The sequence below is a fragment of the Ochrobactrum sp. BTU2 genome (assembly GCF_024539785.1).
GTDB lineage: Bacteria > Pseudomonadota > Alphaproteobacteria > Rhizobiales > Rhizobiaceae > Brucella > Brucella anthropi.
Window position 1 is genome coordinate 1 of record NZ_JAHWRG010000005.1, and the last position, 57297, is coordinate 57297.

A 57297-nucleotide genomic window follows, 5' to 3' on the forward strand; every position below is an offset into this window, starting at 1 on the left:
CAGCATGATTATGCTCCTTCCTTCAAATGGCTGAACGGGCATCCGGACCGGCATTCATGAAACATCCGGACATTGTGAGCGTTTGCGGTGCTGAAAGGTTTTCGCTGCCAGGAGATGCAGACATTGCGGGCAATGTCGCCGAGCGCCGGACAGCGAACAGTCTCCGCCATCAACGCACCACGCACGGCCAGTTCGACACGGCCGATATCGCCGTTCTGATAGCTATTGGAGAGAACTTGGCTGACGGCAGAGGCCGAATACCCAACTTTGCGGGAAATCGCTGACTGGCTTTCCTGATCACAGGCTTCAGCCAGAATGACGATCCAGTCAGGAATAACGTTGCCCCAGGCAGCGCGTGCCTTCTCGATATTGGTTAGCTTTACGATGGTCACGGCTGGACCTCCTGCGCTTCAGCAGGGCCGACAATTTCATGCCGGTTTTGGTCGAATACAGCCTTGATGCGCAGGATCATCGGCGGCTTGGGGCCGGTGTTCATATGATGCTGCAGGCGATAGACGCCGAGCTTGCCCGGACGACCTTTCTGAACCTCCAGCAGGTATCCAGCCTTGTGCAGGAATTTGATGTAGGATTTGACGGCATCGATATCGATTGGCGTATCGCCAGCGCGCTGCCAGACCGTGATATCCTGCGCGGTGAAGCCGAGGCGTCCAGCTTCCGATCTCATATAATTCCAGATGGCCTGCTGTTTGGTCATGCCGTCAACAACCGTGCCGTCGCGGCGAACTTTCGGTGTTGCCGATTGCCTGACCAGCACGCGATAGGAAGCCTCATTCCGGTCACCGATATCGCCGGTCATTTCAATAATTTCGGCTTTCAGCAATCGGCGCAGGAAATCATTGATGTCGGACATGCGGGCGTTGGAACGATCAAATATCTCACGGGCCGAAAAAGGCTCCTCGGCCATCGCGCAATCCATGATCACATTCCAGTAGTGATCGAAACCACGCAGCGGAGGCCGATCCTTGGCGGCAGTGAGTTTCAGGACGATCGACATTACGCGGCCTCCTGTTCGCGGCGGACAGGAACCTTGTCGGACGCAAAATACCCGTCCTGGCTGCGATACTCTTTCAGGCTGATGTGCGTGAGACCACCGACATTGGCAGCGTTGGCAATGGCGTGGAGACTGTTGCATATCTGACGGGCACGGCCCTTCGCCTGGTCGCGCACGTGATCCAGAAGGTCATCTGCGACTGTAACCGTTGGATAATAGGCACGAGCGAGAGAGCGCGTGTCATCCAGATCGCAGGGCTGCGCATAGACCCATTCCAGAACCAGATCGCGAAAACGATCAATGCGCTCCAGCTTCTTCGGCAGCAACTCTTCACCGATCAGCATGACAGGCACATTCGACTTCTTGGCGATCATGCGCAGCATTTCGATCATGTTCTTGTCGGCAAGCTTGTCAGCTTCGTCTATGATCAGGGGACGGTGCGGATCGCGTGCGAGTGTGCCGATGATCTCTTCTTCCAGATCGGCGAGCGTGCCCCTGGCATGAGGCTGTCCAAGTTCGGAAAGGATTTTCTGAAGAAGGGTTTTCTTCGTCCAGGTATCGGAAACCTCAATCAGGACGGCATTCGTGCCGCTCTGCGCAAATACCGCCGCCTTGCTCTTGCCGTACCCTGAGAAACCGGCAAAAACACCAAGGTTCGGCTGCGACGGATGGCGGTTCTGCAGCGAGCGGGCCAGCGCCAGACACAGCGCAACGTTCTTGATCGGCGCTGTGCCTGCTTCATTGACAATTTCATTTAATGGTGTCATGGATTTCCTCGCATATTAGGCAAATGACCTACATTTTGGCCCCGCCGCTAACGGGGCCTTTTCTTTTCAGACGGCTGTCAAAAGAGCCTTCTCCAGCCCGAAAATCTTCATCATGTCCTTGTTGGTCTGGTACTGAGCAGTGGCCTGGTATCGAACCAGTTGCACCGCACTCTCCGCGTCCAGTTCCTCGCCGCCAGCGATGCGAGCCTCCAGATCCATCGCCCATTTGAAGCGACGTGCGGCTGGCTTCAGGCTCGCGTCAGGATCGAGGTGCACAATTTTGGTTTCGCGACGAACTTCCGCTTCGCGCTGCAGGGCCTGATGAATGGCAGTTGCTTTTTCATTCAATGGCTTTGGCTGGTGCGCCGTCTGCGGTAGAGTTATGGCGTCCACTGCCGCCGCGATTGCTGGCGTCGAGTGCTGTTCTTCCCGCTTCGGCAACTGGATAACGTTCGCACTTTCGGCCAAACGCTCTGTTACCCGCTTCTTGGCAACCTCTATGGAGCGGATAATGGCGGCAGGCCCTTTTTTGATCTGGCGAACTTCTGCCTTGATATCCTTCAGGCGGTCTTTGACGAGGGAATTGACCGCATCCATGCGCGCTTTTGCGAACTCGGCAGGATTAACACCGGAAATCTCCGGGCAGATGGCTGTGTCGAGGAACTGGCGACCGTCGGGCGTGTAGACGTAAATCTGGCCAAGATCATCCGGATGATGACGGCAGAAAACCTCCGTTCCGACCATGATGGCTTTCGGCAGGTAGAACAGGTTGTCGATGCGGATGCCCTGATGCCCGACCTTGCGTATCCCATTGTTGCCAGCGATTGGCATCAACAAGGCATCAAGCGCTCGTTGATCGACGCGTCGAACAGGCTCAGTCGATCGAAGGGCAGCTTCATTAGGGGAAATGCCCTTGAGACCGGAGTGCTTGTTCTCATTATAGATGTAGGTAAGCCAATCGTCGGTGTAGGAACGCAGTTCCTCGATTGTCATGGTGACTTCGAACAGGTCGCGCTCATCAGCCCCCAGTCGCTGCGCGAAACTCTTTTTGCTCTCAATCGCCTTCCGCTCGGCAACATTGTGACCGATGTATCCTGGAAGCTGCGGCGCGACTTCGTGCTGAAAAGTTTTGATGGCCCGCTCGACAAGCCCCTTTTCTGCAGGACTGTAGGCATGTGACGTGTCCGGCTTGATATCGAGATCGGATAGAAGCCGCATCGTGGCAGCCGCGACGAAATCAGAGCCGTTATCGGTTTTGATGACTTCCGGCACACCCCATTCAAGAATGGCGCGGCGGATCAACAGGCCGACAGCCTCTGCACGTGGCGTTTTTGAGAATGTGATAATGAAGCGGCGTGTTGCGACATCGATGCAGGCATACATGGACCACCGACCATCGACGCAGAGCGCATCAACCGGCGATGCGTCAATCATCCACATCTGGTTCATGCGCGTGACGTACCGATAGGCGCCAGTACCAACCAGCTTCATGCGCGAACGGAATGCGTCTGGATTGGAATAGGCCAGAATGGCCGCTTTCTCGGTTTCGCGCAGCCGCGATATGAAATACTGAAACATGCGAACTTCAGGCAACGGCCTCAAAGTGCCATCCCGATCGACGAGTTCGCGACCAAACTGGTATTCGACCTGATCGCGAATGACCTTCGCTGACATTGATGGCGCATCGGCGACCCATGCCAGAATATGACGGCGCACCTCACCTTGGTTTGCAGTTTCGAGGAGGCTGGTGCCTTTACGCGCATCCGCTGGGTCATGTGCTAGCGTCAAACCATCATTGTCGCGCGCTTTGCTACGCCAACGCTGGAGGCTGCGCACGGAAAGCTTGCCAATGGTTTCACCAACCCAATCTGGCAGGTCCTGAACCTTGCCGCGATTGAATGCCTGGACAAATAAATGATCAGAAGCCAGAACGGTCATTCCGTTCAGGCGCTTGTATCGGTCGGCAAGCCGCACTGTGATGATACGCGCGCCGCGCTCCTGGCGTGCTCTTTCGCTCAGGTTGGCGTCAACAGCGCCAGAAATCCGCAGATCGTCGTCGTCAACCTTGATAAAGCGCTGAAGATAGCAGAGGCGAACATCCAGAGGCAGCACATCAATATGATACTCAAAGCCGCCGCCGCCCTCCCGACCGCCACGAGGGCGTACAAGCGCATGATAGCGGGACCAGTTCTCCCGGCGCGCCAGATCATTGATGCCCTGCCTGCTTTCCGGTAGGCCCGGCAGCAGGCCATCCCTTGCTGCATCGGCCATTTCCTGTGCCGTAAACCACATTTGAACGGACATTGGAGCGTGAATGTTCATGGTCAGATGGCTCCCCACTTGGCCTTTTCCGCCGCTTTAAATTTCTGGATTTTCTGCTCAGCCTCGTCGGCCAGATGCACATTGATCAGCGCCTGGTACTTCCGATCAACAACGACCTGTCCAAAGCGGGCTGCGAAGAAGCCGAGCAGATCAATGCAACCGGTTACTTCGATCAGGGCGATGAAGCGTTCGAGTGTGATGCGATGGGTCTCAGCACCTTCCGAGGCATAGTTCGCCAGCATGTTCTCCGATATTTGATAACCAAGCTCAATCGACATTGCGGTGGCGATCTCGGCGCGGGACATGCTGGATGATTTCAGTGCCAGGGCGACGGCTTGACTGATCTGCGAGGCAAGGCGGTTGCCCCGGATTGCGCCGGGTTCAAACCCGGCCGCAACCTTCGGCGGCTCCCATGCCAGCAGATCGCCTGTCAGGCTATCGCCCCGCAGCTTCACCATCAGAGAGCGCCTTCCTCAGCCAGAATAGAGAGGATTTCATCTTTATGCGCTCGGATGAAATTGCGCCGATAGCGCACTTCAAACCGCGTCCAGGTATCGCTGAAACTGCGGAAAGTCTTTTCGACCGGGTTTTCCGGCTTGCGACCTTCGGCTAACACCAATGCCTCTGCTACTGAACCAGCCTGCGGAGGCTCACTGAAAAGGAGATCGAGCGCCTTGCTCTGCAATTCATGCGGCATAACGGCAAGATTGCGCAGATCGAGGGCTTTGCGTTCAACGGCCGTACCACGGACGCGGTCCTTAGTTTCCGGTGAAAGGCCGTTGACCATGGCGACGGCCATGCGGATTGCACGGTCGGAAAAACCTGTTGCTTCAGCTGCTACGATTGAGAAGGAAAAAATTTCCGTCTCATTCTTTTTACCACCACGACCACCATTGGCGCCGTTCTTTGTCTGCGGATGCAGTTCTTCATAAACGCGCTTCAATTCCGCCAGCGCTTCACCTTCTTCCAGCGCTGTATACGGCTCGCGGTTGAGGTTGATCATGATCTCGCGCAGGCGACGTTCTTGCGGCTTCAGCCATGCAATCGGCGTGACACGCGCATCAATCTCGTCGGCCTTGTTTTGGCGCAAGGCAGCAACGCGCAGCGCACCGTCATCAAGGCTGAAACGCCCATCTTCGTTTTCGACAACAACGATCGGCTGCAACTGGCCCTGAACGGCAATGTCTTTCGCCAGCGTTTCGACGCGTTCGGCGCGCTGACGGCGAATGCGACCTTCCGGAAGGTCGATCAGATAAAGCGGTATGCGTTTGAATTCATATGGAACAGTCATGCGAATGCTCGTCTTGAATGGAGGTTGATGGACATGGAGATGAAGCGCGCACCCGTCATAGGGCGGGGGCTGAAAAGACGGGTGCGCTCACCGCGCTGACGGCGAATGCGGCCCTCCGGAACATCGACCAGATAAAGCGGGATGCGTTTGTACTCATATGGGGCGGTCATGAGAATGCTCATTCAAATGCGGTTGAAGACTGGGTGAAGGGATGCGCGCCCGCCATGAAACGGGAAGCAAAATAGCGGGCGCGCTCATCGCGCCAGGGGGAGCGGCGCGATCTGTGAAATCGATTGGTGTTTTGATGAATCTTGGTACCTTGGCGGAACCGGACGGCGTTCGAGCGCCGTCCGGCACCTTTCATTCCCTTATGAACCAACCACAAAGGAACGATTTGAATGCATTTTTCATCAGATGAAAAATTGTTGGCGATGGCTACCGCGTACAGAGTACTAATCGCGGCACTTTTTGAGAATGACCAGCTTTCCCTGAAAGCGTTCGAACACCATTCAACTATGGGGATTGCTCGCCTCAATGCTGTTGGTGAAACTGAAGCGTCAGCAGCTCTGGCAGAAGTGTTGGAGCCCATTGTCAGTGACCTTCGCCTTTGGTCCGCCAGGAAGCAGGCGGGACACCCAACAAATCAGCCCTGAACACATCAATCTTTTCGTAAAAACACTCGGCGCGCCGTTGTGCGCGCCGCTGTTTTACGTGCGCCGCGATTAACGCCGCCAAGCCATAAACAGCAGCGCCCGCAAATCCTGCGATTATTGCGAAAACAAGCTTTTCCATCAGCCCGCCCTCACAACCATGATGACAATCGCTGCAACCTGGGCGCAGAACATGACGCCAAGGCAAAAAGCTAAAACGAACCAAAATGACAATGCGTCGAAGAAAGTGGCGTTGTCAGAAACGCGGGCGAGCTTTGACAAGAAACGGGTCATTACGCTGCAACCCTGTCAGAGGAAGAGACGGATTTCTGACTCGCTTTTGATGACTTCTGTCTGCTATCAAAGATGCGAGTAGCGCTCACGGGGTAACGGTCCGGAAAAACCACCTCGACAGGATCACCGAGGAAATCGGCGATCAACTGTTCGTTGGGTCGGTTCCAGCGGGTCCAGATGCTGCGGAAGGTATTCGGGTTACGGCCGTGTTCGATGGCAAACTCGGAGAACTTCACGCCGCGACGGCGAAATTCCGCAAGGATCGAATGCCGGTCCCATTTCGGCTGGGTCTTACCCATGAGGCTACTCCTGCAAGGAGCGGATGTTGGCGCATCCGCTTTTTGTTGATGACTCGGTAACAATTGCGGAACGCATTCGCGGTCTGCATAGATAGGGATAAACCACAAATGCACAATAGTAAAGTGCGTTCGTGGTTATTTGTGATTATTGGCTAGACCGGAGAACGAACCCAAAACTGCGCTAGCATCCAGACTTCGTAAGGTGCGGGAAGAATTGAATTATTCGGATCGACAAGCACTTGCTGCGGAGCTTGGTATCAGCAAAAATTCGCTCGCATTCTATGAACGCGGCGAGCGGACGCCTGACGCTTCAGTGCTCGAGATTTATTGCTCTCGATTCGCAATTAACGCGAATTGGCTATTAACTGGCCAGGGCGATATGTTCGCAGATCCGGCAAAAGCTCCGGCACCGAGCAGGACTGTCAATAAGCAGCTATTGCACAAACTGGCGCGGCTGGCTCGCGAGGCACGCAAGGAAATTGGCGGCGGCATGCACGGTGAAACCATTACCGAAGATGCGGCCGACCTCTATAATGAGCTTCTAACACTTGTTAACAACATCGACGATGTGGAAGAAGTTGACGCGACGCTACCCCGGCTACGGCTACTGTTCAAACGCAAGCTGCAGGAGCAATCCCGGAACCGAGAGGAAGGCCGGAACACCGCTTGATGATCGTCCGTTAAAGGGGGCTTTAATGGGGTGTTGCGGCGATTTGAAATTTTCCACCTTGAGCCAGTCGAAAACTTGTCTTAAAATTTTATGCTATTGAATTCGTTGAATAAATTTAAGGTGGAAAGAGCAAAAATTAGTGCCACTTTTTCTTTCCACCTTAAGCGGCCAGTTTCTTATTTTTCAAAGAGTTAGGTTTCACGCGATTTCGGGTTTCGGTCGGTTTTGTGCCAACCGATTTTGCACGGCGATTTTGGCCAATGTAGTATCGACTTACTGCTCTTCCGCTTTAATGCGTTGATAAATCGCAGTTTTTGCCAGCTTCCCAAACAATCCCACTTAATCCCGGACTATCCCGGTAGTGCCATATGATATTGCGGGTTACAGCTAGGGCAAACCTATTGCGCGACGGCGCGAGCTTTATTCCTCAAAACCCCCTAAAGTTCCTGCGGCATCATTCAATGAAATTTGGAATGATATCGGATATGCGCTCGAATATTGACACATGACGTCCTGGAAAATCCCGGTTCGCTCTAGTTGCCACGAAACAATGGATGAAGCGTCTTGGAGAACCGACCCTACGTTCGGGTCAACATTTCGGGGAGCAACCTAAGCAGGTTTTCGAGTGCTGAAGGACCCGAGACCTGTCGAATGACGAGCAGCACAATGAAGAGTTCGTGATTTTCACGCGAAGCGAAGCAGAGGTGCGGAGAGGGGCGGGAATGTTTAGACAGTTTTGTTTTTCACAGACCACATGTCGACGTCGATCTGGACATTCGTCAACAGTTCGGCTGCGAATCTCGCACATGGCGGCGCATTTCGTCGGTCGGCACACCGGAATGGGCGTCGGCTCATAAGTGACCCTCATCATAGATCTCTACAACGCAATAAGAGATCTGACCGTCCTGGCCCCAGCGAGGCGTTGCTACCCTCTTCTAGATCAAGGAGCGACAGACTATTCGTCACCGTCGCATATTGAGCTGGATGTTGGGAAAATTGGCTTACGACATGGGAAACAGCCCTGTTAGCTAAGTCCTGAGCCTAGACACCAGCCTCATGCCAGACAGAATGTCCATCGCCAAGCGCCACATGTTCAAGATGCGGCGCCACATAATCTAGCGACTTCACCGGGCTTGGAAGCTCGCCCTCATTGGCGACAAACAATCGACGCTCACGATCTGGATCAGCTACAGGAACCGCTGACATCAGCCGGCGCGTATAGTCATGGGCAGGATGTTCAAACACCTGCGAACGTGTCCCGGTTTCCACAAAGCGTCCTGCATACATCACCGCTACACGGTGGCTGATCTGCTCGACCACCGCCATGTCGTGGCTGATGAAGAGATACGACACGCCTGTCTCGTTCTGGATGTCCTGCAAAAGATCCAGAACCTGAGCCTGAATCGAAACGTCCAAAGCCGCAACGCTTTCGTCCGCTACAATCAGCTTCGGCGACAATGACAAAGCACGCGCAATGCAAATGCGTTGGCGCTGGCCGCCGGAGAATTCGTGCGGATAGCGCTTCATCTGATCCGCAGACATGCCGACCCGGCGGAAGAGGTATTCAACACGGTCTTTCAGTTCACTGCCCGATGCCAGGCCATGGATCGTCAGCGGTTCGCCCACAAGGTCGCCAACCCGCATGCGCGGATCGAGCGACGCATAGGGATCCTGAAAGATCATCTGAATGTCACGAAGCACCGGTCGCATGGCTGTGCGGCTCAGACCCTTCGTGCTCTTGCCATCGATGCGGATATCGCCGCTCCACGGAACCAGATTGAGCAGAGCTTTGCCCGTCGTGGACTTGCCGCAGCCGGATTCGCCTACCAGTGACAGTGTCTCACCGCGATTGACAGTAAAGAATACGCCCTCCACAGCATGAACGCGCCGAACGGGGCGCTGCAAGATACCGCCCTTTATGTCGAAACGAACAACCAGATTCTCGACTTCGAGAATAGGGCTGGATGGAGCAGGCGCTGACTCGGCCTTTGGTTCCGCTGGCGCGCGCTTCGGCTTATCGGTGCCAGTCATTTCGCCCAACCGCGGTACGGCTGCGAGCAATCGTTGCGTATATTCGTCACGAGGATGATGGAAGACATCGCGAACCGGGCCTTGCTCGACTTGCCTGCCCTTGTTCATCACGAGCACGTGGTCTGCCATTTCGGCGACAACGCCCATATCATGGGTGATAAGAATGACCGAGATGCCGTTCTCTGCCTGCAGTTTGCGAATGAGCGCAAGTATCTGCGACTGGACTGTCACGTCGAGCGCGGTCGTCGGCTCGTCGGCGATGAGGATTTCTGGCTTCTGGGCAAGCGCCATGGCGATCATGACACGCTGGCGCATGCCGCCGGAGAGTTCGTATGGGTATTGCAGCAGACGGCGGCTGGAATCGGAGATCTGAACCTGATCGAGCAAGTCCTTGCAGCGCTGTTTCAGCGCCGCACCGGACAGGCCGCCATTCGGGCTAGCTTCATTGGCAACGGCTTCCGCCAGTTGTCGCCCCACGGTCAGAACCGGGTTCAGCGAGGTCATGGGTTCCTGAAAGATCATCCCGATATGACGCCCGCGCACACTGCGCATCTGGTTTTCGTTGAGCTTGAGAATGTCGCGACCGTTCATCACGGCGGTGCCGCCGGTCACGCGTGCCAAGGACTTTGGCAAAAGCTGCATCAGCGAGAGCACGGTCATGGATTTGCCGGAACCGCTTTCGCCGGCGATGCATAAGGTCTCCCCGGATTGCAGATCAAAGGAAAGTCGCTCGACGACAGTGCGTGCACCATCGGGTGTCGCAACCTGCGTCACCAGATCTCTTACCTGCAGAAGCGGAGAAGACGTGTTCATGTTTGTGCTCGCTGAGTGATGGAAGAGGGCGACGGGAGCCGCCCCCTTATGCCTTATTCGAAAACGGAACGCGGGAAGTAGAACGATACGACCCAGTTCGGCTGATCGACGATTTCGCTGATGCGCAGATCACCGCAGGCCGAGCAGAGCATATAGGCATCCACCGGGTTGAGGTTCTGCGTCTGGCAAAGAAGGTCGATCATGTTGGAGAGGGCGGCTTTCGCGCCTTCCCACAGATCGGACCCGATACCGGTGGTGACTTCGTAACCCTTGGTATCGAGGTGCCGCGTCACTGGCCCAGACGTGGTGAACCGGGGCATCTTCAGTGGCGTATCTTTGATGAGATCCAGCGTCAGAGCCACATTCATCGCGCTTTCGATGGCGGTGCCGCAGACTTCGCCGTCGCCCTGTGCCGCATGGGTATCACCAATGGAGAACAGAGCGCCTTCGACTTCGATTGGCAGATAAAGCGTGGTTCCTGCTGCAAGATCGCGAATGTCGAGATTGCCGCCGACACGACGCGGCGGCACAACCGAATGCAGGCCCTTTTCCGCCGGTGCGACGCCGATGGTTCCGGCGAACGGCTTCAGCGGTACGCGGGCATGCTCTCCGAAAAGTGCTGGTTCCAGCGTTGTGGGATTATAGTTCCACAAGGCCAGCGCCGGTTCCTTGAAGTCGTCGGCGAGAAGACCGAAGCCCGGAATATTTGCCGTCCAGCCGAAACCTGAAGGCTCGAACTGGTGGATGGTGATTTTCAGCACATCGCCCGGCTTGGCACCATCGACGAAAATGGGGCCAGTAACCGGATTGACCTTGGAAAAGTCCATCGTCGACACATCGGCGACAGTGCTGCCGCGATGATAATGGCCTGCGCCGCTGTCCAGACATTCGAATTTCAGGGTCGAGCCGGGCGCAACCGTTTCAGCCGGCTGGAACGAGTTGTCCCAGCCGAAATGATGATGCCGACCATGAATAGTGTAATGGCAATTATTGCACATCTTTTGCATAAACCTCGTCGTAATTGACCGGGATGTGGACAGGATCGACGAAGATCGCGTCGGGACCGCCCAGACGTTCGGAGCGAACCGAGAAGCGCTCCTCGTTGAAGATCGGCGCCCATGGCGCGTCGTCCATGATCTTCAGATAGATATCGCGCCACATGGCTTCGCGTTCTTCCTTGCGGGCCGGGTCGACAATGGCGTCAGCTTCCTGCGCCTTCTTGTCCAGCTCTGCATTGCAGTACCACGACCAGTTCCAGCCGCCCTGTACCGCGCCGCTGCAACCCAGGATCGGGCCATAGAAGTTGGACGGATCCGGGAAGTCGGCAATCCAGCCCATGCCGCCGGACCAGACCATCGGCGCGCCGTCTGGCTCGCCGCCTGCTGCGATGACATTGGCCTGCGCCAGCGACTTGATGGAAGCCTTGATGCCAATGGCGGCCAGATCCTGCTGGATGGCCTGTGCGATGCGCGGCTGCGGATCGGTATTGGCGACGAACAGCTCGGTTTCGAAACCATCGGCCACACCGGCTTCGGCAAGCAGCGCCTTTGCCTTTTCAGGATCGTAAGGATAGCCCTTATAGTCCTTGGCATAGCCCGGCATTGACGGCGGCAGCGGCTGATTGGCCGGAACGGCGCGACCGTTGATGATGCGGACGATACGGTCCTTGTTGATGGCCATGTTGACGGCCTGACGCACCTTCACATTGTCGAAAGGCTTGATCTTGACGTTCATGGTGACGTAGCCGGTGTGCAGCTGGCCGCCCTGAATGATCAGGTCCTTGAACTTCGGATCCTTGGTAACTTCGATGAACTTCGCAGGCGGAATGCCGTCACCCGGAATGTCGACTTCGCCGTTCTGCAAACGCAGGAGGGCAACAACCGGTTCCTGACCGACCTCAAAGGTGATCTGGTCGAGCTTCGGCAGCGACGGATTGTAGTAATCCTTGAAACGCTCGAAAACGATGCGCTGGCCGAGCGTCCATTCGGTCATCTTGAAAGCGCCGGAACCGACCGGATGCTTGCCGAAATCCGCGCCGTATTTTTCGACTTCTTCCTTGGGCACGATATGGGCGAAATTCAGCGCCAGCACATGCAGGAAGGTCGCGTCCGGACGGCTCAGTTCGAACTTGATGGTGTAGGGATCAACCACGGTGATGCCGGAAAGTGCCTCGGCCTTGCCGGCGGATGCATCCTCAAAGCCGACGATGGAGCCGAAGAAGCCAGCGCCGGGGCTCTGGGTCTTTGGATTGACGACGCGTTCGATGGAATATTTGACGTCGTCGGCGTTCAGTTCGCGACCGTTGTGGAACTTCACGCCCTTGCGCAGTTTGAAGGTGAAGGTCTTGCCGTCGTCGGAGATCGTGTAATCTTCCGCAATTTCCTTGCGCAGATTAGTGGTGCCCGGCTCGTAGTCCATCAGACCGTCAAACAGCGACTTGATCATCGACCAGTTCTGCCAGTCGTAGCCGATGGCAGGATCGAGTGTCGAGACGTCATCCTTATAGGTGACGATCATCGAGCCACCCTGCTTGATGTCGGCGGCCTGCGCGCCGAACGAGATGGCGAGGCCGAGCGCCAGCGCCGATATGCCGGATAGAAAAGTCTTTTTCATTGGTGTCCCTTTCTCTGGAGTCTTTTGGTTTCACCGCAGCTTGATGCGCGGATCGATCAGTGGAGTGATGAGGTCGGCGATGAGATTGCCGAGAACGATGGCGAAAGCGGAGACAATTGTGACGCCCATGATGATGGGAATGTCGACGCGCTGGATGGCCTGCCAGGCAAGCTGACCGATGCCGGGCCAGCCGAACACGCTTTCAACGACGACGATGCCCGACATGAACAGGCCGATGTCGATGCCGATCATGGCGATGATTGGCAGGATGGCGTTGGGCATGGCGTGACGCAGCAGGATTTTCCAGCGTGCCAGCCCCTTGGCGCGGGCGGTACGAATATAATCCTGACGAAGAACGTCGAGCAGCGAGGAACGCATCATGCGCGAATACCAGCCTGCGCCCAGAAGACCCAGCGTCAGGGAAGGCAGAACGAGATGCATGAACGTCCCGTAACCGCCAATCGGGAACCAGCCGAGCTTAACCGCAAACACGTAGAGCATCAGAATGCCGATGACGAATTGCGGGGCCGAAACGCCGACAAATGAAAAGATCATCAAGGCATTGTCGGTGCGGCTGCCGCGCCGGGTGGCCGCGATGACGCCCATGGTGAGACCGATGGCGAGTTCCGAGAAGATAGCTCCGGCCATCAGCAGCAGGCTTGCGGGCAGGCGTGACCAGATCAGCGACGCCACTTCGGTTTTCTGAAGATAGGAGCGTCCGAGATCGCCCTGAACGAGCCCCTTCAGATAGCGCAGATATTGCTCATAGAATGGCAGGTTGAGGCCAAGCTGTTCGCGAATATTCTCGACCGTCTGTGCTGTCGCGCTGCGCCCGGCAATCTGGCGCGCCGGATCGGCGGGCACTAGATAAAGCAGGATGAAGGTCACGAAGCTGATGCCGATCAGGATCATCACAGTCTGGATGAGGCGGCGGGCGATATAGGCGAGCATCAGTGGTGTCCCTGCTGGGTTGGGTCGAGCACATCGCGCAAGGCATCACCGACGAGGTTGAAGGCCAGCGCCAGCAACAGGATTGCCGCGCCCGGAATGAAGACGAGCCAGGGTGCGCTCGTGAAATAGGTCTGGTTTTCGAAGATGATATTGCCCCAGGAGGCCGTCGGCGGTTGCACGCCAATGCCGAGGAAGGACAGCGTCGCCTCCAGAAGAACAGTGGTGGCGATGCCAAGCGTGGCCCAGACGATCATCGTGGAAAAGAGATGCGGCAGGATATGCTTGAGGATGATGCGAGGCGCACCCGCACCCATCGCGCGCTGGGCCTCGATGAAATCGCGTTCCGAGAGAGACCGGGTTTCCGTATAGAGCACGCGCGCAATCTGAACCCAGTTGACCATGGCGATCACCATCGCGACGATCCAGAGGCTCGGCTTGAAGATTGCGGCGAGCACAATGGCCAGCAGCAAAGCGGGGAAGGCCATCATCAGATCGGTGAACCGCATCAGCACGGTTTCCACCCAGCCACGGAAATATCCGGCGCAAATGCCGACAGTCGAACCGATGAGCACCGCAATGCCGTTGGCCACCACGCCGATGATCAGCGAGGTCTGTGCACCATAGATCAGGCGGGAGAACAGATCGCGCCCGACGAGATCGGTGCCGAACCAGAATTTCAGGTTGGGCGCGAGCGGCGCGCCTTCCAGCGTCAGGCCGTCGAAGAACTGTTCGTTCGGATCGAAGGGAACAATCCACGGCGCGAAGAGCGCGGCTGCGACAGTGACGACGATGACGACAAGGCCGAATGCGGCCAACGGTCGGCGGATGATGCGGCCAAGAACGCCGCGTTCGGCTTTTTTCTGGCCGACTGGAAGAGTGTCAAGCGCGCTCACGATCGTTCCCTGTCTGCTTTTCGTTCAGAAAGCGCCGGGCAAAGGCCTCGACACTGATTCGCTCCGCCATCGCGGCAAGGCGCAGTTTCTGATAGGCCTGTCTGGCGGAAATATTGTCTGCGAACATTACGATCGCGGTTGCCTGTGCAATGGCTTCTCGCCCCGCAAGGCTTTCGCGCAGTTCGCCGATTTCGGTTGCCAGCGCATGGCGGCGCTGGAAATTGTGCATGGCGATGACCAGAGCGCTATAAACGCCCGCATTGCCGATTGGCTTCAAAAGCTGCGCATCCGCGCCCTGATTGAGCGCCCAGCCGATCCGGCCCGGCGCTTCCGAGCCGATCAGGGCGACAGTGGGCACAGGAGCCTGCTGCGGCGGCCATGGAAACTGTTCGTCATATCCCATGTCGACATCGAAGAAGACGACATTGAACCGGGAGATGTCGGCGTGTTCAGGCAGGTCTGGCCAGCATTCCACGGCATTCACGCCGATGCGGCGTAACTGCTGCACAATCGCATCGACATTGGTGTGGCGGCGATGGACGATCAGCGCGGTCCAGTTTTCGAATGCGCCCCAACTGGCAACGGTGAAGGCCGGGTCTGTCATGGTCATTTGACGAGCCTCAGAAAGCCGGGCTGCTGGCCCGGATTGGCGGATGTTTGAAGATGCGTTCGCGCCATGAACGGGTCCGGCTCAATGGCAACCTCGGCCTCATGCACGATTTCAAAGCTGCAATCTCGTCTGGCCCGTCCGATATGGGCGGGGAGGGCGATATGGTTTGTCCGCGGTTCGACCAGCACATCGCCAAGCGGTGTGCTTGTGGCGTGCGTCTGGACTGCGGAAAGCACTTTTTCGACATCGTCGGTGCCTGCCCGTTCGATACCGGCGGCGATCATCAGAACACTGGAATAGGCTTGGGCGAATATGGCCGAAAGGCTGCCGTCGAAGCCATTATTTCTGACGGCTTCCAGAAAGGCGCGATTGGTTTCGCCCGGCAGCGTACGGAAATAGCAGCTTACGCTGTAATTGCCCTCGGCGGCATCGCCGACATGCTCCAGCTCGCTTTCATAGAGATTGCAGCTCAGAACAGGCCTGACATCGGTGCGGAAATCGCTGTTTCGGCGGCCCAGTTCCGCATAGGCGCGCAGGAACGTATAGGACGATTCACCGATCAGATTGTTGAGGATGAAGTCGGGCTTCTTGCTTTCGATTTCCCGGATGAGATGATCGATATCCGTGTCGCCGATGGCAATGGCGCGCTCACCGAGAACTTCGCCGCCAGCCGCATTCAGCATTTCGCGGGCGAGGCGATTGGTTTCCCAACCCCAGATATAGTTCGAACCGAGCAATATGGCGCGATTACCGAAGCGGGGAACGATGAAGTCGATCAGCGGCACAAGATGCTGATTGGCGCAGGCCGCCGCATAAACGACACGGTCGCTGGCCTCAAAGCCCTCATAGACGCAGGGATACCAGAGCAGCGTATCGCGCTTTTCGACAACGGGAATGACTTCCTTGCGGCTCCAGGATGTGGTGCAGCCGATGATGTGTTTAACGCCCTGTCGTGAAATCAGTTCTTCGCTCAGCGGCGCATAACGGTCAGGGTTACCACTTGGGTCGGCGATGCGCGGCACGAGATTGAAAGGAAGGTCCCGATCATTGACGGCCTTGATCGCAGCCATAGCTCCACAATAGCCCTCATAGCCCAGTTTTTGATAGGGACCGAAGTGCGAAAACAGGACACCGACAGGAATGTCTTTTTTGTTGCTTTGAGACATGCGAAAAGCCAAACACAAAAACCCCTCCGGAATTTTCAGATTCCGAGAAGGGCCCAAATGCCAAATACGAATTTAGCCCAGAAATTACTGAATTCCGGGCATTTCCGTCAAGCTATTTCTTTTTGCTGTTATTTTAAGCAATATTATTAATCTTAAGGCAAAAACTCAATCCTCGCCACCAGCGCGGAGTACGTCCTTTTCGATCTGGACAAAAGCTCCCCGCGATTTATAGAGACACATCACTTTATTTCGTACAGTTCCGACCAAAACCGGTTACGCTAGGAGATGACGACTTCATTGAGTGATTGTGAAGCCGTCTTGTGGTCATGAGGCTGCGATCTTTTGCTCCGACGCTCGCGGACGCGGCTTAAGCCGTATTCTTTTATGTATCGCGGATTAATTTGTTCGGCTGCAATGTTTCCATGACTGCGATACACTACTGTACCGTGAACAAGCCACGCGGTCTTTGTCGGCTCTGAAAACAATAGGTTGTTGAGGGAACGCTGGGCATCCAACGAAAATCCGCGGCACTTGCCTCCCGTTCTACGGCGGAGCCGCAGGCGTTTGAATGGAGTGTCCAGCTTGGAATATGTTCTCCAATTTATGCTCTAGTTTGGTGAGTTTTCACATATGGAAAAAGGGGAATTTTGCCATGGTTCGAAAGTGCATGGGTTCGACATGTTCCCCACCTTCTTCGAGGCAGTGTGTGGACGCCATTCCGATGCATGTCTGATAACAAGCTAAACATGCATCAATGCAGGCTTTCATTTCGCTATTGTTCATCGTTCCTCCTCCCTACTGTTCCTTCCTAAGGAACGCATCGAAACTATAACTGTTCCAAACGAAGATTTCTTGGTGCTGACCGCCCGGTGCGCGCTTGACTGGGGGACAAGGTTTGATCCTGATACTTGCAACGAATTAAAGAGCAATTGACTCTTGATCAACAGTGCGAAGGCACGCACGTCCAGACCAAACAGCCGCAGCACGGAAGCCGCAGTTTACCGCAAACTCTACGAGACATCCCGCAGGCAACGCTTACGTGCGCGACAACTGACCGCGGCATCCGTTGTGTGCCTATCGCTTGCAGCAAGAGGACGTCACATCGTCACGTCAGCTACGGTATGTATCCCGTGCGTAGATGGTCGGCATGGATAAGACTCACAATAGACAAGAAAGTGTGTTCGAGGCGCTTTTGGAGGCGCTGATCGAAGTAATCGGGCATGTTGATAGGGCTGAACGCTTCAGGATTATTGTACTGGGTTGATGATCCCAGTGGCGCGCGAAAGCGTAGAGCCGCTGGCGGCGGTAACATCGCCGGGGCTGGTTTCTGCCAAGCATCAATCTCTGCTGCGTTTCCTAGATCAAGAGCCCTGGTCTGATGACGCCTTGATGTGGAGGGTCCTCAATTGTCATCGCCGACGCTCAATGAGGTCGGCATAGCAAATTAATTGTGGTGATTATCAAAAGCGTTAGAATGGCTATCAGCCCATTCGCTTCTGTCTGGAAATCCCAGAACTGAATTTGAAGAATGTCTATGGATTGCTTGAGCGCACCTTTCACCAAAAACAAAGGTGCTGCTTGCTGCGCAGTATGACTAAACCGCCTGACTATTCGTCGGCACGCACCTGTGCGTGCGAAATTAGTCCGAAGATGAACGTTCCTCCAACGACGTTCCCGAACAAAGTTGGGAGCCCGAACTTAAAGATGCTGTCAAACGGGGTGACTTCTCCAATCATAAGTAAAAACAGCACCTCAATTGAACCCACTACGATGTGCGTTAAATCGCCGATAGCTATGAGGTAGGTGATGAGAAATATTAATGCTATGTGCCCCTGCTTTGTACTGTGAAGCGTCCAGACCAACGTGGCAATAAGCCAGCCTGACATTATTCCCTTACTGAATAGTTCATTGCTGCTGTTGGCTATAAGGTGCTTACCCATGTCAACAAACGTCTTGGTCACTTCGTCCGAGAAAATCGGCATACTAACCATAACGAAGGCTGCAATTGCACCGCCAATCAAGTTCCCGAAGAGAACAATGGTCCACAACCTGATCATTTTCACGAAATGAGACAGCGTCGGCTCTGTCATAAATGGCAAGACAGGAGTGATCGTATTCTCCGTGAATAGCTGCTGATTGGCGATGATGACGATGATGAACCCGACCGTGTATCCTGCGGAGCTCACAAGGAAGAAAAGATCGCTGTCTGGAAGGTAAGTCTCCAAAATTCCCCGAGCGATCATGGATGTGCTCATAGAAATTCCGCCTGCAATGGCTGACCAGAAAAGCGCCATTGCATCTCGGTTGATTTCCTTCTCACCATCACGTCGGATTAGCTCGTGGATGGCGGCTGACTTCGATGGAAGTCTTTCCTTCAGCCCGTCTGCCGTCGGCTCCGTCTCTTCCGAACTGGACATCCTGATCCCCTGACTATTTTTGCTTTCGGCAAATAGTGCGCTTCAGATGTTTGTCGAGAGGACGGAACCCGAATGGTGGCGGTTCGTTTAGTCTGTCTTGGACAGGAGAAATGAATGCGTAAGTCGATATTGTTCTTAATTTTAGCCGTTGCTGTAATCTTGGGATTTATCTTAGCAACACCTTATTATTATGGGGTGTCTCCTCAGAACAGCGGCGAACAAGGCTCTTCTGAGGTTCAATAGGCCCTTCTTTCGTAAGATGCGGAGTGAAGATGTAAGGCAGTTCCATGATTTAAACTCGGAGTAGGAAAATGAAAAACTTACTCATTCTTGCACTACTACTGATTGCCCCGAATATAGCAGTTGCACAGGAATCAGGTATGCCGACACAGTCAGGCACGCAAGAACCAGAGGTGCCAGGCAATCCGCCATCGTCTCCTAATCAGCCGCCGTCTGACCCAGAAGAAGTGGCTCGGTTTGTCTGAACAGTTTCGGGCGTTTCGCTAAGTGGATTTCCGCCCCGATTTTGCCGCCGCCATCATTGGTGTCAGTGCATTGAAGTAAGCCTGATCCGGCGTCTGCCGGTCAGGCGATGAATGTGGGCATCGGCTATTGTAAAAGTTCAGATACCGGCCGATGTCAGCGCGAGCCTCGCACACGGTCTTGTAAGCATGCAGATATCCGCGCTCAAGTCAGACTTGATGGTGCTTCTCCCACCACCGAAGCTGAACTAGCCGTCATATCCGAAAGCATCGAAATCAAAGTACTTATCGTTGATTTCCTTATATTTTCCGTTGATCCGGATTTCCTTGATCGCTTCGTTGAACTTTGAAACCAGTTCCGGGCGTCCTTTTTTGATAGCAGCTCCAACACCGGCGCCATGATATTGTGCCACCGGCGGATAGGTGCCGATCATCTTGCAGCATGCGCCCTCGGGTGTTTTTAGCCACTCTGCCAGCGACACGCTGTCATCATTAATGGCATCAAGACGACCATTCACGAGGTCTAGCTTGAATTCCTGAGAGGTCGGATAGGCTTTTACTGTGCTGTCTGTAAAGTAAGCCTCTGCATAGTTCGCATGGGTCGTTGAGCCTTGCACACCGACAGTCTTGCCAGCAAGGTCGTCCTTGGTGACGCCCTTGATGTCAGAATCCTTCAATGCCACCATTCCCGGAGGAGGGTTGAAGTACTTATTGGAAAAATCAACCTGCTTCTTGCGTTCCTCGGTTATCGACATGGAAGCGATAAACGCATCAAACTTTCCGGATTGGATAGCAGGGATAGCACCATCCCAATCCTGAGCGACAATTTCACATTGCGCCTTCATCTGATCGCAGAGCGCCTTGGCGATTTCAACCTCGAAACCGGCAAGCGTTCCACCTGCCAATTGATAATTCATCGGTGGATTGGCACCTTCGGTGCCAATGATGAGCTTCAAGGGCTCTTCGCCATGGGCAATGCCTGCTCCTAACGAGAGCGCCATCGCGATTATTGATGGTGTGAGCGCTGCTGTTTTCAAATATTTCATGGTTTCCTCCCATTTTGTTTGAAATTGAAATAGGTCTTCGAAAGAATACTATTTGTTGTTTTTTAAATTGCCCGGTTGAAAGTATTCGATAGAATATTGTGCATACAGGGCTGCGCCCCTGAAAAGAACATCTTCATCGATATTGAATTTCGGATGGTGGTGGGGATAGACAGCGTCGATCTCTTCGTTTCGTACGCCGATGAATGCAAAGACACCGGGATAGACTTTAAGGAAATCGGCAAAGTTTTCTGAGGCCATTACCGTGTTGAAACTCGTGCAGTCTTTTTCCAGACCGAGAGACTGAATGGCGCGACGGGCAATGTTGCTGCATGCTGGATCATTAGTGACTGCTGAAACACCGCCGCTGAATCTGATTTCTGCTCGGGTGCGATAGGCATCGGCCGTACTTGTTACTGTCCGCTTCAGCGCTTCTTCGAGATAGTTCATTGTCTCAGAGCGCGTCGCCCGCATCGTGCCAGAGACGCTGACCCTATCCGGAATGACGTTATCTGCATTGCCGCCGCTGATACTTCCAAAAGTCAGCGCGACGGGCTCCGTAGGATCGAATTCACGGCTGACGAGTGCAGCGCAATTCATAATGATCGCTGCAGTTGCGATGATGGGGTCGATACCTCTGTTGGGGTAAGCGCCGTGCGTGCCCACACCATGGATCGTGAGATCGATTGATTGTCCGGCAGCCATTCGAGGGCCTGATTCAATGGAGATTTTGCCGGTCTCCAGCTCCGACCAGAGATGAATGCCCAATACGCTTTCAACGGGGTGCCTTGCGAGTTCTTTCAGAATGTCTTCTGTTCCCTCGCCAACTTCTTCGGCTTGTTGAAAGCATAGCTTGACTGTTCCATGGAGCTGGTCGCGAGATTTCACGAGAATACGCGCCGCGCCCAGCAGCATGGCGACATGTCCATCATGGCCGCAGGCATGCATGACGCGAGCCGTGCCGGACCTGTACTCCAGGTGAGGATTGTCTTCTTCGATTGGCAAAGCATCCATGTCGGCGCGCAAGACGATAACCCGTTCGCTTTGCGATCCGGCAATTGTTGCCACAATCCCAAATTCGCCGACTAAAATATAAGGGACGCCTATTGCATCAAGTTCTTCCCTGATACGTGCAGAAGTGCGTCGCTCATTCAGGGAAAGCTCAGGGTATTTATGAAATTCCCTGCGCAATTCGCGCATATAGTTTTGCTCACTTCGAGCCAGTTCCAACGTTTTCAGTTCCGCCCCCGCATTACTTGTCGTCCCGTCACCTTTCGATGATCCTGCCTACGAACAGCCAGTACAGGTCCAGAACCTCCGTGAGGGATCAGGTGCAATCAGTCGAACATCCGATTGCGACTTGCCCACTTTCTTTTCCGTCCTGCGTCTTGCTCTGTTCCCGCTTGACCGTCGAGGCTGTCATATCTCCCGCCGCACTTCATCCGGTAAAATGCCGTCTTGGCAGGCACCATGCCTAAATCTGCCGTCATATTGTCGGCGGCGGCTATCCATGATTGAGCCGAAGGTTTTGTGTGGGTCAGGTCTGTTGATACTGGCTAATATTGATCGATTGACAAAACTGCTGGCGCCACAGCAATCTGGTGTGGGGAATCGCTCGGGGGACACGTGACTATGCTCAATAACGGGTCTGTATCAGTCGGGCGGCTGCATTCATCATGACGTTCGATCCAGTATTTCACCTGCGCCCAAAGAATACTGGTGCTGCACCTCTTTGTGTCGTGGAGCGAAATTCCTGTTTCCAGGGCGCTGTACATATTTCCGGATTTGTCATCGCGGCAAACAGCAAAGTGCTTGGTTTGAATCTCAAACTGCCGGACGGGCGTGAACTGGTAATCTCACAGCACAGCCTGCCAAGCCCGGACCTGAGCCGTGTCTATGGGCGCTCGGCGGCCGCATGTCGTTTCAATGAGCGCATCTTTACCGGCCTCGAAACAGCTCAAATGCTGGATGCAACGATAGAAGTTTGCTTGGCTGATGGGTCCAGATTGGAACAGCCGCTTTCCGCAGCGGATCCGCATGACCCTGTTCTGGTGCTGGTCAACCGTTTCTTCGATGAGATTCATCAGTGCTCAAACGGGCATATGCTCGAAATTGGCTCTCGCAATCGAACTGGCGCCATGTGGCGTGAACGTCTGCCTGCCGCCTGGCAATATACCGGTTTTGATATTCTGGAAGGCGAGAATGTCGACGTCGTCGGCGATGCTCACGAAGCGAGCAGTTTTCTGCCCAGAAATCAATTCGACGCCGTCATGTCATTTGCGGTGTTTGAACACCTGCTGATGCCGTGGAAAGCAGTCATCGAAATGAACCGGGTGATGAAGCCGGGAGCGATTGGCATCATACTCGCACCACAGACCTGGCCGCTGCATGAGGAGCCTTGCGATTACTTCCGCTTCTCGCGCCATTCATGGAAAGCGCTGCTCAATCGCGCAACGGGCTTTGAAATAATCAAAGCCGTTGATGGTTGTGACGCCTATATCGTGGCGAAAGTCCACAATCTGGCGACAAGCTTCGGCGAGTTCTATACCGGGGCCTTGATGTCAGCGGTCTTTTTCAGGAAGACAGGCGAAACGAACCTTGACTGGCCTGTTTCACTTTCCTCTCTCGGCGATGATCTTTACCCGATGTGATGCGATTTTCAGACAAAGATGCGTGTTAAAAAAAGTGTTAGAGCGCCGATCTGATCCAGTCAGATCGGCGCTCTAATGCAATGTTTTTTAGAGCTCAGTCTAAGCAGACGCTTTGGAGCGCGAAGCCAGGATGGACAGAGATGGTCCATGTTCGGCATCGGGCTTATCGTGCGCGGTAATAATCTCGTCAAAGCCGAGCTGGGCCAGAAGCCAGAGCAAATCTTCCCGGTTGATCCAGCGTGGTTCCGCCTCCATGCCGCCGCAAAAGGTCTTTTCCTTTTGTTCCAGATAGGGCCGCTTGTGGAGCTTGATCAGTCGTCCATTCCAGTCGCGCAATTCCGGATCGCCGAGGGCATCCAGGCGCGGATCACCGGGACGCATGGCATCCGGATCGACAACATGCGTCCAGAGATATAGCCGATCAGTACGGCTGGAAAGAAGCTCGAGCGTACGGATCGGGTCCGACATGTGATACAGCACGCCGCTGGCAACGATCAGCGGCCATTGCGTTTCCTCTCTTTCCAGATAGGGGAGGAAATTACCCAGCTGGAAAGATGCGCCGTGCAGTTGCAGAACTTCTTTCGTTACCAGACAGCGAAGATAAGAATCCCGTTTTGCCTCAATAGCCGTAACGGATGCAGCACCTTCTGAAAGCAAGGTTGCAGTATGGGCACCTTCCAGGGGCCCCAGCTCGAGGACGTCTTTTCCTTTGAACCAATCCTTCAACTGTGCGGTGAGCCAGAGGATTCTCGGGTCCGCAAACAGGGCATTGGTGCCCGCCCGCAGGCCTGTCTCTGAAGGAAAGGCCGATACCCAGCCGCCCTTGAATATGTCCATGGCATTCTGTGCCGACGGTGCTGCGCTTTCATAGCCCGGCGCAATGCCAATGTGCGGGGGAGTTGCCGCTGCCGACGAAGGTTCCTCCGGGCCTGCTTCCTTGATCGCATTCAGTGCAAGGGTAAGCCTGTCCGGCTGCGTCGTTACAGATGGATTGCGGCTCATCACCACATAGAATTCGCAGCCGAAACTTGGGTGAAACAGCTCTTCCTTGAGACCCAGAACGCCAGCATTGTACAAATCCTGCATGGCGAGACGGAAACTTGAGGGTGTGAAAACCCAGGCGTGGCAGTCGACGTATTCGTCATTCTTGCTGGTCGCGCTCGCGTAGCCGGATGATGGTGTGCCGGCAAAAGCGAAATCGCCCTTATGCCCTTCCATCCAGACCTGTATGCCGCCGCGGGTTGCATTGGAGGCATGGTGATCGAAGAGGACAGCTGTTCCATGTCTCTTTTGTTCCGCGAGGTAGGCAGCCAGCATATGACCTGCTGTGGTGCTCGGACGCAGATAATCAAAAGTATAACGTCGGTCCGGCACGAGAAGATAAACCTTGCCGCCGGGCTTGAGCGCACGCTCACAACGCTGAAGGAAATGAATGGGGTCTGTCAGATGCTCGAAAACATGGCTGGAAACGATGAAGTCAAACCCATCCCCGGTCAGATCCAGCTCGCTGAACTCGCCGCCATCGTCAATTGCATCGACGGTTTCCAGCCTGGAAGTGTCGACACCCATACTATTATACTTGAGACGCAAGGATTGCGTGTCGGTATGGTCTATGACGAGCGTTCTGAAGCCGTCTCTCTTTGGTAAAATCGGAGCATAAGATGCACCTATTTCTATGCCGCGAGAGTTTTTTCCCACTTCATTTCTGATCAGCTCCCGGAAATCCATGAATAGCCTGCCCCCTTTATTATATCTTCTCTGAATATCGCATCCGAGCCATTTATTTTAGCGAGGCCCAGTGTTATTCACAAAGAAATTGAGCCGGGGGGGCAGGAATGCGCATTGGAAAAGCAATGAACTGGTTGGCTGTGCGCGCTTATATACGTAGCGCCAAGCTTGTTCAGGCGCCGCATATTTTCATGGAAAGAACGCCGCGATTTCTATCGGATGAAACAACACGCCAGCCGAACGGCGATATCTATGCAATCGTCGTCAAGTATAACAAGTTTGGCGTTACGCCCGATTTTCTGCATCTCCTGAATGAACTGCGTCATCAGAACATCAATCCCATTGTTGTTTGCAATGGCAGACTGTCGCAACCGGAGCATGACGCAATCAAAGCCGTGGCCCAACGCGTTCTCGTCCGCCAGAATATCGGCCGCGATTTTGGCGCCTATCGCGCAGCTACATTGCTTCTTGGTGCTGAAGGGCTGCAACTCCGGCGACTGCTCTATTTCAACGACAGCATCATGTATGTTCCCGGTGCTGGCCTTCGAAACATGATCGCATCGCTTGCCGATAGTGCGTATGATGTCGTCGGCACGAACGAAAATCACGAATTCATCCACCACGTTGGCAGCTATGCCTTCAGCGTTTCCGGTAAAGTATTCAACGATGCTGCAGTACGGCGTTTCTGGTCGCGATATCGCCCATACGATATCAGACCTCATGCCATCAGAAAGGGTGAGGTGGCTCTGTCAGAATGCTTCGTGCGCTGCGGTTACAACATCGATGTGCTGTACTCTACTGACAAGCTGGCCCTCAAACTCGACAAAATGGCGATGCCGGATATCGTATCCAATCTTCGTTATCTGCCAAATGGTGCTTTTCGCAGCTATGAACTTGAGCCGCTTCTGGCGGGCGCGATCTATACCGGTAAAATGCTTTCCAAACGCTCCGGTAAGCGGGACGCAAAGCCTGCGGCTATCGATGAGATGAACCTGACGCCAACCATCAACCAATATTCAAAGACGATGAAGGGGCGCGCTCAGACATCGCCCGCTGACGACCGAGGCAGGCTTGTCGGCGAACAGGTGAGGCGAGAGGTCCTGGTCAATCACATGATGGGGATCGTCATGAATGGCAGTCAGGTTCACTACGGTTTTGGGCTGTTTCACAGAACGATGGATAGTCCGCTGATCAAGCGTGATCTGCTTCTTCGCGGCCTTCTTTTCGAACATGACTGCGCGCGCATTCTGGATTACATGCCTGCTCAGCAGCGCGAGCCCATCATGCGCGAGTTGCTTAATCGGGGCCGTAGCGTCAATGTCGGCGGTTTCCGGCGCTTTAAGTTGCGCAACGGGTTGCTCTGAGCCTGATGTGACAGATGCCCAAAATTGGGGTGTTGCCTGTCCGGTACTTACGATTTTGAAATTTCATGGGGAATATGTCTTGTGTCTTCCCGTGATACAGCTAATCATCGACAACAGTTTATTTGATACGGAAGAAGAAATTCAATCATTGCTATGAGGAGGTGAAAATCCATGACCTCGATAAAGCAGTATATGATTCAGTTTGCGTTGATGCTGGGCCTTTTCTCTCTGGGCTCTATTGATGTTTCCCGTGCACAATTTCTCGATGCTTTCAGAGCCCGAAATACAATAACGGCTGATGCCATTACCCGGACGCCGGTCGGAACCCGTGTGGTGCTCACCGGTTCGATCAAAAGCAATGTCAGGAGGGCTCAGTATGTTTTTCAGGATCGCACTGGACGAACGAGAGTTCGGATCGAAAGAGAAGTCTGGCGCGGAAGAGAAATAAACACCAAGAACAAAATTGAAATTCGGGGTCGTGTCGAAAACGACGTCAGGGGAAGGTTTATCGACGTATATTACTTCAAGATAGTCGAATAGTTGGTTTGAATAACTGATTCAATCGGGAGTTGCCATGTTTAGACTGGGTGGAAAATATCAGCATTTCATTCACGGTGACAGCTGCGGTTGTTCCAACCCCATGTTGCAGCAGGTTTCCCGGCGTCTGGACCGATTATCGCGAAGACATTTTCTTGCAGGAGCGGCGGCGACAGCAGCGGCAACGATGATCGCGGATCGCTCTTTCGCACAGTCTCCTAAAATTCTCCTGACGCGGGCGCGGCTTTTCGACGGCAAGGCGGACACTCTGAAATCCGGTGTGCAGGTTCTGGTCGAGGGCAATCGCATCGCGGCTGTCGATACGACAAACAGTGCTCCGCCCGAAGGGGCAACGGTTATCGACTGCGGCGACCGCGTGCTGATGCCGGGTCTGATCGACGCGCACTGGCACGCCGTTTATGCGGCGGTGCCGCTGCCGGTGCTTCTGGAGGGAGATCTGGGTATAATTTTCGCAGCCTCTACGGCAGAAGCAGAACGCACACTTCTGCGCGGCTTTACGACGGTGCGCGATATGGGCGGGCCGACTTTCTCGTTCAAGCGCGCGATTGATACGGGGATCATCTTCGGCCCGCGCATCTTTCCCGCAGGTGCGATGATAACGACGACCGGCGGTCATGGTGATCTGAGGCTGCCAACAGAAATTCCGCGCGACGGAGGCAAACTCAGCACTGGTGAATTGATGGGGGCTTCAGCAATCGTCGATGATGCAGGCAGCTTGAAGCTTCGTGTGCGCGAGCAGCTGTTGCAGGGCGCCTCGCAGATCAAGATCGTTGCTGGCGGCGGTGTGTCATCGCCGCGCAGTCCGCTCGACATGTCGACATTCAGTGAGGACGAAATTCGTGCGGCGGTCGATGTGGCAAAGGACTGGAACACCTATGTCACGGTCCATGCCTATGCGTCGAATACGGTCCAGCGGTCTATCAGGGCTGGTGTTGCATGTGTTGAACATGCGCATCTGATGGATGAGGAAACCGCGCGCATGTTTGCGGAAAAGAATGTCTGGTTGAGCATGCAGCCTTTCCTGACAATGGAGGATGCTGCGTCACAGACAGGGCCAGGCGCCAAACGGATTCAGCAGCTTTTCGCAGGCACGCCAAGGATTTACGAATTCGCGCGCAAATACGGGATAAAGACCGCCTGGGGTTCAGACGTTCTGTTTTCACCCGCATTGACCCCGCGCCAGAATTTCATGCTGACCCATTTGAGCCAGTGGTATTCAAATGCGGAAGTGCTTCGTGCGGCTACTTCGGTCAATGCGGAATTGCTCGCCCTTTCCAATCTGCGCAATCCTTATCCCGGCAAGCTCGGCCTCGTAGAACCGGGTGCTTTCGCTGATCTTCTGGTTCTGAACGAAAATCCGCTCGATGATATTCACGTGCTTGAAAAGCCGGAACAGACGCTGGCGGTCGTCATGAAAGACGGTCAAATTCACAAGAATACCCTGAAATCATGAGTTGATTTCTTGGCTGGGGATGGGGAGGTTTTATGCTGAAGGCTGGCAATGCAACCCTGATCCTGATTGCAGGATGCGTCCTGATTGCATTGCTCCATTACGGCGGCGCGGTATTTGCGCCGGTCGTTTTTGCATTGTTTATCATTATGCTCGTCTGGCCGGTCCAGCGCGGACTTTCATCGCTCATGTCGCGCTATCTTGCGTTGGTGATCACTTTTCTTCTGGTGGTTTTCCTTCTGCTCGGTTTTGGCTGGCTGCTCGCGTGGACAGTCGGGCAGGTCGGTCGCCGCATATTGATCGATGCAGTTCGGTATCAGCTCCTCTATGAGCAGCTTAAAATCTGGCTCGAGGGGCATGGTATTGCGGCTTCAGTACTGTGGTCGGAGAATTTCAGCGTAAGCTGGACTTTGCGGATGCTTCAATCGATAGGAAGCCGCCTCAACAATACATTCAGTTTCTGGCTCGTGGCTCTGGTCTATGTCTTGTTGGGGCTTGCCGAAACCGATGAGTTTCGCGCGCGGATCAAGCAGCTGAAAAATCAGGAGGCTGCAAATTCATTCCTGCGTGCCAGCCAGTCAGCCGCTACAAAAATCCGGTTTTATATGCTGCTTAGGGCTTTGATGAGCCTTGCGACTGGTTCGTTTGTCTGGCTTTTGACCCGTTTGATCGGTTTGCCATTTGCCGAAACCTGGGGATTTGTCGCGTTCATTCTGAACTTCATCCCTTTCCTCGGACCGCTGGTCGCCACGCTTTTTATTACAGCGTTTGCCTTCACACACTTTGCCAGCTGGCAATGGGTGCTCGCGGTCTTTGTCGGTTTGAACATCATACAATCTGTCATCGGAAGCGTGATCGAGCCTCGATTGACGGGAAAGACAATTTCCCTGTCACCGTTTGCAACGCTCTTTTCCGTATTCGCCTGGGGCTCGCTCTGGGGTGTCTTCGGAGCATTTATCGGCGTGCCGATCACAATCGTCGCCCTGACTTTCTGCGCGCAATATTCCGCTACCAGCTGGTTTGCCGAAATATTCGGCTTTTCCCGCGAATAACGTTGAAAGTTTTACGATGGAAGAACCAGTAATCGGGTCTCAAGCGGGTGCCTTGACCTTTCAAGATGCAGCCTATGTAATATCTGGGAATGGGCATAATCAAAATGGGAAGGATATTTCTATGAGAATGATCCTGTACAGTGTCTTGACGATGGCCGTAATTGGCGCCACTGCGAGCGGGTGCACAACCGACGAAAGAAGAACAGCCGGCTATGGTGTTGGCGGTGCCGCGATTGGCGGGCTTGCCGGAGCTGCCATTGGAGGTGACACGCGTGGCGCGCTCACCGGCGCAGCCATCGGTGCAGCCGCAGGTACGCTCGTAGGCGTCGCACAGACCCGTAATGGCGTTCAGTACTGCCGCTATCGCGATCAGCACGGCCGTATTTACGAAGCACGTTGCCGCTAGAGCATGTCTCCCGCAAGCGGGAACCGGTTTCGGGATAGAGACTTGCGGTCCTGATACGGCTGTGCCGCATCTATGCATTGGATATCTGGAGCGTCTCTCGATCTGATTGTATCAGATAGGCGCTCCAAAAGTTTGTTTTCATGACATTTTCCCGAACCTGTTCATCCGCTTCGGGACTTTTTATGCCTGTCGCCAATCATGAAACCGGCGAACAGGTTCGGCTTGTGAGTTGTGGTTCTTTGTTACTTTGGAGGGGACATGAAGCTGCATTCGATCGGGGCTATTCTTGCATTCACTGCCATTTTTACGATTGGAACCGTTGCCGAGACGGTTCCGGCTTTCAGCCAGAGCTATTCGGTTACCGTGGGCGTGCGGATCAACAACGGACACAGGATACGGTGTTCCGAAGGTGTCCGATTGGCGAGAATGCGCGGTTTTCGCAATGTTCGCGCACTCGATTGCCGCGGCAGTCATTTTCTGTATCGGGCTGATCGGTCTCGTAGAACTTACGATGTAACGGTTCGGGCCAGAGACGGCAGAGTTACCAATGTCCGCACGGTGAGATGGCGTCGCTGATCCATGAGATGTCTTCATTTCAGGCTTGTCGAGGAAAAGGAGCACGGTTGTGTCAGAACTGGTTGTTATTGGATTTGATACGGTAGGAGAGGCGGATGCTGTTCTTTTGAAGCTCAATCAGCTTCAGAAGGAATTTCTCGTCGATCTTGAGGACGCCGTGGTTGTCGTCAGGGATGAACAGGGCAAGGTTCATCTCAAGCAGAAGTATAACCTGCCCGCCATGGGCGCTGGATCGGGGCTGCTTTCCGGAGCGATCTGGGGCGGACTGGTAGGGCTTATTTTCCTCAATCCGCTTGCCGGCATGGCGCTTGGTGGCGCTGTAGGCGCGGGCGCCGGAGCTTTGTCGGGCTCGCTCGCCGATTACGGCATCGATGACAAGTTCATCGTGTCTCTTGGCGAAACCATCCCGGAGAACTCGTCCGCCTTGTTCGTTCTCCTGCGCAAAATCCAGTGGGATAGGGTCATGGCCGATTTCCCTGACCTGCGCGGCAGGGTCCTGAAAACGTCGTTGTCTCTAGAACAGGAAAAGCGCCTCAAGGAAGCACTCGAGGGAGCGTTGCCGACAACCTCATAAATGCGGTGTTGCCCAGAAACCGGCGATGCGACACCATCGCGACAACGTGGCCGTTTTGCCTCGATTATCGAGCGAGGACATGATTTGAAGCAGATTTTCATCCTCGCATTTGTTCTGCTTGTCGCAGTGGGATGCGCCGGAAGCAGGGCTGTCACTGGTCTGGGAATGGATGTGTCTGGCCAGACCCTTTCCAAAGTGGTGGTTCCGTTTACGGTTGCGACCGTACGCGAGCGAATAGACGATCCCAGTGTCGCCTATTCGCGCGACAGGTCTGAAGTACTGAACTTCTCGACGATTGACGTGCACATCCCGGAAACGCACCGTCCAGGAAATGTAGAAACTGCGTCGGGCAAACCTGATCCCCGAAGGAATTTCATAGCGTCAAACTATGCACCGTTGCCTGATCGACAAGCCATGATCCGGGAGTTGAACCGGCGTCTTGCAAGCCGCCCGGCGGCACAGCGTGAGATATTCGTTTTCGTCCACGGCTATAACAACAACTTTGCCGAGGGACTTTTCCGCAATGCGCAGATTGTCCACGACTATGATGTCTCCTCGGTGCCTGTTCATTTTTCATGGGCGTCCGCTGCGGCGTTTACGCGATATCTCTACGATCGCGACAGTGCGATCATCGCGCGTAGGGGACTGGCTGAAACACTCGAAATTGCAGCACAGACAAAAGCCAACGGCATCGTCATTATCGGCCATTCGATGGGCGCTGTCGTCGTTATGGAAGCCTTGCGGACATTGTCTGCAGATAAACGCCTTAACGTGTTGAAGCGCATCAAGGGTGTGCTGCTTGCGGCTCCCGATCTCGATCCCGATCTTTTCCGCAGCCAGATTGATGATATCGACTATTTGCCTCAGCCTTTCACGATTGTCGTATCCCGGCGTGATCGGGCTCTCGATATCTCGCGCAGACTGGCAGGTGGGGCGCCGCGGGTCGGTAGCGGCTTTGATATAGCTTTCCTGCAGAACAAGAATATTCAGGTTCTTGATATTTCTCAGGTTGATAGCGGTGGTCATAGTCTGTTTGCCAGCTCGAACACGCTGATCAAGTTTCTGGGTTCGGGCTATCTGCTGCGCCGACTTATTACAGATGAGTATGCAGGCATGGATGATACTTTCATCGCCGCCGGGCAGGGTACATTCGAACAGGCCTCGCTGGCCCTTCATCTGCCTGCACGTGTGATCGATCGCCTGGGTGCGCGTTAGGGCCACCACACCGTGACACTGGACCCTCAATGATAAACTAGGTTAAGCTTCATGTGCGGCTCACGACTGAACAAGTTGTTGGTGCGTCACTCAAGTCTATAATTGAACTTGTCTATAGTGATCCAGCGAGTTAATCTGCCTGAATATTTCATCCTGCCTTGGTTTTATTGTTCGGTATCGATAACGCATCGTAGTTCCCTGAGAACATAGAGGTGGCAATCGTCGATGAGCACGGGTTGGCATGCCGAGCTTGAACTGCGGTTCGAGCATAATCGCGAAGTGACGCGGCTCATGCGGCGACGCCATGTGGGGCCACTTGCGGTGCAACAACCATTCTATCCTGAAAAGGATGGCAGTGCGCACGTCTATCTTCTTCATCCACCGGGTGGCGTGGCTGGTGACGATGTCCTTGATATTTCTTGTTTTTTAGGACGTGGCGCCAGAACCGTTCTAACGACGCCCGGCGCTACCAAATTCTATCGCAGCGAGAGGGGCCAGAGTACCCAGACGACCAGGATCGATGTGGGTGAGGGCGGCATATGCGAATATCTCCCGCAGGAAACAATCGTTTTTGATGGCGCAAAGGCTTCCATAGGCACGAAAGTATTCCTGAGTGGAGATGCGGTCTATCTGGGGTGGGACATTATCAGTCTCGGACGGCCGGCCTGTCAGGAAAGTTTCGACACTGGCGAGGTCCGTCAAAGGGTCGAAATATTCAGGGATGGCAAGCCGATCTGGTTCGAGCAGTTTCGCCTTCATGGCGCCGACCCGGCGCTGAATGCCGCTTTTGCCTTCTGCGCAAAACCGATTGTCGCGACGATGGTTTATGCCGGTCCGGCAGATGAAAGCGCGCTTCACGCTATTCGCGAAGCCGTCGGCGATGCAGCCAGAAATCTGTTCTCGGTGTCGCGGCTCGAGCGGGTGATCGTCTGTCGCTATCTCGGCGGGCGCGTGTCGGAAGCCAAGACACTGTTTCGAAAAGCCTGGGAAGTTCTGCGCGAAACCGGACTGGGGAAACCGGCAGCTGCGCCACGCATCTGGGCAACATAACTCACTTTGGAGAGGGCCTACAAATGGAACTATTGCCACGTGAAAAGGACAAACTTCTGATCTTCACCGCAGCATTGGTTGCGGAGCGACGGAGAGCCCGAGGGGTGAAACTTAACTACCCGGAAGTCGTGGCTTACATCTCCGCCGAAATTCTGGAGGGGGCCCGTGACGGCAAGACAGTTGCGGAACTCATGTCCTACGGTGCCACGCTTCTCACCCGCGATGAGGTGATGGAGGGTGTGCCTGAAATGATCCACGACATTCAGGTGGAAGCCACCTTTCCTGACGGTACCAAGCTTGTAACCGTTCACAACCCAATTTCGTAGAGCATTTCATAACTATTTGGAAACGCTCTGGTTTTTGTTTTTACGCGCATCTTGTCCGAAACGTTTCACGTCTTTCGGGATGCGTCTCAGGAGACGATCATGATACCGGGTGAATATTTCATCGAAGACGGGTCGATCGACCTCAACAATGGTCGCGAAACGCGCACCATCGCCGTGGAGAACACGGGCGACAGGCCGATACAGGTTGGATCGCATTATCATTTCTATGAAACGAACGAAGCGCTTGCCTTCGACCGGGAGCAGACGAGAGGTTTCCGGCTCAATATTCCGGCCGGAACTGCGGTGCGGTTCGAGCCGGGACAGGACCGAGAAGTCGAACTGGTAGCGCTGGATGGCAATCGGGAAGTCTATGGCTTCAACGCAAAAATCGACGGAAAACTCTAGGAGGGACAGATGGGAAGGATCTCAAGACAGGCCTATGCCGAACTGTATGGCCCGACCAAGGGTGACCGTTTGCGTCTGGCCGATACAGAGCTCATCATCGAGGTCGAGGAAGATCGCTGCATCTATGGCGAAGAAGTAACCTTCGGCGGCGGCAAGGTCATTCGCGACGGTATGGGGCAGGGGCAACGACCCTCGTCCGAAACCGCCGATCTGGTCATCACCAATGTCATCATTCTCGACTATTGGGGCATCATCAAAGCCGATGTCGGCATCAAGGAAGGTCGTATCTCAGGGATCGGCAAGGCCGGTAATCCCGATATTCAGCCCGGCGTCGACATTATCGTCGGACCTGCGACCGACGTCATTGCAGGCGAAGGCAAGATTCTCACCGCTGGCGGTATCGACACCCATATTCACTTCATTGCGCCGCAACAGGCCGAAGAAGCTCTGGCCAGCGGTACAACGACTTTGGTTGGTGGCGGAACGGGGCCGACGGTCGGCACGCTCGCAACCACGGTTACACCGGGGCCATGGGCTATCCATCGCATGCTTGAGGCTGTCGAAGCGCTTCCGATCAATGTGGGACTGCTCGGCAAAGGCAATGCAAGCAAGCCGGAACCGCTTCGCGAGCAGATCAGAGCCGGTGCTGTCGGCCTGAAGCTGCATGAGGACTGGGGAACCACGCCAGCCGCCATCGATAATTGCCTGAACGTTGCCGATGAGGAAGACATTCAGGTCGCTATCCATACGGATACGCTGAACGAGAGCGGGTTCGTCAAGGATACCTTTGCTGCTATGAAAGGCCGAACCATCCACAGTTTCCATACGGAAGGTGCAGGTGGCGGCCATGCGCCGGATATCATCACAGCGGCGGGCGAAGAAAATATCCTGCCGTCCTCAACCAATCCGACCCGCCCCTACACCATCAACACAGTCGATGAACATCTCGATATGCTGATGGTCTGTCACCATCTCAGTCCGAAAATCCCCGAGGATGTGGCATTCGCGGAATCCCGCATCCGGCGCGAAACCATCGCCGCCGAAGACATTCTCCATGATCTGGGCGTGTTTTCGATGATGTCGTCGGATTCTCAAGCCATGGGACGTATCGGTGAAACGACGCTGCGTTGCTGGCAAACCGCCCACAAGATGAAGGTGCAGCGCGGTCCGTTGAGCCAGGACAGCAGCCGAAACGACAATTTCCGCGCCAAACGTTATGTCGCCAAATATACGATCAATCCCGCAATCACACACGGGTTTGCCCATGAGATCGGCTCAATCGAAGTCGGAAAACGGGCCGATCTGGTATTGTGGAAGCCGGAATTCTTCGGCGTGAAACCGAGCCTCGTCATGATCGGCGGCATGATTGCGATTGCACCGATGGGCGACCCAAACGCATCGATCTCGACGCCCCAGCCGGTTCATTATCGGCCAATGTATGGGGTATTGGGCCGGGCGCTTGGTTCCACCGGCGTCACCTTCGTCTCGAAAGCGGCGCTGGATGACGGCATCGGCGAGAAGCTGAAACTCAGCAAGCAACTGGTTGCGGTGAAGGGCATCCGGACGATCCGCAAGAAGGACATGATCCATAACGGGCTTACACCCAAACTGGAGGTTGATCCGCAGAGCTATCAGGTGCGGGTGGACGGTGAACTGATCACGTGCGAACCGGCTGATGTCCTGCCGATGGCGCAGCGTTATTTTCTGTTTTAGTCAGAGGTAACTAAACGGCGAAGAAGGGGTAAAGTTCATGCAGCTCAATGCCTTGCAGGATCATCCTTCTCTGGGGTTTGTTGATTGGACGCTGCGCGGTATCGGGCAGGTGGTGTTCCAGAACAATCCTCTGTCGGGGCTGGTCATTTTGTTCGCCATTCTGGTCAATTCCTGGATTTATGCCCTTGTCTGCGTGCTCGGCGTTGTCGCCAGCACGCTGACGGCAATCATACTCAAGGCTGACAAGGGGCTGATCCGGGATGGCCTGTTCGGGTTCAATGGCGCTCTGGTCGCCCTTGCGCTGATTGCGTTTACCAGTGCGGATTTCCGCAGCGGTGCATTGCCGTCGCCTGCCATGACGATCTATCTCATCTGTGGCGCTGCTTTCTCCACCATGGCTTTCGCCAGCATCGCCACGTTGTTGGGGCCGCACAAGGTGGCACCCCTGACAATGCCATTCGTACTCGTCGGCTGGCTCTTTCTGTTCGCAATTCTCAAGTTCGACGCCATAGATGCCGGTCCGATGGCAAAGCCGGTGTCGCCGGAACAGTTTTCCTACGCCGTTCCCTATGTGCTTCCGACCTGGTACATGGGCATCGGCACTGCCATCGGGCAGATATTCTTTCAGGATAACTGGATCACCGGTTACATCATCCTTGCCGGTATCGCGATCCATTCGCGAATAAGCGCATTGATGGGGCTTCTGGGAGCCGTAACCGGAGCAGTGGTTGCCGCCGCATTCGGTGGTCCGGAAGGCGCCATTCGCGATGGGCTTTTCGGTTATAATGCGGCGTTGACGGCGATTGCGCTTGGCGGTTTCTTCCTTGTTTTTAGCTGGAGCAGTTTTCTTTACGCCATCTTCGGCGCCATCGTCGCGACATGGCTTTGGGCTTCGGTCGCCATATTCCTGAAGCCGATCGGAATGCCGGTGCTGACCTCGACATTCGTGCTCGTCACCTGGGTCATGCTGATCGGTCAGTATGCTTTCAAGGCGCTGGTGCCCGTCGCACCGGCTGATGCGACTTCGGCGGAGGATAATCTCAGGCGATACCGTGAAACGCTGCACTCACGACCGGAATAGGCGGCTATATTGTGTCTCGTGCCAGGCGCTGGCCATGGCCAGCGCGGGAGCCGTATTACCGATTTCGTCGTCATTCAGCGTGCGCGCCTTTTCGACGGCTCTTTCAATCTTGGCTGCTCCCGCGATAAGTATCCTCTGGCCCGCCGTATGGCCAAGCGGGACGAGACGGATTGCAGCCATGATCTGGCTTTCAACCACGCTCCACATGAGACCGCGCAGTGCATCGACAGGCTCGATATTCCAGTGACATGCTGCAATGGAGAATGCTGCGGGATAGGTGGCTCGCTGTTCCGAAGCGAAACTACGGGCCCGTTCGACACCAAGTTCCGACAGTAGAGTGAGCAGGGATTCGCCCATGCGGCGATCTTCAAGCTCAAGTTCGCTGCTTTCGCGACTTGCTCCAAGCCAGTCATTCAGGCGGCAGAATTCGGCGTCATCGTTTCGCATCAATGCTGAAATCATGCGCCAGAAAATCGCGCCATCAAGCACAGCGTAACTGTGTTCCAGAAGGCCGAACACCCACCCGGCACAACTTTCCTCGTTCGTCACTGTTCCCGCATGCACGGCCCATTCGAGGCCGCGCGAATAGGAAAACGCGCCAACTGGCTGGCTGGGACTGACAAGCCGCATGAGATGCAGCATAGGCAGCGCCGGAGAATGCATAGGCATTTCCGGCACTGACCCATCATGTTCAATATCAGCTTCAGCGTGTCTCTTCGAATGATCCAGCAAGACGATGCTCACATCACCCGGCCATAAGGTAGAGTCCGCTCAGGGCAGCAAAGCCGCCAGCTATTCGCATCACTATCTGTCCCGTGCGCCCCTGCAGCAGGCGACCTGCTGCTAGACCGACACCGATGCCTGCCGCGTGGAGCAATGCCGTCGCAAGAGCAAACCCGGCGCCGTAGGAAAGAAACGCAGCGCTGCCGATTTCTCCGCCATGAGCATAGCCATGGAAGAATGCAAAGAAGCCGACGATAAGTGCCGCCGTCAGGGTCGATGCGCGGAATGCCATGGCGACAAGGAGGCCAAGCACTATCACTGACGCAAGGATGACCGGTTCGACATAGGGGAGTGATACTCCGCCAAGCGCTGCCACGAATCCCAGAAGCATGACACCGACAAAGCTCAAGGGAACGACGACGAGTGCGCGTCCACCAAGCATTGAAGCCCAAAGGCCAACGGCAACCATCGCAAGTATGTGGTCGGCACCGGAGAGGGGATGTGTAAACCCTGCGGCGAACGAACCGTGCTCTGCGGGATTGAGATGCGCGAATGCAGGGCTCGCCATCAAGGAGAGCAGGACGGCAATCAGGAGAGAAGTCCTTTTCATTTCAACTTCCTTTCAACAACAATGGCCATGCTCAGAAGGAGCCAAACATTGATCCCAGTACAAAAACCGCAACGAGCGATATGATCACGCCGACAATCACGGTCATGACCATGTCGAAATAGCTCGATGCATGGGTCTGCTTACTGATCTGCAGGAGAAGAAGCACCGTGCCGTTATGCGGCAGCGCATCCAGCGTACCGGCGCTGATGACGGTCAGGCGGTGCATGAGTTCGGGATTGATCCCGTACTGGATCGCGAGCCGCATATACTCTTCACCCAGCGCATTGAGCGCGATGGCCATGCCGCCGGATGCCGTTCCGGTGAGGGCTGCGAGCGCGTTCATGGCGACGACCAGTGAAACAAGCGGGCCGCCCGGCACTTCAAGCACGGCATCGCGAACCACCGCAAAAGCAGGCATTGCCGCCACGACTGCGCCAAAGCCGACGAGGCTTGCAATGGTGAGGATCGGCAGAACTGAGGAGTTGGCGCCTGCGTCGAGGCTTTCCCGGATTGCCCGAAGCCGCCCGAAATTGACTGCTATCAGGGTCAGGATAGCCGCTGCCAGTGCGATCAGAACTGCCCACAGGCCGATTGAGGAGCCAACATCGATCCCCCATGGTTCCTGTTCCAGAAACGAGAAATCGATACGGGGCAGGATGATGAGCGCCATCAGGAAATTGACGACGATGACCACAAGCAGGGGCAGAACCGCAAAGAAAAACGGCGGCTGATTGTCGGGACGTGCGCCGTGTTCGAATTCGGCCGGATCGAAATCGCCCGACAATGTTGACTGCTCTCTGACTTTCTCTGTGATTTCGAGATCGCCAGTGTCGTCGACATAGTTTTCGCCTGCGGCCCGCGCCTTGGCTTCGGCGCGCTGCAGCCACCACATGCCGAAGGCCAGTGTGATGATGGATGCGATGATCCCAAGCCCCGGTGCCGCAAAGGTTGTGGTTTCGAAATAGGGCATCGGAATAGCGTTGTTCGTGGAGGGCGTGCCCGGCATTGCCGACATGGTGAAAGTGAACGCGCCAAGCCCGATGGCGGCTGGCATCAGCCGCGCAGGAATATTGGCCGCCTTGAACATTTCACGTGCCATGGGCACCAGCACGAAAAAGGCGACAAACACGCTGACACCGCCATAGGTGACGACTGCCGATGCAAGCACGACGGAAAGCATGGTGCGTTTTACGCCCAGTTTCTCGGTCAGATACTTCGCGATGGACGTGATGGAGCCGCTATCGTCCATCAACTTTCCAAAAATGCCACCGAGCAGAAAGAGTGGAAACCATCGGCCGACGAAGCTGGCCGTCCCGCCCATGAAGGTCGATGTCCAGTTCGCCAGAAGAGGTTCACCGGAAATAAGCGCGGCGAGCAGTGCTGCTACAGGAGAAAGCAGAAGCACACTCCAGCCGCGATAGGCAAACCACATGAGTAGAGCTAGTCCGAGCAGTATTCCAAGCAAACCCATGCTATCTGACCCCTCAGTCGATGTAGGAAAGAATGCGTACGGAATTTACTGATGAAACTACTTTAGATGAAATAATTCAAGTACTATAATAAAATATGATGAGGCTGATGTGAGAAGACTTCCTAATCTCCACAAATAATGTCTATACTGCCATCTGTTTACTACAACGGCTTTGGTTGCGTCACTCAATTGTAACGTCAATTAAAATATCGTGATCGCTTTCAGCTTTGTGGCTTCCGTGCGATTTTTCGCCTGGTCGTCCAAGGCATAAAGAGGACTGCATGCCGGAAGTCGTCGCAATCCCATCCATCATGGTCAATCTCGGTCTGGCGCTCCTGCTCGGTTCTGCAATCGGGCTGGAACGTCAGATCAAACAACGTCATTCCGGTCTCGCCACACATGGCCTCGTGGCATTGGGTGCGGCAGCCTATGCTTCTCTACCCTACGCTCTTGGACTTGAAGGCGACCTCAGAATGGGCTCGCAAGTCGTTACGGGGATTGGCTTTCTCGGTGCTGGGCTGATTATCAAGGATGGCGCAAGCATCAAGGGGCTGAGTACTGCAGCTACGATCTGGAGCACGGGGGCAGTTGGCGTTCTCACCGGTTATGGACTGTGGCTTCTTGCCGTGGAGACGGCATTTTTCATTGTCTGCCTCAATGTCTCGCTGCCAAAAATTGCGGTTCTCGTGAACCGCTATTCCTTTGTCGAGCCGGAAATCGAACAATTCTATCTTGTGAAGTTCCGATGTCCTGCGGAAAGCGAGATTTCTGTGAGAGCGTTGCTAATCCAGACACTAGATCTGAAGAAGCTCCGGTTCCACGCGATCCGAAGCCACCACATAGAAGGCAGCGATGAAGTCGAGGTCGAGGCGACGCTATTCGCCGGCAAGGAAGACGATCGTCTGGTCGAAGGGCTGGTAGCGCAACTCTGCTTGCGTTCCAGCATCACGTCTACAAGCTGGTTGAAACTGGAAGATGGCGATTGGTCGGTAGCCCACTAAATTTGTTGCCTTCGGGCTGTACTATTATATCGAAACATGCACATACTTTCGCATTCGCAGTAACGCGTCCCTTTTAACATAGAGGGGTCTATAATGGACGTTCAGCAACTGCAGGTATTGGAACGCAAAACTGTCGAACAGAGAAAATGGAAAGGTTTTCTCGGGATCGGCGCTTTGCTTATGGCGGGCGGAATACTTTGCCTGTTCTTGCCTGTGTTCTCTGAATTCGCAGCCAGCACAATGTTTGGCCTCGTCCTTGTGGCTATCGGCGTCGTCTAGATAATCCAGTCGCTCTGGGTCAAAAGCTGGGCGGGCTTTGTCTGGCAGGAACTGTCCGGAGCAGTGGAGCTTGTCGGCGGGATCATGATCTATCTGAACCCGCTCAAGGGTGCCCTTGCCATCACTCTGTTGATTGCCATCGTGGTGTTTGTGCATGGTTTCCTTCAGCTGGCGCTATCCTGGAAAATCAAACCGGCAAGCGGCTGGTGGTGGTTTACGCTTTCCGGCCTGATCGCCTGGACTGCCAGCGCGGCACTGGTGGTAAAATGGCCCTGGACGCGTGACCTGCCATCAGGATCGATTGCGGGAATTGCACTGCTGATCGCTGGTGTCGCCTATATCGGAATAGCCTTGAGTACCCGAAATGCGTGAGTGATCGGTCGATTTCCGACCGGAGGGAGGACACGCAATTGAAGAAGACTCTCGTTCGTCGTTCTGTGAACGCTGCCTTTGTAGCCGTGTTGTCGCCTTTGCTTCTGCAGCCAAGTCTGGCTCAGCAAGCTCCAACTGGCGCGGCGCCTCCCGTGATCGTGCGCCAGGTGGAACTGGCACCTGCGACTGCACCGCTTCGTTTCAACGGGCAGATCGAGGCGATTGAAGCTGTTGATATTCAGGCGCGGATCACCGGTTTCCTGAAGGAAAAGGCGTTCGAGCAGGGCGCTGCGGTCAAGGCAGGCGATCTCCTCTTTGAAATTGAGCCAGACCAGATGCAGGCGGCAGTTATGTCTGCTGAGGCACAGGTTGCACGTGCCGAAGCTGCCCAGAATGCCGCACGACAATCATTGTCGCGAACGCGGACGCTCGCCAACCGCAACACCGCTTCGCAAGCTTCCCTCGACGATGCACAGGCAGCGTTTGATATCGCGACTGCGGATGTGCGGAACGCAGAAGCCGCGCTCAACAATGCGCGGCTCAATCTCTCCTATACGCAGGTCAGATCACCAATCAACGGGACAATAGGGCGCTCGCTCTTTACCGTCGGCAACCTCGTTGGCCCGGGCATGGGACCGCTCGCGCGCATTGTGCAGCTTGATCCCGTGCGTGTTGTGTTTTCGATCACGGACCGCGCTCTGATTGCTATTCGCCAGAAGGAAGCAGGAGGCGGGACAGTCAATCCCGAAAGCTTCAAGCTGACTTTGATGCTGGCCAACGGAACGCAATATGGCGAGCGGGGAAACATCCAGTTCATCGACAATGAAGTGAGCGCGCAGACCGGCACAGTGGCGGTGCGCGCCCTGTTCGCCAATCCCAACCATATTCTGGTTCCGGGGCAGGTGGTTGCCGTCAATCTGCTGGATGAAACGGTTGGTGAGTTGCCGATAGTTCCCATGTCTTCCGTGTTGCAGGACCGGCAGGGCAAATATGTCTATGTTCTCAACGAGGGTAATACGGTTTCCCGGCGTGCGATCGTGACCGGCACGCGTATCGACAATGGCTGGTCGGTTACAGATGGCCTCAAGGCTGGTGAAACGATTGTCGTCGAGGGCTTGCAACGCATCGCCGATGGGCAGGCCGTATCCCCGCGTGACCCGATCTCCGGTACTGCAGGGGTGGGGCAATGATTTCCGAAGTCTTCATACGACGAACCCGCCTCGCAATCGTCATCTCGATCATCATTTCTATCGCCGGTGCGATTGCGATCTTTTCATTGCCCATCCAGCAATATCCGCAGATTACGCCGCCGACAGTGAACGTATCGGCAGTCTATCCCGGTGCGAGTGCGGAGGTGATTGCCGACGTTGTCGGTGGCCCGCTGGAAACGGCAATCAATGGCGTGGATGGCATGATGTATATGTCATCGACCAGCTCCAACGCCGGGCAGTATTCGCTGTCGGTCACTTTTGAAGTCGGGACTGATCCCGAACTGGCGCAGATCAATGTTCAAAACCGGGCGCAACTGGCGATTTCCCGACTGCCCGCGGCAGTGGCGCAGCAAGGCGTGTCGGTCCGTTCCCGTTCGCCCGATTTCGTGCTGGGCATTGCATTCTATTCGCCGGACGATAGCCTCAACGCGCTTGAGATCACCAATTTCACCACGACTACGATTGTCGATGCAATCTCGCGCGTACCCGGCGTCGGCGAAGCGAGTGTTGTGGGCGCATCCGAATATTCGATGCGCGTCTGGCTCAACCCGCAAAGAATGGATGCGCTGGGCATAACCGTCGATGAAGTGTCGGCGGCGATCCAGCGTCAGAATATTCAGGCAACGCTGGGGCAGGCGGGCGCGCCGCCGATGCGGGTGGGCACCGAACTTCAATATACGCTGGTGGCACAAGGGCGGCTTCGCGATACGGATGAATTTGGAGGCATTGTCATCCGCACCGGGGCGGACGGAGCAAAAGTGTTTCTGCGCGACATTGCACGTCTTGAACTTGGCGCACGTAACTATGCGTCGCGCGCAAGTTTTGCCGGTCATGAGTCGGCCATGCTGCAGATCAACCAGTCGCCCGATGCCAATGCGATCCAGACCGCGACTGCCGTGCAGGCAGAGCTTGAACGTCTGTCGTCCAGATTTCCTTCGGGACTGCAATATCATGTCGTCTACGATGCGACCCGGTTTGTCGAGGCAAGCCTGCAACTGACTGCGCGAACATTGTTCGAAGCTTTCGTGATCGTGCTCGTGGTGACATTCATCTTTCTGCAGGACTGGCGGGCGACGCTCATTTCAGCGCTTGCCATTCCGGCCTCGATGTTGGGTGCGGTCGCGGTGCTGCTCGCCGTTGGCTATTCGCTGAATATGATTTCCCTGCTGGCGCTTGTCCTCGCCATCGGGCTTGTGGTGGACGACGCAATTCTGGTCGTTGAAAACGTCAAGCACGTGCTGGATGATACGCCCGATATCTCGGTCATTGAGGCCACGCGCAAGGCTATGCACCAGATCACCGGGCCGATTATTTCCACAACGCTGGTTCTGCTGGCTGTGGTCACGCCCACGGCGTTTCTGGAAGGCATTGGCGGGCAGCTCTACCGGCAATTCGCAGTCACGATCTCGTCGGCGCTGATCCTTTCGTCGTTCGTAGCCCTGACGCTCAGTCCGGCGCTTGCAGCGCTTTTGCTCAAGCGCGGACAGGGAGGCTACAAGCGCGGTCCTCTGGCGTGGTTTTCAAGCTTCATGGAGAAAACCCGCAACGGCTATGGCAAGATCGTCGGCTTTCTGGTGAAATACTGGATAGTGCCGGTTGCCGGCATCGTCGCCTGTTTCGCGTTGGCCTATTTCGTTTTCGTCAATCTTCCCGCGACGTTCTTGCCCGACGAGGATCAGGGCGCGCTTTTTGTCGACATCCAGCTGCCAAGTGCGGCCTCGCTCGACCGCACAAACCTGATTGTCGAGAATGTGCGTAAGGTTCTGAGCGAGACCGAAGGCGTTCAGGATGTCATAACGGTTGCCGGATTCAGCATCCTGCAGTCGACCAGCACGCCCAACGGCGCCATGGCGGTTGCCGCCCTTACACCATGGGAAGATCGTGAGACAGAGGCGCTGCAGCTCAACAACATCATCAACACCTTGCGTGCCCAGTTTTCGCAGGTGCCGGGCGCAAATATCTCGGTATTTGCACCACCTGCAATTGCGGGCATCGGTGCTGTTGGCGGTCTTGATTTCCGTCTGCAGGCCTTGCAGGGCCAGCCTCCGCAGGAAATAGCGCAGGTGACCAGCGCTTTGCTCGGTTACTTCAATCGGCGGCCGGAAATCGGTGGTGCGGCAACCACGTTCAACGCGAATGTGCCGCAGATCTATGTCGATGTGGATCGTGCCCGCGCGGAAGCCCTTGGCCTTAGTGTGTCGGATATTTACGCCTCTATCGGTGCGAATTTCGGCTCGCGCTATGTCAATGATTTCACGCTGAATGGCCGTGTGTTTCAGGTCAATCTTCAGGCCGATTCCGATTTCCGCGCGCATAGCGAGGATATTCTGAAACTCCACGTCAGGAGCCGGAACGGAACCATGGTGCCATTGCGGAGCGTGGTGTCGTTGACCACGGTATTGGCGCCTTTCGTCATCACCCGCTACAACCTCTCGGTTTCGGCGCAGGTGAATGCTGTCCCGGCTCCCGGCTCCAGTAGCGGACAGGCCATGGCGGCCATGGAACAGGTCGCTTCGGAAGCTCTCCCAGATGGCTATGGTTACGAGTGGTCGGGACTGTCTTTCCAGGAAAGCAGAAGCAGCGGTCAGGAGGTAATCGTCTTCGCGCTTGCCTTCCTCTTCGCCTATCTCTTCCTTGTTGCCCAATATGAAAGCTGGGCATTGCCAGCGGTGGTTATCCTTTCGCTGGGTGCTGCGCTGCTGGGGGCTGTTGCCGCTCTTACATTCTTCGGGCTGCAGAACAGCCTCTATGTCCAGATCGCGATGGTGTTGCTGATCGGGCTGGCGGCAAAGAATGCGATCCTGATCGTGGAGTTCGCCAAGGAAAAACGCGAGGCCGGTCTGACAGCCGCAGAAGCGGCCCGTACAGGAGCCGAGCAGCGTTTCCGCGCCGTCATGATGACGGCCGTATCGTTCATCCTTGGTATTCTTCCCCTTATCCTGTCTTCGGGCGCGGGCGCCGGTGCACGTCAGGCTGTCGGTGTGACGATCTTCGGCGGAATGCTTGCCGCGACCACGATTGGGTTGATTCTCACCCCCGGTCTCTACTTCGTCATCCAGCGCCTGAGCGAGCGTCTCGGACGGCAAACGGATGAGAAAAAGGATACCGCCTCTGAAACAGTACATGAGTGAAGCCTCACGGAGTCTTCGACCTATTGTCCGATACTGGGGAACTGAATGACCGAGACAAAATCACAGAGCATCGACCGGCGCGATTTCATGCTCGCATCCATTGCGGCAGCAGGGTCCGTTGCGCTCGCATCCGGGCAGGCACAGGCCCAGACGGGTGATGCAAAACCGGATACCGACGGCAAGGGTTCAGGCACGGTCTATACCGGTGATGTCATAGACGGTAAGCGCGTGATTTCCTTTCTCGATATTTCCGATCTGGAAGCGGGCAAGCGGCACAATTTCTATTTCCAGGGCGTGCAGATGCCGACGGGCCAGCATTGGCATGTTTCGGTCACGGTGATGAAGGGCAAGTTGCCCGGCAAGCGGATCGGATTGATCAGTGGCGTGCACGGCGACGAAATGAGCCCGGTGCACACATTGCACACCATCGTGAATCAGCTCGACCCGCAAAAAATGTCCGGCTCTGTTGTCGCTGTCTTCGATCTGTCTCGCCCGGCGCTTGAAGCAATGGCAAGGCGATGGCCGAGTTCAGGACGCGGGATTGACCTTATCGATATCAACCGGCTGTTTCCGGGTAACGAGAACGCACCGGAAGCCGCGGCACGCCACGCTTGGCTGGTGTTCAATCACCTGCTGCGACCCAATCTCGACTACGGGATCGATTTTCATACCGCAGCCACTGGTATGGATATGGCCTCATTTCATCTGGCGCGAATGGACCTGCCGGAAGTTCGGGCGATGGCTGAGCTTTATCCGATAGAGCAGATTTTCGACAATTTCGGCGCCCACGGCCTTCTCGCAAATGCACTGATCGATGAGGGTATTCCAGCCTTCACGCCAGAAATAGGCCGACCGCGTATCTTCGATCATGCGATGATTGCCCTTTTTGTCGAAGGCACCATGAATGTTCTCAAACACCATAAGGTCATTGAAGGCAATATAGGCAAAACCAGCAAGGATTCCGGTCTCTTCGCTGCGGATGGAATGGCGCCGGTTCTGACGACACATGGCGGGTTTATCGAACATCACGTTGAACTCAATGAGCAGGTGCAAGCGGGACAAAAAGTGGCTAGTCAGAGAAATTCATTCGGGGAAGTCGTGGCTGAATATTCCGCGCCCGTGGCGGGCAAAGTCGGTGCCAGGCGTACCGATGCCTCATGCGAGCCGGGCACGCCGATCGTCTTCCTCTTATTTGATAGCGCAACCGCGACCGGAACCGGTGGTTTGGCCGAATAAGCGCAATAAAACCTGCAACAGATGAGAGCATGAACATGAAGGTCAGACATTTCTTACTGACAGCGCTGGTCGCCGTCAGCTTCGGCGTTCCAAATGGCGCGAGCGCTCAGGACAAGACCGAATCTGAACGGAATCTCGAAGCTTTCCCGGCAGCACCGTCGGGCTCTTACCGTTATGTCATCCATCTTCCGCCACTGGAGAAAGAACAGGATGCCAAGGTTGAAATTATCGCGGGCCGCAACGCAACCGTGGACTGCAATATCAGCTGGTTTGGTGGAAGTTTAACGCCGAGCACCGTCGAGGGCTGGGGCTTTGACTATTTCACTCTGGCGGCAAGCGACCGCATGTCGGGCACGCTCATGGCTTGTCCGGAGGACAGCAAGCGAACCGATTTCGTGCCGGTTCGGGGTGAGAACTTCATGCTCCGCTACAACAGCCGGCTTCCGATCGTCATCTATGCGAAAGATGGCTTTGAAATCCGCTATAGAATCTGGAAGCCATCCGACGAAAAGCTCAACGCGAAACGAGGATAGCAGACCCTCGATAAGTTCAGGTGGAGTGATGAAACAATGCCCGGATGCTCAGCATCCGGGCATTGTTTGTATCCGACTTACTGGCTGAAATTCCGCCCATCGGCACGTTTTGAAAAACGCAACACGATGAACCCGGCGAGACCGGCAACGAGCGAGCCAATCAATATCCCGATTTTCGCTTCGTTCTGCAGCAACACGTCATCGAAAGCGAGAAGCGAGATGAAGAGGCTCATCGTGAAGCCGATACCGCACAGAAGCGTCGTTCCCAGCATTTGCGGCCAGCTTGCCCCGGCGGGCAGGCCGACGATTCCGGTTTTCACCAGCAGCAACACCGCGCCAAATATGCCGACAAGCTTGCCGATGGCCAGACCGGCGGCAACACCCATCGTCACCGGTGCGAAGAAGGCTTCCATGCCGAGACCGGAGAAGCTGACGCCTGCATTGGCGAAACCGAATATGGGCACGATGATGAACGAAACCGGCTTGATGAGGCTATGCTCGAGCAGATGCAACGGGCTTTCGGAGACGGTCGCTTCAGGCTTCGCGGGGGTGCGCTTGATCGGAATGGTCAGCGCAAGCAAAACGCCTGCAATGGTCGCGTGAACGCCCGAGCGATAGGTGAAGAACCACAGCACGAGGCCCAGCAGAAGATAAGGTGTCAGACGCTTCACGCCGCTCAGGTTCAAGGCGACCAAGGCAGCGACGACTGCTGCAGCCAAACCAAGGTCCATCAGTGAAACGCCGGTTGTATAAAACAATCCGATGACAATCACTGCGCCGAGGTCGTCAATGATGGCAAGAGCTGCAAGAAACACCTTCAGCGATGTCGGAACTCTTGGCCCCAGCAAGGAAATAACACCGAGCGCGAACGCGATATCGGTCGCCGCCGGGATCGCCCAACCATGGGCAGCACCGTTATTGAGATTGAAGGCAAGGTAGACGAGCGCCGGCACTGCCATGCCTGCCGCTGCTGCTGCACCGGGCAGAATGCGGCGTGGCCATGACGAAAGGTGGCCGTCAACCATCTCGCGCTTGATCTCCAGCCCGACCATGAGGAAGAACACTGCCATCAGCGCGTCATTGACCCAGTGCTGGACAGAAAGCGGTCCGAGATAGGCATGAAGGGCGCCAAAATAAGCTTCTGAAAACTGCGAGTTCGCCACCAGCAATGCCGCTGCTGCAGAAGCTATAAGCAGCAGGCCGCCTGACGACTCACTATCAAGAAAATTGCGTATAGTATTTTGAATGCGACCAGCCATGGCAGCTCCCTGACAGAAACGGTTAAAAACAGTCTCCGTATTCAGGGTAATCCCTGGGCGCACGCAGCACACGCCATGAAGCCAAGATAGCGACAAATTCTGCGCTTTCAAGTCGTTTATGGAGTTGGAATTCGATTTCTGACGGTATTTATGTGGTGTTACAAGTAAATATGTATAGTTTTTGATTTTTATTTAAATTACTCGATGATTTATCATATTGTAGTTTTATAAATCTTGTTATTTCTTGTTTATCGAGGTTTTAATTTTGATAGAATACCGCTTCGGGCTTTGAGGTTATATCAAAATTCAGCAGGTCTGGCCAATGGCGGACTGGACGCTTGACAAGCCGCGCCCAGCTTTCCATGCTCGGCGACACAATTTGAACAAAATTATTCTGGGAACGGAGAGCAGATATGACAATGGGAAAGTTCACCCGGCGCGGTGTGGTTGCTGCTTTTGCAGGAATTGTGGCTGTCGGAGCCAGCATCGCTCTTGCACAGGCTCCCGCCTTCTTTCGTATAGGCACCGGAGGAACAGCGGGCACCTATTATCCGATCGGTGGCTTGATCGCCAACGCGATTTCCGGGGCAGGGGATAAAGGCGTTCCCGGTCTGGTGGCGACGGCGGTTTCATCGAACGGTTCGGTCGCCAATATCAACGCTATTCAGTCCGGATCGCTGGAATCCGGCTTCACCCAGTCGGACGTGGCTTACTGGGCGCATACCGGCACCGGTCTTTATGACGGCAAGGGCAAGGTCGAAGATCTGCGCCTGATTGCTACGCTCTACCCCGAAACCATTCATCTGGTCGCCCGCAAGGATGCAGGAATCAAATCCGTTGCCGATCTCAAGGGAAAACGCGTTTCCATCGATGAACCGGGATCGGGTACGATCGTTGATGCCCGCATCGTGTTGGAAGCGTATGGATTGAGCGAAAGCGACATCAAGGCTGAACATCTGAAGCCGGGACCTGCAGGAGAGCGTCTGAAGGACGGCGCGCTCGATGCCTATTTCTTCGTTGGCGGCTATCCGACCGGCGCAATCTCGGAGCTTGCCACATCGAACGGCATATCGCTGGTTCCGATTTCCGGTCCGGATGCGCAGAAGATTCTTGAGAAATACTCGTTCTTCTCGAAGGATGCTGTTCCTGCCGATACCTACAAGGATGTCGGTCAGACCGAGACTCTGGCAGTCGCGGCGCAATGGGTGACGAGCGCCAAGCAACCGGATGAACTCGTCTACAACATCACCAAAACCCTGTTTAACGACGACAGCCGAAAAGCACTCGATGCCGGGCACGCAAAGGGCAAGCTCATCAAGCTTGATACGGCAACGACCAGCCTTGGCATTCCGCTACATCCCGGCGCAGAACGCTTCTACAAGGAAGCAGGCGTTCTGAAATAAGCCGACCATTCCGGTTCGGATGAACAAGTTGCACGGAGTTTCACCGGAACTCCGTGCATTTGCTTCCAGTCCGGTACAAAGCATCTTTCAGGTATATAAGCATTTCAAAACAAGCGATTAGAGTGTTTTTTGATTCAAGTGGATCAGCTGCACTCTGGATGGAGAGGCCAGTATGGTGAGCGAGCAAGAGGCGAAACTGTCGCCCATGGAACTGGATGAAGCCAAGGCGCGCGAGCTTGAAGAGAAATTCGACTCCGAGATTCGTTTTCGCCCGCTGGGGCCGCTCGCAGCCCGCATCGTTGGCGCGCTGCTGATCGCACTTTCCATCTTCCACTATTACACTGCGGGTTTCGGCCTTCTGTCGGAAATGGTGCATCGCGGTATTCACCTTTCCTTCGTACTCGGTCTCGTCTTTCTTGTTTTCCCGTTTTCCCGCAAGGGATACGACAAGCCCACCACATCGTCGTGGCTGAGACCGCTTGGCATTTCCATTATCGATTGGGCGCTGGCAATCATCGCGGTCGTGTCCGTCGCCCACGTTCCAATGATACCGCTCGACGATCTGGCTTTCCGCGTCGGCAATCCGACGACCACGGATGTCGTTCTCGGCGGCCTTCTCATTCTGGTCCTTCTGGAAGCGACGCGACGCTCCGTCGGCTGGCCACTGCCGATCATATCGGTCCTGTTCATGCTCTATGCGCTCTATGGGCAGCATATGCCGGGCATTCTCGTGCATCCGGGTGCAACGGTTAGCCAGCTTGTCGATCATCTTTATCTGACGACACAAGGTATCTACGGTATCGCGCTCGGTGTGGTCGCGACCTATGTTTTCCATTTCGTGCTGTTTGGGGTTTTTGCAACCCGCATCGGTCTCGGTCAGCTGTTTCTGGACTGCGCGGCCTGGGTAGCAGGCCGTTTCGCAGGCGGTCCGGCAAAGGTCTCCATTTTTGGCTCCGCCTTGTTCGGCATGATTTCGGGCTCATCGGTCGCCAATACGGTGACAGTCGGTTCGCTGACGATCCCGGCGATGATCCGGCTCGGTTATAAACGCCACTTTGCCGCTGCCGTGGAATCAGCATCATCGACAGGCGGGCAGATCACGCCGCCGATCATGGGCGCTGCGGCGTTCCTGATGATCGAATTTCTGAACCTGCCTTACACGACGATCATTCTGGCAGCCATCGTGCCAGCCTTCATGCATTTCTTCGGCGTTCTGATGCAGGTTCATTTCGAAGCCAAGCGCAACGGCTTGCGCGGCATGACGAAGGAAGAACTGCCTGACCTGAAGGAAGCATTCAAGCGCGACTGGCCGACCGTTATTCCACTGATCGTGCTGATCGGTGTTCTGCTGTCGGGTTATACGCCTTATCTGGCTGCGTTCTGGGGCATTACGCTCTGTATTGCGGTGGGATTGCTTAATCCGCGCAAGCGCATGTCGATAGGCGAGATTTTTGACGGACTGCGCGACGGCGCCAAATATGCGCTCGCCGTTGGCGCTGCGGCGGCGACCGTCGGCATTATTGTCGGCGTGGTGACGCTTACCGGCGTTGGCTTCAAGATTTCCTATATCGTGACGTCGACTGCAGGCCAGCTTGCCACCTATTTCGGTACCATTCTGCCTGCCGCCTGGTTCGGTCCGCAGACACTGACGCTGCTTTTCACGCTCGTCATGACGGGGATTGTCTGCATTCTGATGGGCTGTGGAATTCCGACGACAGCCAATTATATCATCATGGCGACAATTGCCGCGCCCGCGCTGGGGCTGCTGGGTGTTGAGCCCATTGTGGCTCACTTCTTCGTCTTTTATTACGGGGTGCTGGCGGATATCACGCCGCCTGTTGCGCTTGCCGCCTATGCGGCGGCAGGTATGGCGGGCGCCGATCCGTTCAAGACAGGCAATACGGCCTTCCGGCTCGGACTCGGCAAGGTGCTCGTGCCGTTTGTCTTCGTCTTCTCTCCGTCACTCCTGCTGGTTACATCGGACTTCAACTGGCCGGATTTCCTGGTGGCGTTCCTTGGTTGCGCCATAGGTATCACCGCTCTGGGTGCCGCATTGTCAGGTTTCTTCCTGGTGCGGACCAAGGCGTGGGAAAATGTCCTGATGATTTTTGCAGCCATTCTTCTGGTCGCGCCGGAGATTTACTCGTCGATCGTGGGGCTGCTGCTGCTGGTGCCGGTTGTGGTTCGCCATCTCTCTTCGGTGAGGCAGCCACAGGCTGTGTAGGGATTATCGGATCGATGACGCACGGTCGGCAACAAGCCATGCGTCATCGCCGAAACAGCGTTACTGGTTGATTTCAGGCTCGACGAGCTTCTTCAGCTTGTCCAGACATTCTTGCCAGCCGAGATAACAGGCTTCAGCCAGAATTATATCGGGGACGCCCTGCTGTTCGATGTTGATTTCCGTTCCGACCGAAACGGCTTTCAAGGTTATCGTGACCTTCATTTCGCCGGGCAGGTTCGGATCGTCGAAACTGTCCGTATAGACCAGCCGTTCTCCCGGAACGAGTTCCACATATGTGCCGCCAAAGGAATGGCTGTGGCCGGTTGTGAAATTCCGGAACGACATTCTGTGTTTGCCGCCGACCTTTGCGTCCAGTTCATAGACGGTGCAAGTGAAGCCATATGGCGGCAACCAGCTGGCCACCGCATCCGGCTCGACGAATGCGCGATAAACCTTCTCCGGCTTGGTGGCAAATACACGGTGCAGGCGAATAGTGCTGGGCATGGTTTCCTCCCTTTGTCGGTTTTCTGTTCAATGGGTATTGGCGGGGTGTTTGAAGAGCAGGCTTATATACCGCTTGAGATGGTCGACACTTTCCACCGCACGCAGCGGATCACCGCTTGCCTTGGCGATGATGAAAGCGCCTTGAATGACCGCCTGCGTATGCAGAGCCAGGCTTTCAGCGGTGAACTCACCTGCAACCGGATAGCGTTCCATCGCGGCTGCGATATCCGGAACAAGCGTGTCTGCATGGCTTGAAATGCTGTCCCAGCAGGCATCGCGGATCACGGAATTGGTCTCGTAGACCTCCTGTGTCATGGTGCCGACGAGACAGGTGAAATCAGGCAACTCGCCTTGAATCAGCTGCTTACGCAACTCGACATAGGCCAGCACGCGCTCAAGCGGGTCTTCGGGAGCATGATAGGTGGCCTCCGCAAAGAACGTGCCGGTCATTTCCGACCAGTAATTCGCGGCAGCAACGGCCAGATCTTCCTTGCTGGAAAAATGATGAAAGAAAGCACCTTTGGATAAGGACGCTTTGTTGCAGATGTCATCGACCGTCGTTGCGGCATAACCCTTGGTGCGAATAACGCTTAATGCTGCATCAAGCAGGTTGGACCGGGTCATTGGATTTTGTTTGCGTGCCATAATCGTGCTCCTTAAGATACAATACCAACTGGTTGGTATGAAATCAAGTGGCCAACTGACGTATCACTATTTGCTGCGGGGAGGGCTGTCGGTGATTGCGATGCGGATGATTCTGAAAGTTGGTTTGGATTCGAGTGCATGGCCGGGTTTGTGGATAAGTTTGATGTCATTGAAAAAGCCCGGAAATCGGGTGTTCTGCAGCAAAATCGAAAATTCTTATTCTTTCTTGGTGACCCTTGCTTGACACTTGTTCGAGAACCCCTTAAACGACCGCTCACACCGGACGGAAACGCCGGTGCGACGCAACCGAAAGGTTGCCGAGAAATGCGCGGGTGTAGCTCAGTTGGTTAGAGTGCCGGCCTGTCACGCCGGAGGTCGCGGGTTCGAGCCCCGTCACTCGCGCCACTTTCCTCTCAACAAATCGATAGATTGAACGTTGACACGAAAGTGGCGCCTACCGCCGTTTTTGCTTCTTCTCAAGCCAGAATTGCTGATCGTGAACGGGCATTGAAATGCCCTGTGAATGATTTTTGTAATATCGCAATTCTTCTCCAAACACGCGCTTGACACTTGTTCGAGAACCCCTTAAACGACCGCTCACACCGGACGGAAACGCCGGTGCGACGCAGCCGCAAGGTTGCCGAGAAATGCGCGGGTGTAGCTCAGTTGGTTAGAGTGCCGGCCTGTCACGCCGGAGGTCGCGGGTTCGAGCCCCGTCACTCGCGCCACTTTCCTCTCAACAAATCAATAGATTGAACGTTGACACGAAAGTGGCGCCCACCGCCTTGTCTCTCGGGTCGCCGCATCTTCAAAGAATCTTGATGGAATTGCCGGAGCGTAGCTGTTTCGCCGAACCGTACGCCTGCTATTTGGAAAACTGCTTCCAGGATAGATAGGCGACTGACAGGATGATCGCGGCAATGGCGAGAAGATCGCCGCTGGCGAGCAGATAATGGCTCATGCGTGACCTCCTTGCGATACTTTGGCCGACAATGTGCTTCATGATAGCCGGGGCGAACGCGATCTGAAGGCATGGCTTCGCAAAGCTTGCAGCATTTGGAACGCTTCCATTCCAACTTTCTCGATAAACGCGAACGGAATTTCTCAATGTCCGCGCCGCAGGCACTTCGCGATAATTTGAGTTGGCGAGAAGCGGCCCATTTGGTCCATGCATTGCCATGGAACGAATTTCCTGTTTTCAATCGCGTGAAATCGGATGACAGGAACGGATCGCTGCGACGATGACCCGACGCGCTTATCTTGGTGTGCTTGCAACGTTTTTGATTCTTGCCGGGTGTGGCACACCCCGCGCTGTGCTGTGGCATGGACCGAATTCAAGCCCGCAATCGGTGGCCGCAGCGCAAGCCGCTATCGTCAAGCCTGCAAAACCGGCGGCGGTAGTTCCTATTTATGTTGCGACGAGCCGCCAGCGCTCGGATAATTTCTCGCAGCCTTACAATTCAAAGCGCTCGGAAACGCTGAATTTTGCGCAGGTTGATATCGGGATTCCGGCGGCTCACGTCAAAGGACAGGTTGAGTCTACCGGCTACAAGCCTGATCCCGCCAAAAATTTCGCCGCCACGGCATACCAGCCTTACGACAATGCCGAGCAGTTTCTCGCGCAATTGAATGCCGCCCTGGCGAAGCAGGGACCGAAGGACAAGGAAATCCTGATCTTTGTGCATGGCTACAACAATAATTTTGCCGACAGCACATTCCGCACTGCGCAATTTGTCCATGATTACAAAATGAAGTCGGTGGCGGTCGAGTATGCCTGGCCGTCGGGCGGAGATCTGGGCCTTTATGTCTATGATCGCGACAGCGCGGACTTCGCACGTGACGGTCTGGCGCGATTGCTGGAACTCGTCGCCCGCAGCAAGGCGGAGCGTATTGTTCTCGTCGGGCACTCCATGGGCAGCTTCGTGACTGTGGAGGCTCTGAGAACCCTGTCTCTGCGTGGCGAAAAGAATGTGTTGCGTCGCATCAATGCGCTGTTGCTCGCCGCACCGGACATCGATCTCGACGTCTTCGAAAAGCAGATCAAGGATATCGATCCCATGCCGCGCCCAACGGCGGTGATGACATCGCGCAGCGATCGCGCGCTCGGGGTCTCATCCTTTATTACGGGCGGCCATGCGCGAGTAGGGGACGGCACCAGTATTCCGACGCTCCAGAAATATGGAATCGCGGTGATCGACGCTACCGATTTGGATGGAGGCGAACATAATGTCTTTGCATCGTCGCCATCGCTCATGGCTCTGGTCAGTGATGGCAGTCTTTCGCTGGACGCTCTGAACGGGCGGGAGAAGCAGACAACGGGGCAGGCGGTGCTGGCAGACGGTGCCTCTGCAATCAAGGGAGCTGCATCGCTTGTGCTTTATCTGCCCGGTAGGCTGGTCGGGGCAACGGCTTCTGCTGCTCCATGAGTTCATTTTAAAGCGAGAGCTGAAACCCCCAACTTTCATTCCCACGTTGCAGGCAATTGATTCTCCTGGCGATTGCTAAGCCGACCAGTCCGTGCGACTTTTCCTCACGAAATTATGATCTTTTCATGTTATACGGGTTTTCAGTGGGATATGCGGGCTTGATGCCATGGCTTGTTAAGCATCTTGGCTCGTCTTTGCCCAATAGATCATGCCGGAGGGGTTGCGCTTGCGAACGCGCTGCGATAACCGTCCCGGCGAAAAGCGCTTAGTTCGCACGGCATGCCTTTTGAAGCTGCTTGGGCGACGAGGTTGCAACAGATGCAATGTGTCGCATGGTCGTCAGCTCCAAAAAGCTTATGACAGGCGGCGCAGCCTCGTATTCAAGCCGGATAAAGGACCATGAACGAGCTTTTAAGTTCCTACCTGCCGATCGTCATCTTTCTCGGCATTGCGATGGTAATTGGTGTAGCCCTCCTGGTTGCGCCGTTTCTTGTCGCCTATAGACAGCCCGACCCCGAAAAGCTTTCTGCTTACGAGTGCGGCTTCAATGCCTTCGATGACGCCCGTATGAAGTTCGACATCCGTTTCTATCTGGTGTCGATTCTTTTCATCATCTTCGATCTGGAAGTCGCCTTCCTTTTCCCATGGGCTGTGTCCTTTGGCGAAATTGGCTGGTTCGGCTTTGCATCGATGATGGTGTTCCTTGGCGTTCTGACCATCGGTTTCATTTATGAATGGAAGAAGGGAGCGCTGGAATGGGATTGACCACAGCCAACACAACGCTCGTGGCTCCGCAGCCGAAGGGCATTCTTGACCCGCGCACGGGCAAACCTGTCGGTTCCGACGATGCATTCTTCAACGATCTGAACAGTGAACTGTCCGACAAGGGGTTCATTGTCACATCCGCTGACGCTCTGATTACCTGGGCGCGTACCGGTTCGCTGATGTGGATGACCTTCGGTCTCGCCTGCTGCGCCGTGGAAATGATGCACATTTCCATGCCGCGCTACGACGCCGAGCGCTTCGGTATCGCTCCGCGCGCATCACCGCGTCAGTCCGACGTGATGATCGTTGCCGGCACGCTGACCAACAAGATGGCACCCGCTCTCCGCAAGGTCTACGACCAGATGCCGGAGCCGCGTTACGTTATCTCGATGGGTTCCTGCGCCAATGGCGGCGGCTACTACCACTATTCCTATTCGGTGGTGCGTGGCTGCGATCGCGTGGTTCCGGTCGATATTTATGTTCCGGGTTGCCCTCCGACTGCTGAAGCACTGCTCTACGGCATTCTGATGCTTCAGAAAAAGATCCGTCGCACGGGTACGATTGAGCGCTGAGCCGGTTATCGACCGGTTTGCGCAAGACAAGTTTTGTTAGGGTTCGACTGCCTGCCATCCCCTGAAAAGGGCCTCCCAAAAGGCAAGTGCGGTGTGAGTTCTAAAGAAGGAAGTTAGGAAAATGAGCGAAGAAGCTCTCGGTGAACTTTCCGGCTATATCAAGGAACGCCTCGGCGACGCGATCGAAGAGGCGAAACTTGCCTATGGCGAGTTGACGCTTTCGGTTTCGGCCGCGAGCATCATCAGCGTTCTGACCTTCCTGCGTGACGACGTGCAGTGCCAGTTCGTCAACCTGACGGATATTTCAGGCGTCGACTATCCGCAGCGCGCCAAGCGCTTCGATGTCGTTTATCAGCTGATGTCTCCGCGCCAGAACCAGCGCATCCGCGTCAAGGTTCAGGCTGACGAAGATACGCTGGTGCCTTCCGCAGTGCCGGTCTTCGTTGGTGCCGAATGGTT

The 57297-nt window shown here is 55.1% G+C and carries 55 protein-coding genes, 2 tRNA genes and 2 pseudogenes (1 of these 59 only partly in view); 31 read left to right on the top strand and 28 right to left on the bottom strand.

Annotated features, from left to right (window positions below):
* Nucleotides 1–8: 8 nt before the first annotated feature.
* The 10 genes from KWJ32_RS15845 to KWJ32_RS15890 form a co-directional block, all read right to left on the bottom strand.
* The gene (locus tag KWJ32_RS15845) at nt 9–392 is read right to left on the bottom strand and encodes a transcriptional regulator (protein ID WP_151691385.1); all 384 of its coding nucleotides are present in this window, start codon (nt 390–392) and stop codon (nt 9–11) included.
* The gene (locus tag KWJ32_RS15850; protein ID WP_256886135.1) at nt 389–1015 is read right to left on the bottom strand and encodes a hypothetical protein; all 627 of its coding nucleotides are present in this window, start codon (nt 1013–1015) and stop codon (nt 389–391) included. Before KWJ32_RS15850 ends, KWJ32_RS15845 begins: the two co-directional genes overlap by 4 nt.
* Entirely contained in the window at nt 1015–1779 is a 765-nt protein-coding gene (locus KWJ32_RS15855; RefSeq protein WP_256886136.1) for an ATP-binding protein, read from the bottom strand. The genes KWJ32_RS15850 and KWJ32_RS15855 overlap by 1 nt, the downstream gene beginning before the upstream one ends.
* Before the next feature lie 66 nt (nt 1780–1845).
* A complete protein-coding gene (locus tag KWJ32_RS15860) occupies nt 1846–4101 on the bottom strand; it encodes a transposase family protein (RefSeq protein WP_256886137.1) in 2256 nt (751 codons plus the stop codon).
* A 2-nt stretch (nt 4102–4103) separates the two neighbouring features.
* The gene (locus KWJ32_RS15865; protein WP_256886138.1) at nt 4104–4559 is read right to left on the bottom strand and encodes a phage regulatory CII family protein; all 456 of its coding nucleotides are present in this window, start codon (nt 4557–4559) and stop codon (nt 4104–4106) included.
* Nucleotides 4559–5392 carry a ParB/RepB/Spo0J family partition protein gene (locus KWJ32_RS15870; RefSeq protein WP_256886139.1) on the bottom strand — a complete coding sequence of 278 codons (834 nt, stop codon included), beginning with the start codon at nt 5390–5392 and terminating at the stop codon, nt 4559–4561. The genes KWJ32_RS15865 and KWJ32_RS15870 overlap by 1 nt, the downstream gene beginning before the upstream one ends.
* The gene (locus tag KWJ32_RS15875) at nt 5389–5562 is read right to left on the bottom strand and encodes a hypothetical protein (protein WP_256886140.1); all 174 of its coding nucleotides are present in this window, start codon (nt 5560–5562) and stop codon (nt 5389–5391) included. Before KWJ32_RS15875 ends, KWJ32_RS15870 begins: the two co-directional genes overlap by 4 nt.
* Nucleotides 5563–5570: 8 nt before the next feature.
* Nucleotides 5571–5981 carry a hypothetical protein gene (locus KWJ32_RS15880; RefSeq protein ID WP_256886141.1) on the bottom strand — a complete coding sequence of 137 codons (411 nt, stop codon included), beginning with the start codon at nt 5979–5981 and terminating at the stop codon, nt 5571–5573.
* 2 nt (nt 5982–5983) lie between these two features.
* Entirely contained in the window at nt 5984–6184 is a 201-nt protein-coding gene (locus tag KWJ32_RS15885; RefSeq protein WP_256886142.1) for a hypothetical protein, read from the bottom strand.
* Nucleotides 6185–6335: 151 nt separating this feature from the next.
* The gene (locus KWJ32_RS15890; RefSeq protein ID WP_256886143.1) at nt 6336–6635 is read right to left on the bottom strand and encodes a helix-turn-helix domain-containing protein; all 300 of its coding nucleotides are present in this window, start codon (nt 6633–6635) and stop codon (nt 6336–6338) included.
* A 148-nt stretch (nt 6636–6783) separates the two neighbouring features.
* Between KWJ32_RS15890 and KWJ32_RS15895 the strand changes: the two genes are divergently transcribed.
* Nucleotides 6784–7305 (top strand): helix-turn-helix domain-containing protein, encoded by a 522-nt coding sequence (locus tag KWJ32_RS15895; protein ID WP_256886144.1) that lies wholly within the window; start codon nt 6784–6786, stop codon nt 7303–7305.
* A gap of 1041 nt (nt 7306–8346) precedes the next feature.
* Here KWJ32_RS15895 and KWJ32_RS15900 read toward each other — a convergent pair.
* From KWJ32_RS15900 to KWJ32_RS15935, 8 genes and pseudogenes are all read right to left on the bottom strand, one after another.
* Nucleotides 8347–10149: an ABC transporter ATP-binding protein gene (locus tag KWJ32_RS15900; protein ID WP_040129404.1), complete on the bottom strand. Its 1803-nt coding sequence runs from the start codon at nt 10147–10149 to the stop codon at nt 8347–8349.
* Nucleotides 10150–10202: 53 nt separating this feature from the next.
* Nucleotides 10203–11147, bottom strand: a complete 945-nt coding sequence (locus KWJ32_RS15905) for an acetamidase/formamidase family protein (protein WP_040129402.1) — start codon at nt 11145–11147, stop codon at nt 10203–10205.
* Nucleotides 11137–12762: an ABC transporter substrate-binding protein gene (locus KWJ32_RS15910; RefSeq protein WP_040129400.1), complete on the bottom strand. Its 1626-nt coding sequence runs from the start codon at nt 12760–12762 to the stop codon at nt 11137–11139. Before KWJ32_RS15910 ends, KWJ32_RS15905 begins: the two co-directional genes overlap by 11 nt.
* A 30-nt stretch (nt 12763–12792) precedes the next feature.
* Nucleotides 12793–13713: an ABC transporter permease gene (locus tag KWJ32_RS15915; RefSeq protein ID WP_040129398.1), complete on the bottom strand. Its 921-nt coding sequence runs from the start codon at nt 13711–13713 to the stop codon at nt 12793–12795.
* Nucleotides 13713–14606: an ABC transporter permease gene (locus KWJ32_RS15920; RefSeq protein ID WP_235909152.1), complete on the bottom strand. Its 894-nt coding sequence runs from the start codon at nt 14604–14606 to the stop codon at nt 13713–13715. Before KWJ32_RS15920 ends, KWJ32_RS15915 begins: the two co-directional genes overlap by 1 nt.
* Nucleotides 14593–15216 carry an ANTAR domain-containing protein gene (locus KWJ32_RS15925; protein ID WP_235909153.1) on the bottom strand — a complete coding sequence of 208 codons (624 nt, stop codon included), beginning with the start codon at nt 15214–15216 and terminating at the stop codon, nt 14593–14595. Before KWJ32_RS15925 ends, KWJ32_RS15920 begins: the two co-directional genes overlap by 14 nt.
* A complete protein-coding gene (locus KWJ32_RS15930; RefSeq protein WP_040129396.1) occupies nt 15213–16382 on the bottom strand; it encodes a transporter substrate-binding domain-containing protein in 1170 nt (389 codons plus the stop codon). Before KWJ32_RS15930 ends, KWJ32_RS15925 begins: the two co-directional genes overlap by 4 nt.
* A gap of 651 nt (nt 16383–17033) precedes the next feature.
* Nucleotides 17034–17165, bottom strand: a pseudogene (locus KWJ32_RS15935) (four-helix bundle copper-binding protein); the annotation flags it as partial.
* Nucleotides 17166–17633: 468 nt separating this feature from the next.
* Here KWJ32_RS15935 and KWJ32_RS15940 point away from each other — a divergent pair.
* Nucleotides 17634–17822: pseudogene (locus KWJ32_RS15940) on the top strand (transposase); the annotation flags it as partial.
* Between the two features lie 167 nt (nt 17823–17989).
* On the opposite strand, the gene KWJ32_RS15945 reads toward KWJ32_RS15940, so the two are convergent.
* Nucleotides 17990–18799 carry a formate/nitrite transporter family protein gene (locus tag KWJ32_RS15945; RefSeq protein ID WP_256886145.1) on the bottom strand — a complete coding sequence of 270 codons (810 nt, stop codon included), beginning with the start codon at nt 18797–18799 and terminating at the stop codon, nt 17990–17992.
* 114 nt (nt 18800–18913) lie between these two features.
* Here KWJ32_RS15945 and KWJ32_RS15950 point away from each other — a divergent pair, with 114 nt between their 5' ends.
* Nucleotides 18914–19042 (top strand): hypothetical protein, encoded by a 129-nt coding sequence (locus tag KWJ32_RS15950; protein WP_256886146.1) that lies wholly within the window; start codon nt 18914–18916, stop codon nt 19040–19042.
* Between the two features lie 487 nt (nt 19043–19529).
* Here KWJ32_RS15950 and KWJ32_RS15955 read toward each other — a convergent pair whose 3' ends face one another.
* A complete protein-coding gene (locus tag KWJ32_RS15955; protein WP_040129394.1) occupies nt 19530–20327 on the bottom strand; it encodes a transporter substrate-binding domain-containing protein in 798 nt (265 codons plus the stop codon).
* Between the two features lie 48 nt (nt 20328–20375).
* Entirely contained in the window at nt 20376–21524 is a 1149-nt protein-coding gene (locus tag KWJ32_RS15960; RefSeq protein ID WP_051917480.1) for an amidohydrolase, read from the bottom strand.
* Between the two features lie 476 nt (nt 21525–22000).
* Between KWJ32_RS15960 and KWJ32_RS15965 the strand changes: the two genes are divergently transcribed.
* The gene (locus tag KWJ32_RS15965; protein ID WP_040129391.1) at nt 22001–22975 is read left to right on the top strand and encodes a methyltransferase domain-containing protein; all 975 of its coding nucleotides are present in this window, start codon (nt 22001–22003) and stop codon (nt 22973–22975) included.
* A 99-nt stretch (nt 22976–23074) separates the two neighbouring features.
* On the opposite strand, the gene KWJ32_RS15970 is transcribed toward KWJ32_RS15965, so the two are convergent.
* Nucleotides 23075–24703: a methyltransferase domain-containing protein gene (locus KWJ32_RS15970; protein ID WP_256886147.1), complete on the bottom strand. Its 1629-nt coding sequence runs from the start codon at nt 24701–24703 to the stop codon at nt 23075–23077.
* Between the two features lie 125 nt (nt 24704–24828).
* Between KWJ32_RS15970 and KWJ32_RS15975 the strand changes: the two genes are divergently transcribed.
* The 12 genes from KWJ32_RS15975 (at nt 24829) to KWJ32_RS16030 (ending at nt 36473) form a co-directional block, all read left to right on the top strand.
* Nucleotides 24829–26067 (top strand): rhamnan synthesis F family protein, encoded by a 1239-nt coding sequence (locus tag KWJ32_RS15975; RefSeq protein ID WP_235909137.1) that lies wholly within the window; start codon nt 24829–24831, stop codon nt 26065–26067.
* A 171-nt stretch (nt 26068–26238) separates the two neighbouring features.
* Nucleotides 26239–26607, top strand: coding sequence for a NirD/YgiW/YdeI family stress tolerance protein (locus KWJ32_RS15980; protein ID WP_040129385.1), 369 nt, complete (start codon nt 26239–26241; stop codon nt 26605–26607).
* A 34-nt stretch (nt 26608–26641) separates the two neighbouring features.
* Nucleotides 26642–28078 (top strand): amidohydrolase family protein, encoded by a 1437-nt coding sequence (locus KWJ32_RS15985; RefSeq protein ID WP_256886148.1) that lies wholly within the window; start codon nt 26642–26644, stop codon nt 28076–28078.
* Nucleotides 28079–28110: 32 nt separating this feature from the next.
* The gene (locus KWJ32_RS15990; protein ID WP_012092280.1) at nt 28111–29127 is read left to right on the top strand and encodes an AI-2E family transporter; all 1017 of its coding nucleotides are present in this window, start codon (nt 28111–28113) and stop codon (nt 29125–29127) included.
* A 121-nt stretch (nt 29128–29248) separates the two neighbouring features.
* Complete coding sequence (locus KWJ32_RS15995; RefSeq protein ID WP_012092279.1) at nt 29249–29533, top strand: glycine zipper 2TM domain-containing protein; 285 nt, start codon at nt 29249–29251, stop codon at nt 29531–29533.
* 625 nt (nt 29534–30158) lie between these two features.
* Complete coding sequence (locus KWJ32_RS16000) at nt 30159–30683, top strand: DUF1269 domain-containing protein (protein WP_040129381.1); 525 nt, start codon at nt 30159–30161, stop codon at nt 30681–30683.
* Nucleotides 30684–31898 carry an alpha/beta fold hydrolase gene (locus tag KWJ32_RS16005; RefSeq protein WP_051917475.1) on the top strand — a complete coding sequence of 405 codons (1215 nt, stop codon included), beginning with the start codon at nt 30684–30686 and terminating at the stop codon, nt 31896–31898. It abuts the gene before it with no gap.
* Between the two features lie 225 nt (nt 31899–32123).
* A complete protein-coding gene (locus KWJ32_RS16010; RefSeq protein ID WP_256886149.1) occupies nt 32124–32948 on the top strand; it encodes an urease accessory protein UreD in 825 nt (274 codons plus the stop codon).
* A 23-nt stretch (nt 32949–32971) separates the two neighbouring features.
* Nucleotides 32972–33274: an urease subunit gamma gene (gene ureA, locus KWJ32_RS16015; RefSeq protein WP_040129377.1), complete on the top strand. Its 303-nt coding sequence runs from the start codon at nt 32972–32974 to the stop codon at nt 33272–33274.
* A 99-nt stretch (nt 33275–33373) separates the two neighbouring features.
* On the top strand, nt 33374–33679 hold the full coding sequence (locus KWJ32_RS16020) for an urease subunit beta (protein ID WP_029925033.1): 306 nt from the start codon (nt 33374–33376) through the stop codon (nt 33677–33679).
* Nucleotides 33680–33688: 9 nt separating this feature from the next.
* Nucleotides 33689–35392: an urease subunit alpha gene (gene ureC / locus KWJ32_RS16025; RefSeq protein ID WP_036583749.1), complete on the top strand. Its 1704-nt coding sequence runs from the start codon at nt 33689–33691 to the stop codon at nt 35390–35392.
* A gap of 37 nt (nt 35393–35429) precedes the next feature.
* On the top strand, nt 35430–36473 hold the full coding sequence (locus KWJ32_RS16030) for an urea transporter (RefSeq protein WP_012092274.1): 1044 nt from the start codon (nt 35430–35432) through the stop codon (nt 36471–36473).
* Here KWJ32_RS16030 and KWJ32_RS16035 read toward each other — a convergent pair.
* The 3 genes from KWJ32_RS16035 to KWJ32_RS16045 form a co-directional block, all read right to left on the bottom strand.
* Complete coding sequence (locus KWJ32_RS16035) at nt 36459–37142, bottom strand: urease accessory UreF family protein (RefSeq protein ID WP_192799374.1); 684 nt, start codon at nt 37140–37142, stop codon at nt 36459–36461. The two genes, KWJ32_RS16030 and KWJ32_RS16035, sit on opposite strands and share 15 nt — an antisense overlap.
* 76 nt (nt 37143–37218) lie before the next feature.
* The gene (locus tag KWJ32_RS16040) at nt 37219–37806 is read right to left on the bottom strand and encodes a HupE/UreJ family protein (RefSeq protein ID WP_012092272.1); all 588 of its coding nucleotides are present in this window, start codon (nt 37804–37806) and stop codon (nt 37219–37221) included.
* Between the two features lie 31 nt (nt 37807–37837).
* On the bottom strand, nt 37838–39277 hold the full coding sequence (locus KWJ32_RS16045; protein ID WP_010661158.1) for an SLC13 family permease: 1440 nt from the start codon (nt 39275–39277) through the stop codon (nt 37838–37840).
* Nucleotides 39278–39558: 281 nt separating this feature from the next.
* Here KWJ32_RS16045 and KWJ32_RS16050 point away from each other — a divergent pair, with 281 nt between their 5' ends.
* The 7 genes from KWJ32_RS16050 to eco all read left to right on the top strand — a co-directional run bounded on the left by KWJ32_RS16050 (nt 39559) and on the right by eco (nt 47040).
* Nucleotides 39559–40278 carry an MgtC/SapB family protein gene (locus KWJ32_RS16050; protein WP_012092270.1) on the top strand — a complete coding sequence of 240 codons (720 nt, stop codon included), beginning with the start codon at nt 39559–39561 and terminating at the stop codon, nt 40276–40278.
* Nucleotides 40279–40371: 93 nt separating this feature from the next.
* Nucleotides 40372–40557, top strand: a complete 186-nt coding sequence (locus KWJ32_RS16055; protein WP_256886150.1) for a hypothetical protein — start codon at nt 40372–40374, stop codon at nt 40555–40557.
* A gap of 63 nt (nt 40558–40620) precedes the next feature.
* On the top strand, nt 40621–40929 hold the full coding sequence (locus KWJ32_RS16060; protein WP_256886151.1) for a DUF308 domain-containing protein: 309 nt from the start codon (nt 40621–40623) through the stop codon (nt 40927–40929).
* A gap of 38 nt (nt 40930–40967) precedes the next feature.
* Nucleotides 40968–42119: an efflux RND transporter periplasmic adaptor subunit gene (locus tag KWJ32_RS16065; RefSeq protein ID WP_012092269.1), complete on the top strand. Its 1152-nt coding sequence runs from the start codon at nt 40968–40970 to the stop codon at nt 42117–42119.
* Entirely contained in the window at nt 42116–45271 is a 3156-nt protein-coding gene (locus KWJ32_RS16070; protein ID WP_029925029.1) for an efflux RND transporter permease subunit, read from the top strand. Before KWJ32_RS16065 ends, KWJ32_RS16070 begins: the two co-directional genes overlap by 4 nt.
* A 45-nt stretch (nt 45272–45316) precedes the next feature.
* Nucleotides 45317–46507: a succinylglutamate desuccinylase/aspartoacylase family protein gene (locus tag KWJ32_RS16075; protein ID WP_040129370.1), complete on the top strand. Its 1191-nt coding sequence runs from the start codon at nt 45317–45319 to the stop codon at nt 46505–46507.
* 35 nt (nt 46508–46542) lie between these two features.
* Complete coding sequence (gene eco, locus KWJ32_RS16080) at nt 46543–47040, top strand: serine protease inhibitor ecotin (protein WP_256886152.1); 498 nt, start codon at nt 46543–46545, stop codon at nt 47038–47040.
* A gap of 77 nt (nt 47041–47117) precedes the next feature.
* On the opposite strand, the gene nhaA is transcribed toward eco, so the two are convergent.
* Nucleotides 47118–48299 carry a Na+/H+ antiporter NhaA gene (nhaA, locus tag KWJ32_RS16085; RefSeq protein WP_010661165.1) on the bottom strand — a complete coding sequence of 394 codons (1182 nt, stop codon included), beginning with the start codon at nt 48297–48299 and terminating at the stop codon, nt 47118–47120.
* A gap of 413 nt (nt 48300–48712) precedes the next feature.
* Between nhaA and KWJ32_RS16090 the strand changes: the two genes are divergently transcribed.
* Both KWJ32_RS16090 and KWJ32_RS16095 read left to right on the top strand, forming a co-directional pair.
* A complete protein-coding gene (locus KWJ32_RS16090) occupies nt 48713–49702 on the top strand; it encodes a TAXI family TRAP transporter solute-binding subunit (protein WP_256886153.1) in 990 nt (329 codons plus the stop codon).
* 172 nt (nt 49703–49874) lie between these two features.
* Nucleotides 49875–51926, top strand: a complete 2052-nt coding sequence (locus KWJ32_RS16095; RefSeq protein ID WP_010661167.1) for a TRAP transporter permease — start codon at nt 49875–49877, stop codon at nt 51924–51926.
* 60 nt (nt 51927–51986) lie between these two features.
* Here the strand turns inward: KWJ32_RS16095 and KWJ32_RS16100 are convergent, their stop codons facing one another.
* Nucleotides 51987–52430, bottom strand: coding sequence for an SRPBCC family protein (locus KWJ32_RS16100; protein WP_040129368.1), 444 nt, complete (start codon nt 52428–52430; stop codon nt 51987–51989).
* Between the two features lie 27 nt (nt 52431–52457).
* The gene (locus tag KWJ32_RS16105) at nt 52458–53075 is read right to left on the bottom strand and encodes a TetR/AcrR family transcriptional regulator (protein WP_010661169.1); all 618 of its coding nucleotides are present in this window, start codon (nt 53073–53075) and stop codon (nt 52458–52460) included.
* A gap of 328 nt (nt 53076–53403) precedes the next feature.
* Here KWJ32_RS16105 and KWJ32_RS16110 point away from each other — a divergent pair.
* From KWJ32_RS16110 to KWJ32_RS16135, 6 genes are all read left to right on the top strand, one after another.
* Nucleotides 53404–53480 (top strand) — tRNA-Asp (locus KWJ32_RS16110).
* Between the two features lie 246 nt (nt 53481–53726).
* Nucleotides 53727–53803: transfer RNA gene (locus KWJ32_RS16115), tRNA-Asp, on the top strand.
* Between the two features lie 513 nt (nt 53804–54316).
* Nucleotides 54317–55501: an alpha/beta fold hydrolase gene (locus KWJ32_RS16120; protein WP_256886154.1), complete on the top strand. Its 1185-nt coding sequence runs from the start codon at nt 54317–54319 to the stop codon at nt 55499–55501.
* A 399-nt stretch (nt 55502–55900) separates the two neighbouring features.
* A complete protein-coding gene (locus KWJ32_RS16125; RefSeq protein ID WP_006466588.1) occupies nt 55901–56266 on the top strand; it encodes an NADH-quinone oxidoreductase subunit A in 366 nt (121 codons plus the stop codon).
* The gene (locus tag KWJ32_RS16130) at nt 56257–56838 is read left to right on the top strand and encodes an NADH-quinone oxidoreductase subunit B (RefSeq protein ID WP_010661172.1); all 582 of its coding nucleotides are present in this window, start codon (nt 56257–56259) and stop codon (nt 56836–56838) included. The genes KWJ32_RS16125 and KWJ32_RS16130 overlap by 10 nt, the downstream gene beginning before the upstream one ends.
* A 121-nt stretch (nt 56839–56959) precedes the next feature.
* Nucleotides 56960–57297, top strand: partial view of an NADH-quinone oxidoreductase subunit C gene (locus tag KWJ32_RS16135; protein ID WP_040129363.1) — the 5' portion only. It continues 271 nt past the right edge of the window; only the first 338 of its 609 coding nucleotides appear in the window; it begins with the start codon at nt 56960–56962; its stop codon lies beyond the right edge, outside the window.

Coding starts and splice junctions, on each gene's coding strand:
- KWJ32_RS15850 (WP_256886135.1), bottom strand. CDS start 1,015: ATGTCGATCGTCCTGAAACTCACTGCCGCCAAGGATCGGCCTCCGCTG.
- KWJ32_RS15855 (WP_256886136.1), bottom strand. CDS start 1,779: ATGACACCATTAAATGAAATTGTCAATGAAGCAGGCACAGCGCCGATC.
- KWJ32_RS15860 (WP_256886137.1), bottom strand. CDS start 4,101: ATGAACATTCACGCTCCAATGTCCGTTCAAATGTGGTTTACGGCACAG.
- KWJ32_RS15865 (WP_256886138.1), bottom strand. CDS start 4,559: ATGGTGAAGCTGCGGGGCGATAGCCTGACAGGCGATCTGCTGGCATGG.
- KWJ32_RS15870 (WP_256886139.1), bottom strand. CDS start 5,392: ATGACTGTTCCATATGAATTCAAACGCATACCGCTTTATCTGATCGAC.
- KWJ32_RS15875 (WP_256886140.1), bottom strand. CDS start 5,562: ATGACCGCCCCATATGAGTACAAACGCATCCCGCTTTATCTGGTCGAT.
- KWJ32_RS15880 (WP_256886141.1), bottom strand. CDS start 5,981: ATGGGCTCCAACACTTCTGCCAGAGCTGCTGACGCTTCAGTTTCACCA.
- KWJ32_RS15885 (WP_256886142.1), bottom strand. CDS start 6,184: ATGGAAAAGCTTGTTTTCGCAATAATCGCAGGATTTGCGGGCGCTGCT.
- KWJ32_RS15890 (WP_256886143.1), bottom strand. CDS start 6,635: ATGGGTAAGACCCAGCCGAAATGGGACCGGCATTCGATCCTTGCGGAA.
- KWJ32_RS15900 (WP_040129404.1), bottom strand. CDS start 10,149: ATGAACACGTCTTCTCCGCTTCTGCAGGTAAGAGATCTGGTGACGCAG.
- KWJ32_RS15905 (WP_040129402.1), bottom strand. CDS start 11,147: ATGTGCAATAATTGCCATTACACTATTCATGGTCGGCATCATCATTTC.
- KWJ32_RS15910 (WP_040129400.1), bottom strand. CDS start 12,762: ATGAAAAAGACTTTTCTATCCGGCATATCGGCGCTGGCGCTCGGCCTC.
- KWJ32_RS15915 (WP_040129398.1), bottom strand. CDS start 13,713: ATGCTCGCCTATATCGCCCGCCGCCTCATCCAGACTGTGATGATCCTG.
- KWJ32_RS15925 (WP_235909153.1), bottom strand. CDS start 15,216: ATGACCATGACAGACCCGGCCTTCACCGTTGCCAGTTGGGGCGCATTC.
- KWJ32_RS15930 (WP_040129396.1), bottom strand. CDS start 16,382: ATGTCTCAAAGCAACAAAAAAGACATTCCTGTCGGTGTCCTGTTTTCG.
- KWJ32_RS15945 (WP_256886145.1), bottom strand. CDS start 18,799: ATGTCCAGTTCGGAAGAGACGGAGCCGACGGCAGACGGGCTGAAGGAA.
- KWJ32_RS15950 (WP_256886146.1), top strand. CDS start 18,914: ATGCGTAAGTCGATATTGTTCTTAATTTTAGCCGTTGCTGTAATCTTG.
- KWJ32_RS15955 (WP_040129394.1), bottom strand. CDS start 20,327: ATGAAATATTTGAAAACAGCAGCGCTCACACCATCAATAATCGCGATG.
- KWJ32_RS15960 (WP_051917480.1), bottom strand. CDS start 21,524: ATGCGCGAATTGCGCAGGGAATTTCATAAATACCCTGAGCTTTCCCTG.
- KWJ32_RS15965 (WP_040129391.1), top strand. CDS start 22,001: ATGACGTTCGATCCAGTATTTCACCTGCGCCCAAAGAATACTGGTGCT.
- KWJ32_RS15970 (WP_256886147.1), bottom strand. CDS start 24,703: ATGGATTTCCGGGAGCTGATCAGAAATGAAGTGGGAAAAAACTCTCGC.
- KWJ32_RS15975 (WP_235909137.1), top strand. CDS start 24,829: ATGAACTGGTTGGCTGTGCGCGCTTATATACGTAGCGCCAAGCTTGTT.
- KWJ32_RS15980 (WP_040129385.1), top strand. CDS start 26,239: ATGACCTCGATAAAGCAGTATATGATTCAGTTTGCGTTGATGCTGGGC.
- KWJ32_RS15985 (WP_256886148.1), top strand. CDS start 26,642: ATGTTTAGACTGGGTGGAAAATATCAGCATTTCATTCACGGTGACAGC.
- KWJ32_RS15990 (WP_012092280.1), top strand. CDS start 28,111: ATGCTGAAGGCTGGCAATGCAACCCTGATCCTGATTGCAGGATGCGTC.
- KWJ32_RS15995 (WP_012092279.1), top strand. CDS start 29,249: ATGAGAATGATCCTGTACAGTGTCTTGACGATGGCCGTAATTGGCGCC.
- KWJ32_RS16005 (WP_051917475.1), top strand. CDS start 30,684: ATGCGGTGTTGCCCAGAAACCGGCGATGCGACACCATCGCGACAACGT.
- KWJ32_RS16010 (WP_256886149.1), top strand. CDS start 32,124: ATGAGCACGGGTTGGCATGCCGAGCTTGAACTGCGGTTCGAGCATAAT.
- ureA (WP_040129377.1), top strand. CDS start 32,972: ATGGAACTATTGCCACGTGAAAAGGACAAACTTCTGATCTTCACCGCA.
- KWJ32_RS16020 (WP_029925033.1), top strand. CDS start 33,374: ATGATACCGGGTGAATATTTCATCGAAGACGGGTCGATCGACCTCAAC.
- ureC (WP_036583749.1), top strand. CDS start 33,689: ATGGGAAGGATCTCAAGACAGGCCTATGCCGAACTGTATGGCCCGACC.
- KWJ32_RS16030 (WP_012092274.1), top strand. CDS start 35,430: ATGCAGCTCAATGCCTTGCAGGATCATCCTTCTCTGGGGTTTGTTGAT.
- KWJ32_RS16035 (WP_192799374.1), bottom strand. CDS start 37,142: ATGCCTATGCATTCTCCGGCGCTGCCTATGCTGCATCTCATGCGGCTT.
- KWJ32_RS16040 (WP_012092272.1), bottom strand. CDS start 37,806: ATGAAAAGGACTTCTCTCCTGATTGCCGTCCTGCTCTCCTTGATGGCG.
- KWJ32_RS16045 (WP_010661158.1), bottom strand. CDS start 39,277: ATGGGTTTGCTTGGAATACTGCTCGGACTAGCTCTACTCATGTGGTTT.
- KWJ32_RS16050 (WP_012092270.1), top strand. CDS start 39,559: ATGCCGGAAGTCGTCGCAATCCCATCCATCATGGTCAATCTCGGTCTG.
- KWJ32_RS16055 (WP_256886150.1), top strand. CDS start 40,372: ATGGACGTTCAGCAACTGCAGGTATTGGAACGCAAAACTGTCGAACAG.
- KWJ32_RS16070 (WP_029925029.1), top strand. CDS start 42,116: ATGATTTCCGAAGTCTTCATACGACGAACCCGCCTCGCAATCGTCATC.
- KWJ32_RS16075 (WP_040129370.1), top strand. CDS start 45,317: ATGACCGAGACAAAATCACAGAGCATCGACCGGCGCGATTTCATGCTC.
- eco (WP_256886152.1), top strand. CDS start 46,543: ATGAAGGTCAGACATTTCTTACTGACAGCGCTGGTCGCCGTCAGCTTC.
- nhaA (WP_010661165.1), bottom strand. CDS start 48,299: ATGGCTGGTCGCATTCAAAATACTATACGCAATTTTCTTGATAGTGAG.
- KWJ32_RS16090 (WP_256886153.1), top strand. CDS start 48,713: ATGACAATGGGAAAGTTCACCCGGCGCGGTGTGGTTGCTGCTTTTGCA.
- KWJ32_RS16095 (WP_010661167.1), top strand. CDS start 49,875: ATGGTGAGCGAGCAAGAGGCGAAACTGTCGCCCATGGAACTGGATGAA.
- KWJ32_RS16100 (WP_040129368.1), bottom strand. CDS start 52,430: ATGCCCAGCACTATTCGCCTGCACCGTGTATTTGCCACCAAGCCGGAG.
- KWJ32_RS16105 (WP_010661169.1), bottom strand. CDS start 53,075: ATGGCACGCAAACAAAATCCAATGACCCGGTCCAACCTGCTTGATGCA.
- KWJ32_RS16120 (WP_256886154.1), top strand. CDS start 54,317: ATGACCCGACGCGCTTATCTTGGTGTGCTTGCAACGTTTTTGATTCTT.
- KWJ32_RS16125 (WP_006466588.1), top strand. CDS start 55,901: ATGAACGAGCTTTTAAGTTCCTACCTGCCGATCGTCATCTTTCTCGGC.
- KWJ32_RS16130 (WP_010661172.1), top strand. CDS start 56,257: ATGGGATTGACCACAGCCAACACAACGCTCGTGGCTCCGCAGCCGAAG.